Source organism: Alterinioella sp. B-7 (assembly GCF_056857775.1).
In genome coordinates, this window is sequence record NZ_JBSXNT010000025.1 from 1 (window position 1) to 56042 (window position 56042).

Sequence of the window (56042 nt, forward strand, 5' to 3'; positions counted from 1 at the left end):
GCGACCTTCGCCTTGAATGCAGGGCTGTGGTTCCGTCTGGGTCGTTTGGTCATCTTCGCTCCTTCGTCTCGGCAACGCTGCCGGATCAGGAGCGGAAAATCCACCTAACTCAACTGTTCAGATTTGCCGCGCCACCTCTGAACTGGCTCCACTGGTCTGTGCTTGTCCGATGAGTAATGAGGGATCTGAACGAAAATCAGGAAAACCTGTGACATCCGCGCCCTTTTTCCGCAGGCGTGCTATCAACGTGACAGGGCGACTATTGGACCGATTCGAGGGTCAATTGAAGCCTGAGCTTATGTGGTCGCGTTCCAGTTGGACCCTGATCTCATTGGACAGGTCGGACAGACCGGTACCAACAATATTGGTCACGGCAAGTCCCAGGCCGACGAGAGCGGCGGTCAGGACTACCCAATCGACGGTGATAGCACCGGATTCCGACAAGGCAAACGACTTCAGGCGAGCGGCAGCACGCATGGCAGATCCTCCAGGTTTTAGGGGATGTGGCAGCATCCCCGAGCAGACCTGGAAACAATCGCGTCGAACTAAGGCAGAAATGGGGTAAGAGTGGGCAATTGATGACAAATTTCAGGTGAAACTTGGAAACAAAATATTGGATAATTGTGGATCTGGAAACAGAGATAGGGCCACGCTGCGTTATACACCGAGGGCAGATATCGGCCCGAAGCGGACTTGCCGCAGCGCTGTGGGTGGAGCTCCGGTTTGTCTTGGCCGCCCGTCAGTCTCGGCCCTCACCAGACATTAACGGAAAGCAGGGTGAATGACCGTTCTACATCCGAACGCGACACTCAGATCAGCACCTACCTTTACCCAACATAGTGGATGCAGTGGGCATGGAGCCACCGTTTTGAGCCATACACTCCTAGGGTCTGCTCCTGTAGTTAGCTTCCTCGCGAACAAGTAGTGTAAGATCACTTCAGATGTTCCGCGTACCCGTACAACGAGGATACTGCGAACAACCCCAGAATCGCCCGCCTGCGTTCCGACCCCGTCGCGCTGTCCTGCGTACCATTGAGGCACCACAACGCGGACAGCTTGGTGTGCCTGAAGTTGCTGTCACACGCGAAGGTATCGGCGTAGGTGTGGTAGCGCGGGCTATTCTTGGTGGTTGTGGCACTGCTTGCAGTGGTGACGCGACTGTCAGCGCCACGGTGGAGGCTGGAACCGATGCACCCAACACACGCAAGTCCTGTTCGGCTTGCGCTCGGGTTGCCAGCGCGTTGGTCAGTCCTCTGTCGCTTCGGGCTTTGTCGGGAAGCGCATCCAGTCGGGCCTTGGCATTTCTCAGGGTGCCCAGCCCGTTGCGGATCGTGGATTCCAGCTTTGCCTTTTCTGCTGCGAACCGCCTCCGCAATGCTTCTTCATCGGCAACGTCCTGAGTGTTTGGCGTCCGGTCATACTTGAACCGGGACTCAAGCCCGCGTCGCCATGCCACCAGCTTGCCGGTCATGACGTCCCCGAACCCCGGCACTCGCTGCACACTGGAACGGTTCACATCGGCGGCGGTCTCGATTCCAAATGAAACCAACATTGCCGTCTTCGCCGGTCCAATACCGGAGATATTCGCAAGCAGGACGGAGAAACGGTCAAGATAGGCCTGTCGCTGGCGCGATTCCCTATTGGACTTCATCACCATGAATTCGCGGGCGAGCGCGTCGTCATGGCCTTTGTAGGCGGTGATTGCGGCGTCCAGATCGCCATACACCCTCACAACCTCGCTCATGCCGTTGCTGTGAATAAAGGCGTTCAACGCGCGCTGCACTCGTTCATCGGCATCCTTAAATGCTGTGGTGTATGTTGAACGATCGACTTGGTTGATGTGGGGAAGAAATGATGGGCCGAGGAACATTCCAGCCGGAACCAATAGAAAGAACGCTGGATGGATCGCGCCACCAGCAATAAACCCGCCAATAACCGCTGCGGCGATCATTAAGGATCCCATCACCCGCGCTTGGCTTTGCAATTTCTCTCTCGCTTGCGCTTGCCTCAGGCCTAAACTAGCTCCGGCTGGGGCGCTTGCCGTGGGAAGTATCTGCGTCAGGGCTGGAATCTGAAACGCCAGAATCTCCCGGATTGCCTGTTCCGTGCCGCGTGCATCGCTCGGGAAATCCAGTTCCGTGGCCGTCAAGTCGGGGAACATATCATAGCTACTGTTGGTGGTCAGATTGCACCAGACACACCCACCGGCGGCGCTGGGGTAGTAGTGTGTCTTGGCCCTGCTACACTGGTTCAGTGAGCCTTCCAGCGCGTTGAGGGTGTGAATCCAGTCCAGCGCACTCGGACGGGCACCCGGTGACGGTCCGAATGCGCTCTCGAAGGCACCGGAGACAGTATCCGGGAACATGTCGAGGGTTAATGCACCGGGTGGTGGGGTTGTCTGTGTTGCCGCTTGTCGGGTGAGTGAAAAGGCAAAACGATTCTGGGCTATAGCTTCACCCATGGAGATATCCGGTCCCTCGTAGCGCCCAGCGTAGGGGTGTCGTCCCATGAACAGAAGGTGAAAGATCGCAACCGCTAAACCGAAATTGTCGTGCTCTATGGTGCGCTGAACGGATGCAAGGTTCTTCCCGTGCAACTCAGGCGGCGTGAATTCTAGAACCCCAACGACACATGGATAAAGCTCGCCGTTCAGGCTGAATTGAAAGCTATCCGCGTCGATTAGGGCAATAGTTGCATCCTGCGCGATCAAAACACCTGAATGGTTCAGATCGCCTATGACGCATCCCGTCTGGTGCACCTTCCCAACGGCGCGGGCAACGTTCAACGCAGCACGGACAATGAATCGGTAATCCGACTTCGGGAAATGGCGCTGGCGAGACTTTGGGCTGTATAGCTCGTGCAGCGGGCGATAGCCCGACACAAGCCGCATGACAAAGCCCAGGAAGTTGCCGCGACGGTCGGTCACCACCTCACCGGGGTAGGCAACAAGATTGGTTTTGGCGGCGAGCCCTTCGCCCACCATTGCTCGCACTTTGCCTTCACGTTCGGCGCGCAAGCTGGCGTTGTAGATTTTGACAGCCTGCCCAGAGCGGCCTTTGATCGCGAAGACCTTGCCTTCGCCGCCCTTGCCGACCAATTCAGCAACCGAAAACCGATTCTTTCCGATGACGATTTCTTGCATGGTCAACCTCCGGAAATGAGGATGAGCGTCTTGTCATCATCGGTGCGTTCGCACACCAATGGTCCGGCGAGGTAAGTGGCCAGCTTCGCCGATAGCTCGATGAGCCGTCCATTGCCCGGTGCGGAGTCCACTGGGCGAAACATGGGATCGAAGAACCTGGCGTGCGCGTTCTGTTCCAGATACGACAACGCCAAATCGCCCACACCATCGGAGAACAAAGCGAACGCGTCGTGTTCGCGTTGGTGTCGGCTGATGTTCAGGCGCGGTTCGGGGTCATCAGTCACAAAGTAGGTGGTAGACGCATACTCGCCATTTTCAGGCCAGCACAGCACATCCCATTCCGTGCCCTTTCGGCCCACAACGGCGCTATCGCCGATATGCAACGTTACAGCTTCATCCGGCGTCACAACGATTATTGCCAGCGTCGCGGCGAACTGTCGGGGCGTGGATTCCCGCTGCGTTGCTATTGCCGATATTCGGTCCCGAAGTTCATCTATCCAGTCCGCCAATTCCTCATCGGTCGGCAGGTCTGGGTTAGCGCGAACCCATTCCCGGAATCGAACCAAAAGGAACCGACAAGTCAGCCAAGCGCCATATGCGCCAAATTCTGCGCTTCCCGCGCCATCCGAAACCACGGCGAGGATGCCGCCATTACCGAATTCGGCAACAGCGTAGGCATCTTGCAGCCTGTCACCTTTCTGAATATGTGACGTCCCGATTACGGACGCGGACGCCCACCGCCACGTCACAGGGTCAACCTGCTACAGCCCAGCCATCTGGGGCGGTCGGGTTGTCGAGAGGAACAGCATCGCCGGGGTTGGACTGCGAGACGGCACTGAGCGAACTGGACAACCACTGGAACAGCTCTTTGAACGCCAGCCCTTTCAGCTTGAGAGGCTGGCGCGTGGCGATCTGGCCAAGTACATTCATGTCCGCTTGTTCCACGCCCACGGCATAGAACATGAACTCCTTGCGTTCTTCGCCTTGATGCACGCGCTGTTTTGCTTCCTGCCAACTGTCAGTTGGAGCACCATCGGTAATGAGGAACACCCACGGGCGGTAATACTTGACGCCATTCTCGCGGTAGCGGTCCTTGCGTTGGCGGAGCATGTCGAGCCCGGTAACAACCGCCGCGCCCATGGGCGTTGCATTATCAGCCACCAGCGTTTCCGGATAGAAATGATCCACAGTAGCGAAGTCTGACTTGATCTCCACGGGGCCGAAGGTGACCATCGCCAATTCCACGCGCTTTGCGGCCATGGGATCATTCATGAGTTCTGCGCGCAAGGTCGCAAGCCCGTCGTTCAGTTCCGAGATAGGCGCACCGCTCATAGAATAAGACGTGTCCAGTAGCAGGATTACCGGGCAACGCTGCTCCGGGTTCTCCGCGAATTCCGCATCGCTGAATGGCTGTTGGTCGAATTCGTCCATGGTGTTCTCTCCCTCTGCGCCCCATCGCCCAAATTACTTCGATTCTAGGGGTTTCTGCGAAGTTGCAGCAGCTTTGTGACCTTGCCTTGAACCTGCCCTTGGCAAGATACATCGTCAAGGGCGGCCAAGCGCCGGTTGCGCTAGTTCATCATGGTCAGCGGACCGACTTGCAGAGCTAGCGCTACTGCGCATTGCCGTCGTTCATGACTTGCGCCGCGAACGACCGCTCCCCGCCCATGTCGTGCCTCCGATTTTGCCGAAATCATTTGGGAAATGTACCCGAATGCGCCAACGGCCAAGCCTTGATGCACTCTCACCGGCAAGTGACGGTAGGGGGTAGCGCAATCCCTGGCAGCCCGAGGGCCGGGACCGGCGGGGATAGCCCTTCGCACGCATCCACAATATGGGGAATCGGTAAGACGTTCGCGCTGCGCCACTGTTCTGCAGCTAACACACGACACCTGTGCGAAACCGGGCTTTGGGACGTGACCCAAGTGGCGCGAGCTAAGCCGCCAGATGACGGCATTCAGCCCCTCTGCGGACATGGGACATCGACAGATGGGCGGGATAGGTAGCGGCAACCGTTGGCGGTTCGGAGCAAGGCAAACGACAACCGATTTCCGCGCGAAGAGCGTTCATGCGGTGGCGGGAAAAACAGAAGCCCCGCACAAAAAACAGGACAGACCGTCACAATGGTTGTGACACTTCGCGAACATCCGCGTCTGTTTCGGGGCGAAGCGTCCTGAAAATTGTGACGCAAAGGCCGGATTCCTGAAAGTTCGCGGCACACAAAACAGGACACATATACATCTAGCCATAGGCACGAGCGAGGGTAGACGGCCTGCCTATGGTTCAATCGAAGGACACTTCATGAAGCTGCGACCGCCGTTCAGCCGGGATGGAAAAACAACGTCCCCTGTCTAAGGGCAATTCCCACACCAGAACTCACATCCGTCTGGCCAATATCGAGCCAATCCTTCAGAGACCAAAATATCCCCTATATCAACGCCATCAGAATAGACCATCGCCAAAGTCCGACCATATCTGTCTTGACCATCACGCTGAACAGATATCTCGGTTTCATTGAAAAGCTGTAGCAGCCGTTGCGATGCTTGATTGGCTAATTGGCGCTCAAAAGCGCCGCCGCAGATATTTGTCGTTGGCTCAGGCGTATCATAGCCGACCGCGCGAATCTTCTCGCCGTCGAGCCAAAATGTATCACCATCGACGATGCAGTTTATTCTAGCACCAGACCCGCAAATCTCGATTGCGTAAGCAGGACTTGAGACCATAATGACCAAACACACCGCGCGTAGGAACATCAAGAACACCCCTTCCAAATCGAGCATCCGGTGCCCTCACGCGAATGCGACCTCGTGTCAACTTTAGTCGGTAGTCTGGCGAGTGGAAGCGCGGTCGGTCAACATCAATTGTGGCCGCGCGCATGACCGGAGGCTGTAGCGACTTAGTAGCCACGAAACAGGGGTCGGAACGAGAGGCTTTATGCTTGGGCCAACAATTCATGGCTTCCAAGTTGGCGGCCCAGAAAAACTGAAAACTTCCCAAATGATTTCGGCAAAATCGGAGGCACGACATGGGCGGGATAGGTAGCGGCAACCGTTGGCGGTTCGGGACGAGACAGACGACAACCAATTTCCGCGCAATCGACGTGAGACGCTGGGCGCGCGACGGATTGCTTGAACCCGGCAGGCGCTTTCAATGGCAATGGTCGGTCGATGGAAAGCAGACCGGACAGATAGACGCGCAGGCAGAGGAAGGTCGCGTTGTTCTCAGCTACCGGCACAAGCGCCCGGACCAAGATTGGCAAAGCGAAGAATACCCGGTGCCAATCGTTTCCACCGGCTGCAACCTGGGCGGCGCGCGGCAATGGTTTCTCTGCCCAGCGCGCGGGTGCGGCAGGCGATGCGCCCTACTCTATGGCGGCGCTATCTTTGCTTGTCGCCAGTGTCACGGCCTGGCCTATCCTTCTCAGCGTGAGGATGCTTCCGACCGGGCGGCAAGACGCGCAGAGCGCATTCGACGAAAGCTTGGATGGGAACCCGGCATTCTCAACGGCGCAGAAGGCAGGCCAAGCGGGATGCATCACGCCACGTTCTATAGACTCGCCTTAGAACACGATGCGCACGTTGCCAGATGCCTTGCCGGATTCCGCCAGAGGTTTGGCCTGGAGCTGGAAATCTAGCATCCTACGCAGCGCCTTAGGGGGACGTAGAGGGGGATGAAGGCCGCCCAGATACGTGCAAGCCTTTGATATATTTCAACTATATGGATTTAATTGGTGCGGTCGAGAAGACTCGAACTTCCACGGGAGTTACCCCACAGCGACCTCAACGCTGCGCGTCTACCAATTCCGCCACGACCGCACGTGATCAGGTAGGTGGCGGGCTTGTACCCTCGTGATCCGCGGATGTGAAGGGGGATTCTGCACCGATTTCGTCCCGGCCCGCCGCCCAGGAAAAAGGGCCGCGCCCTGGCTCAGGCGCGGCCCCGATCTGTCACCCGAAGAAGGTGTTACTTGTTGTCCTGCACCGGGGTCACCGGCGTCACCGGGGTGATCGCGGCGGCGGTCGGGGGCGAGACGATGACGGTCTGCGCCGGGGGCGCGGCCACCACGGTCGGCTGCGGCTGCTGCACGGGCGCGGCCGGCGTGGTCACGACCTGCGGCGCGGGTGCCGCCGTCTGGGCCGAGCGATAGGCCATCAGGAGCGGCTGGCCATAAAGCCCGGTCTGCGCCGAACCGCCGTTCAGACCCCAGTAATAGGCCTGCATCAGCTCGTCATACTGGTAGGACGGATACTGACGCCCGTTGACGGGATAGCCCATGGTCGCCTGGTAGCGCTCGATCGCGGCGCGGGTGTTGCCGCCGATCTGGCCATCAACGGCCCCGGCGTTGAAGCCGAAATAGTTCAGCGCGGTCTGCGTATCGCGGCCCATCTGGGTGGCCGGGATAGGGGTATAGGTGCTGGTATTGCCCGAGGGGCGCGTCACCACGGTGCGGTTGCCGGCATTGTTGCCATTGGCGATCGCCGCGCCGATCAGGCCGCCGACGATCAGGCCGCCGACGACATCGCCCGCATCGGCCTGCGCATCCTCGGCGGGAAAGGTTGCAAGGGCGACGGCAAAGGTCGCGGTGGTCAAGGCCTTAAAGATCATGATTGGTCCTCCAATTACGCTGGTCTCGATGATTGGTCGCAGTTTAGCATGTTCCGGTTCAATCAAAAGTATGAATTACCCGCACTATCGGCGGAAATCCTGCGCATTCCAACGCGGATGTGTCCCCTGATCGCGCGGTTGTGAACCGATTGCGGCGCGGGGCCTTGACGCTCACGGGGGCGATTCGCACCGCCGGCCTATTGGTCAAGGACCATCATGCCGCGTATACTGCGGTCTTGTCCACCGATGGGCGGGGTTGATCTTGCGGCTTGCCGATGCCATCGCGGGAGGCAGAGGCAAAGGAGGCCGGGCTGATGCCCGGATGAGCTGATGGTCAACTGGATTCGCTCGGACGCACCCGTCCCCTACGCGCAAGCCGTCACCTGGATGGAGGAACGCGCCGCCGCCATCGCGCGCGGCGAGGCCGAGGAGGCGATCTGGCTTCTCGAACATCCCCCCCTCTACACCGCCGGAACCTCGGCCAAGCCCGCCGACCTGACCGATCCCGACCGCTTCGAGGTCCACGCCACGCGGCGCGGCGGGCAATATACCTATCACGGGCCGGGGCAGCGGGTGGCTTACGTTTTGCTGGATGTGGGGGCGCGCGGGCGCGACGTGCGGCGCTTCGTGGCGCAGATGGAGGATTGGGTGATCACGACGCTGGCCGAGTTCAACGTCACCGGCGAGAAGCGCGAAGGCCGGGTCGGCGTCTGGGTCACGCGGCCCGAGAAAGCGCCGCTGGTGACGGGCGAGCCGCGCGAGGACAAGATCGCGGCGCTCGGCGTGCGGATCACCAAATGGGTCAGCTATCATGGCCTTTCGATCAATGTGGAGCCTGATCTGAGCCATTTCGACGGCATCGTTCCGTGCGGCATATCGGACCATGGCGTCACTTCGCTCGTTGATCTCGGCCTGCCGGTGACGCTGGACGATGTCGACCTGGCCTTGCAGAAAACCTTTACGCAGGTCTTCGGCTCGGCGGAAATCCCCCGCCGTCCACGCCCCGCCCCGGCGGAAAACTGATTGTTTCGCAGACAGGCGGCGCGTTGCCTTTTTCTTGCCATGATTGACCTCGAAAAGCGCCCCATTCGCGGTTGACGGGGCACGGCAGGGAACCGAAAAACAACGGTTTTCCGACATTATCCCAAATATGGCGAAAATTTTCGACTGTTTCGCCCCGCCGGGTAAGGAATGGTCAATCTTCTTGGGGCAGGCTGCCCGAAAGCCCCCGCGTCGCGCCGGGGGCGCTGGTTTGGAAAGGGACGGCAAGGTTTGGATTTCGAGGCGCAGATCGAACGGGACAACAAGATGGAAACCCGCATCATCCTCATCGCCCTGGTGGGATTGGCCGCGCTGGTCGTGGGGGCCGTGGGTATCGCGCTTTATGACGTCAGCCCGCCCGACAGCGCCGCCTTGACCGCCCCGCCGCCTGCCGACACGCCCCTCATCGAATAACGGGACGGGCCGCCTACCCCGCCCGACCGACCTCCGCCGGGGCTGTCTTCGCCATCGCATCGAAATTGAACCAGCGCGCCAGCCGCCGCTGCAGCTTCGGCGCGCCATCCACTTCCAGTCGCCCATCGCCCATGGCCGCCACCAGCGTCACATCACCGCGATAGACCCGGATCAGATCGGCCAGCGTGGCGCGCAGGTAGAGGTCGGTCTCGCCACCGGGATCGGACACGCAGAGCTCCAGCTTTCCAGCCTCGCAGAGGAACCAGTAGAACCGCTTGTGCTGCGGCTGGTCCGTCACCTCCAGGCGCAATACCCGCCGCTCCGGCCCGAAAGCCGCCGGGTCGACCGAGTATTCCAGCCCCCAGATCAGCAATCCAAGGTCAAGCTCGCCCTCCTGCAATTCGCGCCGGGTCCAGCGCCGCCCCCAGATGCCCAGCGCGCCGACCAGCGGCAGGAACTCGGCCCCCGCCGCGCTCAGGTGATAGGTCCAGGCGCGCCCGGTCGCATTGCGCCGCCGCGTGACAAGCCCCTCGGCCTCCAACTGGCGCAGCCGCCGGGTCAGCAGCGTTGCCGACATATGCGGCACGCCGCGATGGATGTCGCTGAACCGCTCGGCCCCGGCGCCAAGGTTGCGGATGACCAGCGCGGTCCAGCGCTCGCAGAAGATCTCGGCGGCCTTGGCGATCGGGCAGAACTGGCCGTAGCTTTTCATCTCTCGCGCCTCCGGTTGCCCCCGATCATACCGCATCGGCGCCGCCCGGAATACTCCAGATCGTGGAGTATCCCGCGCGCCGGACGGGGTGGTATTCTTGGGTCGAACGCAAAGCGGGAGGCCCTGATGACAACCGACACGCAAAGCCCCGAGGCCCGGATGTGGGGCCAGCCCGGCACCGCCTATGACGGCATCTCCTTCGGGCTGGCCGACACCATCGCGCACACGGTCCAGGCGCTTTGGCCGCGCGCGGGCGCGCACATCCTCGATATCGGCACCGGCACCGGATGGGCGGCCCGCCTTGCCGCGTGGCGCGGCGCGCGCGTCACCGGCATCGACATCGCCCCCGGCATGATCGCGGCGGCGAAGACCCTGTCCGAGGGCATCACGCCGCGCCCGCAATTCCAAAAGGCCGCCGCCGAGGCGCTGCCCTTTGAGGACGCCAGTTTCGACGGCGTGATCTCGACCTACGGCATCATCTTCTGCGCCGATCCACAGAAGGCCATCGCCGAGCTTGCCCGCGTCACGCGCCCCGGCGGGCGGCTGGCGCTGGCGACATGGGCCGACGCGCCCGAGGGCTATATCGCGGGGTTCTTCGGGTTGCTGGGTGAGTGGTCGGACGCGCCGCCGCCGCCCGCCTCGCCCTTCGACTGGGGGCGCCCCGACTGGTTGCAACTGGCGTTCGGCGGCACATTCCGCATCGAGGCCCGCGCCCAAGAGACGACACTCTACGCGCCAGATGTCGAGACGGTCTGGCACGAATATGTTACCGGCTTCGGCCCCGTCGCCGCAACCCACGCCGCCCTGCCCGACGACCGCAAACCCGCCTTCCGCGCCGCCTTCGAGGCGTTTCACCGCGCCTACGAGACCGAGCTTGGCCTCGCCATTCCCCGCCCCGCCCTTGTCATCCGGGGCGTCCGCACCTGACCCGGCCCGCAACCTGAACCGGCCCCCCCGGCCCACGCAGTCGCCACCCGGTTGCGCCGATGCGCCGCTAAGGGCCGTGCATGAGGCAATTTTTCCCACATATCGTGGCGCTAACGCATTGCACGGACCCCATCCCCAAACTAGAACAGGTCCAAGGGAATTGAGCGCGCGTGGCCGTTTACCACGGATTTCGGCGCGCGTTGCGAAACAGGAGACGGCCATGGCTGACGCTGCCACCACCGGACACGACCACGACGAGCGGAGCTTCTTCACCCGCTGGTTCATGTCGACCAACCACAAGGATATCGGGATCCTCTATCTGTTCACCGCGGGCTTTGTCGGCCTGATTTCGGTGGCGTTTACGGTCTATATGCGCATGGAGCTGATGGAGCCCGGCGTGCAGTACATGTGCGCCGAAGGCGCGCGGTTCCTGGGCGGCATCGGGGCCGAGGATTGTTCCCCCAACGGGCATCTTTGGAACGTGATGATTACCTATCACGGCATCTTGATGATGTTCTTCGTGGTGATTCCCGCGCTCTTTGGCGGCTTTGGCAACTATTTCATGCCGCTGATGATCGGCGCGCCCGACATGGCCTTCCCGCGTCTCAACAACCTCAGCTACTGGATGTATGTCGCCGGGGTCTCGCTCGGCGTCGTATCCATGCTGGCACCGGGCGGCAACGGCCAGCTCGGCTCGGGCGTGGGCTGGGTGCTCTACGCGCCGCTTTCCACGCGTGAGGCCGGCGTGTCGATGGATTTCGCGATCTTCGCGGTGCACGTCTCGGGCGCCTCCTCGATCCTCGGCGCGATCAACATCATCACCACCTTCCTCAACATGCGCGCACCGGGCATGACCCTGCACAAGACGCCGCTCTTTCCGTGGTCGATCTTCATCACCGCCTGGCTGATCCTGCTGAGCTTGCCGGTTCTGGCGGGCGCGATCACGATGCTGCTGACCGACCGCAACTTCAACACCGGCTTCTTCACGCCCGCCAATGGCGGCGATCCGGTCCTCTATCAGCACCTGTTGTGGTTCTTCGGCCATCCCGAGGTCTACATGATCATCGTGCCGGGCTTCGGCATCATCAGCCACGTCATCGCGACCTTCTCGAAAAAGCCGATCTTCGGCTACCTGCCGATGGTCTACGCCATGGTCGCGATCGGCGCGCTCGGCTTCGTCGTGTGGGCGCACCACATGTACACGGTCGGCATGACGCTGAACCAGCAGGCCTATTTCATGGTCGCAACCATGGTCATCGCCGTGCCCACGGGCATCAAGATCTTCTCCTGGATCGCGACGATGTGGCAGGGCTCGATCACCTTCAAGACGCCCATGCTCTTCGCCATCGGGTTCCTGTTCGTCTTCACCGTCGGCGGCGTGACCGGCATCGTGCTGGCGCAGGCGGGCATCGACCGGGCCTATCACGACACCTATTACGTGGTGGCCCATTTCCACTATGTGATGTCGCTTGGCGCGGTGTTCTGCATCTTCGCGGGCACCTATTACTGGATCGGCAAGATGTCCGGTCGCCAGTACCCGGAATTCTGGGGCAAGGTGCATTTCTGGCTGTTCTTCATCGGCACCAACATCACCTTCTTCCCGCAGCATTTCCTGGGCCGCCAGGGCATGCCGCGCCGCTATATCGACTACCCGGACGCCTTCGCGCTGTGGAACTGGTGGTCCTCCATCGGGGCTTTCATCGCCTTCGCATCCTTCCTGCTGTTCATCGGGATCGTGTTCTACACCATCTTCGCGGGCCGCAAGATCGAGGAGAACGCCTATTGGGGCGAGCACGCGGAGACGCTGGAATGGCTGCTGCCCAACCCGCCGCCCGAGCACACCTTCGAGGAGCTTCCGACCCAGGAGATGTGGGACAGGCAACCCCACCACTGATGCCGGTCGAAACCACCAGATACGCAAAGGGGGCCCCGGAGGATTTCGGGGCCCTTTTTCATGAAGAGCACGGCACGCCCCGCCTGGTGCTGACACTCCGCCCGCACAAATCCCTGACCCCGCCGGGCTTCGTCTGGTTCATCGGGCTGACCGCGGGGCTGATGGCGCTGCCGCTCATCGCGGTCCTGGGGCGCTCGGTCCTGTGGGGTGTGCTGCCCTTTGTCCTCATCGCCATCGCCGCGATCTGGTGGGGGCTGAAACGCTCCTGGTCGGATATGGAACTGCACGAGGAACTGGTGATCTGGGACGGCTGGATGCGGCTTGCCCATAACGCCCCGCGCAAGCCCCCCCAGGTCTGGGAGGCCAACCCCTACTGGGTCCGCGTCAGGCGCATTCCCGAGGGCGGGAAAGTGCCCGATTACGTGTCGATGAAGGCCGAGGGCCGCGAGGTCGAGATCGGCGCCTTCCTGGCCCCCTTCGAGCGGCGCGACTTGCACGCGCTCTTGGAGCGGGAGATTTTTCCGAACCGGTAGGGTCCGCCTGCAATGGCTTCGAATTGCTTCGCAATCCGACCGGTCGGGGGGCCAGCCCCGTCGCCATTGTAGCTCGGACCAATGGCGCAACAATGGCGACCCCCCCCAGGTTATTTCTAGAACAAAGAAGATGCGTGAGTCCAAAAAACTCTGCCGTTAACCGATCCTTAGTCAAACCGCGCTATACCCGGTCCCCGGTATACCGAACGCGGATACGGGGGGCGCCTCCCTGCCCCTCGCCCGCAGCGTTTCATGAGGTCGGGTCACCAGCCGAAGACAGCCCCTGACACGGGCCAAGGCGGGGCCTTCCCCAGATATCGCACCAAGACCTTGATGACGCGCGGCCCTTTTGGCGGGCCCGCCAATCTCTAATTCCGCATGGGTCAGGAGGGGCGCAGATCGCGCAACACCCCGGCCCCCCGTTCCCGATATGAGCACCGAAACCCGACCGGGGGCTGCCGGGCGTCGACGCCCGGCCCCGCGCGGCGCGTTGACGCGCCGTATTCCCCGTCAGGACAGACGTTCGCGCACCCGCGGGCCGACCGCGCCGAAATCCATCTGGCCGGTATGTTTCGACTTCAGCACGCCCATGACGCGCCCCATATCGCGGATGCTGTCGGCGCCCGTCGCCGCGATCGCATCATCGACCGCCCTAGCGACCTCCTCCTCGCTCAACTGGCGCGGCAGGTAATCCTCGATCACCGCGATTTCCTCGCGCTCCTTCTCGGCCAGTTCCAGCCGCCCGCCTTCCTCATAGGCGCGGGCGCTTTCCTGGCGCTGCTTGACCATCTTGCCCAGGATCGCCAGCACCTCGGCCTCGCTGACACCCTCGGAATTGCCCTTGGCGCGCGCGTTGATGTCCTGATCCTTGATGGCGGCGCTGATCAGGCGCAGGGTCGAGAGGCGCGTGGCGTCCTTCTCCCGCATCGCCGTTTTCAGGCCCTCGTTGATCCGTTCCCTCAGTGGCATTTCGCTTGTCCCTGGCTATGCAACAGCCCCTGAACATAAGGGATGCGGCGGCCTGCAACAACCCGTCGCGGCCCCGCTTGACCCCGCCCCCTGCCCCCCTTAGGTTGCGCCGGATTTTGCCCCGCCACATATGGAGTCGCGCGATGACCGACCGCCCCACCGCCTGCCTGGTTCTTGCTGACGGAACAGTCTTCTACGGTCGCGGCTTCGGGGCCACCGGGCAGACCGTGGCCGAGCTGTGCTTCAACACCGCGATGACCGGCTACCAGGAGATCATGACCGATCCCTCCTATGCCGGCCAGATCGTGACCTTCACCTTCCCCCATATCGGCAATACCGGCGTCAACACCGATGATGATGAGACCGCCGATCCCGTGGCCGAGGGCATGGTGGTGAAATGGGATCCGACCGCGCCCTCGAACTGGCGCAGCGAACAGGAACTGACGGCATGGCTGGCCGCGCGCGGGCGCATCTGCATCGGCGGCGTCGACACGCGGCGGCTCACGCGCGCGATCCGCCAGCAAGGCGCGCCGCATGTGGCACTTGCCCATGACCCCGAGGGGGATTTCGACCTCGAAGCGCTGGTCAAGGCCGCCCGCGATTTCGCCGGGCTGGAGGGCGTGGATCTGGCAAAGGATGTCACCTGCGCGCAGAGCTATTCCTGGGACGAGATGCGGTGGGCCTGGCCCGACGGGCATCCGCGCCGCGAGGGGCCGGGGCACAAGGTCGTGGCGATTGACTACGGCGCGAAACGCAACATCCTGCGTTGCCTGGCCAGTGCCGGTTGCGACGTCACCGTCCTGCCCGCCACCGCCACCGCCGAGGAGGTTCTGGCGCATCAGCCCGACGGCGTGTTCCTGTCGAACGGCCCCGGCGATCCGGCGGCGACCGGTGCCTACGCGGTGCCGATGATCAAGGACGTGCTGGCCGCCGATCTTCCCGTCTTCGGCATCTGCCTGGGTCACCAGATGCTGGCGCTGGCGCTTGGCGCCAAGACCGTCAAGATGAGCCACGGCCACCACGGTGCCAACCACCCAGTCAAGGATCACACCACCGGCAAGGTCGAGATCACCTCGATGAATCACGGCTTCACGGTCGACAGCCAGTCCCTGCCCGAGGGTGTCGAGGAAACCCATGTTTCGCTCTTCGATGGCTCGAATTGCGGTATCCGCGTCACCGGCAAGCCGGTCTTCTCGGTGCAATACCACCCCGAGGCCAGCCCCGGCCCGCAGGACAGCTACTACCTGTTCGAACGCTTCGTCGCCGCCATGAAGGACCGCGCGGCGGAACCGGCATAAACCGTGCCAACCGACCGGGTTTTAATCATTTATTAGGACTTGTGGCTTCTGGTGATCTCCGGGCAGAACCGTCCGGGGACAATTGACTTTGGCTGAAACGCGCCAGATCACCGAAATGGCCGACCGACCTGTGTCACGACAAGGCCGCCCGCATCTGCGCGCGGTGACGGCAAGCGGGGCGGCACGGCCCCGGCTGGCGGAGATTCTGCTCGACCAGGGCGCGATCACGCAAGACGACATGCTGACCGCGCTGGCGTTGCAAAGGCACCAGAACCTGCCCTTGGGCGAGATCCTGATGGCGCATGGCGTGATCTCCGAGGTGCAGCTTCTGCGCGCCCTCTCGACGCAATTCGGCACCCGTCTGGCCGATACCGGCGGCGCGGGGCCGGACCCGGCCCTGGCCGCGCATCTGCCCGCCAAGACCGCCGCCGCGCTGAATGCGCTGCCCTGGCGGCGGGCGGGGGCGGCGCTGGTGGTGCTGACCAACCGGCCCGACCGCGCCGATGCGATTCGCGCCGCGATCGACCATGACGGGCCGATCCTGCTGGCGCTGGCGGGGCGTGAGCGGATGCACACCCTCCTGACCCAGGCCTATGGCGATGCGCTGGCCCGCGCCGCCGAGGCGCGCACGCCCGGCACGTTCAGCTGCCGCGACTGGTCCGCCGACCGCGCCCTGCGGCGCTGGCTGGCCGCGCTGCTGGTTCTGGTGGGGCTCGCGCTGGTGGCCCCCGGCGCGGTCGTGGCGCTGCTTTTCGGAACCGCGATTGGCATTTCCGTCATCAACACGGGCGTCAAATGGCTGGCCCTTCAGGCCGAATTCTTTTCCAGCCCCTACCGCGCGATGCAGGCCGCGAGGGACAAGCCGCCGCCGATCCGCCGGATGCCGGTCGTCACCATCCTGCTGCCGCTCCTGCACGAACGCGACATCGCGGGGCAACTGATCGCGCGGGTCTCGCGGCTGGATTACCCGCGCGAATTGCTCGACGTGCTGCTGATCGTCGAACATGGCGACACCACCACCCGTGCCGCCCTGCGCGACGTGACCCTGCCCGCCTGGATGCGCGCCGTGATCGTCCCGCCGGGCGAGCCGCGCACCAAGCCACGCGCGATGAATTACGCGTTGAATTTCGCGCGCGGCACCATCGTCGGGGTCTATGACGCCGAGGATGCGCCCGAGCCCGACCAGATCCGCAAGGTCGCCAGGCGCTTCGCCGAGATGCCGCCCGATGTGGTCTGCCTGCAAGGCCAGCTGGATTACTACAACCCGACGCATAACTGGCTGAGCCGCTGTTTCACGCTGGAATACGCCACCTGGTTCCGGCTGATGCTGCCCGGTGTGCAGCGCCTCGGCCTTTTCGTGCCGCTCGGGGGTACCACGCTGTTCTTCCGCCGCGACGCGCTGGAGGATATGGGTGCCTGGGACGCCCATAACGTGACCGAGGATGCCGATCTGGGCCTGCGCCTGGTGCGGCGCGGCTACCGCACCGAGATCGTCGAGACCACCACGTTCGAGGAGGCCAACGCCGCCGTGCTGCCCTGGATCAAGCAGCGCTCGCGCTGGCTCAAGGGCTACGCGATGACCTGGGCCACCCATATGCGCGACCCGGTGCAGCTGTGGCGCGACCTCGGGGCCAAGCGGTTCATCGGCTTCCAGGCGCAGCTTCTGGGCGCGGTCCTGGGCTTTGCGATGGCCCCGCTTCTGTGGACGCTGGTGGTCAAGCTCTTCGGGCTCTGGCATCCGCTGGACCAGTTCCTGACCACGCGCGGCTATCTCGGGCTGGCGCTGTTTTTCCTGGCCAGTCAGGCGCTGACCTTCCTCGCCGCCTGGCGTGCCTCGCGGCTTGCGCGGCACCGCAGCCTGCGCTGGTGGATCCCGCTCCTGGATGTGTATTTCCTGCTGGCCAGCGCCGCCGCGATCCTCGGCCTGATCGAGCTGGCGCATCGCCCGTTTCATTGGCGCAAGACCGAACATGGCCGCTTCTCGACCGGGCGCAGGGCCGCGAGCCTTCAGATCGAGGCCGCCTCTTCCTTCAGCCGCACTTCGAACGCCGTCGAGAGGTGATCCTTCAGCGCCTGCGCCGCCCGGTCGCCATCGCGCGCGGCAATGGCGGCGACGATCTCGGAATGCTCCTCCAGCGCCACGGGGCCGCGCCCCTCGGCGGCCAGCGACGTGGTCGCCATCAGCGCCATCGAGCGATGCACGAGATCAAGCTGCTGCACCAGGTAGGTGTTGTGCGAGGCCAGGTGAATCTGCCGGTGAAAGCGCCGGTTGGCCAGCGCCAGCGCGTCCGGATCGCTGACCAGCGCCTGATCGGCGGCCACCATCTCCTGCATGACGCGGATCTCCTCGGGGCTGGCATGCTGCGCGGCCAGGCGCGCGGCCAGCCCTTCCAGCTCGGCCCGCACCACGTAAAGCTGTGCCATCTGGCCGTGATCCAGCGACGCCACGATCAGGCTGCGCCCGTCCCGCGCCAGAAGCCCTTGCGTTTCAAGCCGTTGCAGCGCCTCGCGAATGGGCGTGCGCGAGACGCCGAAGCGCTCGGCCAGTTCCGATTCGACCAGCCGGTCGCCGGGCCGGTAGAGCCCCCGGTCGATCGCCTGAAGGATCAGCGCATAGGCATCTTTTTGGGGCGCTTTGCCGCTGGCCATTGGCTCCTCCTTCGATTTCGGGCAAGGCTAGGGCGGCCCCGCCCCAAGCGCAACCCTGACAAGGACGCCCCATGCCCGCGCAGCACTTCGCCCATGTCGAGACCTGGGTTTTCGACCTCGATCACACGCTCTACCCGCCGGAAATGGCGCTGTTCGACCAGATCAACGTCAAGATGACGGCCTTTGTCATGGAGGCGCTCAAAGTGGGGCACGACGAGGCCAATCACCTGCGCACCAAATACTGGCGGGAGCATGGCACCACGCTGGCCGGGCTGATGGATATTCACGGGGTCGATCCCGGCCCCTACCTGAGCGAGGTGCATGAGATCGACTTTTCCGTGCTGGTGCCCGACGCTGACCTCGCCGCGCGGATCAGGGCGCTGCCGGGGCGGCGCATCGTCTATACCAACGGCACCGCGCCCTACGCCGAGAACGTGATCGCGGCGCGCGGGTTGGCGGGCCTCTTCGATGCGGTCTATGGCGTCGAACATGCAGGCTTCCGCCCCAAGCCCGAGCGGCGCGCCTTTGATGCCGTCTTTGCCCGCGACGGGTTGACCCCCGCCCGCGCCGCGATGTTCGAGGATGATCCGCGCAACCTGGCCGCCCCCCACGCGATGGGGATGCGCACGGTGCAAGTGGCACCCGTCGCCGACCCCGCCGATCACATCCACCACCATACCGATGATCTGGGCGGGTTCCTCGCGCGGCTGGTCGCGTGAAGGCCGCGCGCATCTGCCGCTTGGCCCCTGCCGCGCCGAGGGCCTAGATCAGGGGGGGAACGCATGAAGAGGCCCCGCGATGTCCGACCAATTCGATTGTGATGTGCTTGTCTCGGGCGGCGGGATTGCCGGGCTGACGGCGGCGGCGGCGTTCGGCGCGGCGGGATTCTCCGTCATCTGCGTCGATCCCGCACCACCCGTCACCGCGCGCGAGGCGCAAGGTTCGGACCTGCGCACCACCGCCTTCCTGCAACCGGCGCGCGGGTTCCTTCAGCGCGCGGGCCTCTGGGACCGGCTGGAACCGCATGCCAGCGCGCTCCAGATCATGCGCATCGTGGACGCGGGCGGCGAAGCGCCCGAGCCGCGCGTGATCCATGATTTCAACGCCGCCGACATCTCCGACCTGCCCTTTGGCTGGAACCTGCCCAACTGGCTCTTGCGGCGGGAAATGGTGGCGGCGCTGGAGGGGATGGCGCGCGTCGATTTCCGCCCCGGCACCGGCACCATGTCACTTCTGGCGCGCGAGCGCGAGGCGCTGGTGGGTCTGAACGACGACACCCGCCTGCGCGCGCGCCTTGTCATCGCCGCCGACGGGCGCGGCTCGCCGATGCGGCAAGCCGCGGGGATCGACGTCAAGACCACGCGCTACGGGCAGAAGGCGCTGGCCTTCGCGGTGACGCATGAGGCCCCGCATGGCGGCGTTTCGACCGAGGTGCATCGCACGGGCGGGCCCTTCACGCTGGTGCCGCTGCCCGATCACGACGGGCGGCCAAGCTCGGCGGTGGTGTGGATGGAGACAGGGCCGGAGGTGGCGCGGCTGGCCGATCTCGACGTCCCGGCCTTCGAGACGGAGATGACGGCGCGCTCGGCGGGTCTCTACGGGCCGCTGAACCTGGCCTCGGCGCGCACGGTCTGGCCGATCATTTCCCAGGTTGCCGAGCGGATGGAGGGCACGCGGCTGGCGCTGGTGGCCGAGGCCGCGCATGTGGTGCCCCCCATCGGCGCGCAGGGGCTGAACATGAGCCTGGGCGATCTGGCCGCCCTGCTGGACCTGGCCGAGGCGGACCCAGGCGGGCTCGGGCAGCGGGACATGCTTGCGGCCTATCACAAGGCGCGCCACGCGGAGGTGCGCGCGCGGGTGGCAGGGATCGACGCGCTCAACCGCGCCTCGATGGTGGAAGCCCAAGCCTTGCGCGACATGCGGATGCGGGCGCTGCGCGCGTTCTACAAGGTCAAGCCGGTGCGCGTCGCCCTGATGCGGGCGGGGTTGGGCACCGGCCGCACGGGGTAGCGGCCCCCTGTCGGAACTTTCCGACGCAGGCGCGCGTTGACAGACACGTGCCCGCCTGCTGACACATCGTCGATGTCCGCAGGCTTCGACACAGTGACGGGGGACCAGATCATTTCCGAGGACACCGAAAAACCGGCCTCCGCCAGCGATTCGCCTGGCGACGATCCGGACCGCGACGGCGGCGCCAAACCCAAGGTCGACAAACGCAAGTCCCGCGAGAAGACCCCCACCATTGCCGAAGAAGCCCTGACCGACCTGGAACTTGAGGACGTCACCGATCATCGCAGATTGTCGGCGATCACGGTCTATTCGGTGATCCTGCGCGAGGGCGAGGAGGAGTTGGAGCGCCCGCAGGCCTCGCTCTGGTGGTCGGGCGTGGCGGCGGGCATCGGCATCTCCACCTCGGTGCTGGCCGAGGCCACGATCCGCTCGGGCCTGGGGGCAGAGCATCCCTATCTCAGGCTGATCGAGAGCTTTGGCTACAGCCTCGGTTTCGTGCTGGTGATCATGTGCCGCCTACAGCTTTTCACCGAGAACACGATCTCGGTGGTCCTGCCGGTGCTGGCGTGCCCCTCGCGCTACCGTTTCGCCCGCACCGCGCGGCTTTGGGGGATCGTTTTCGTCGCCAACATGGTGGGCACCCTGCTGACCGCCACCATCACCGTGCATGGCGGCATCGTCACCGATGAGATTCTGGCCGCCATCCTGGACATCTCGCGCCATGTCGCCGCGATCGACCCGGCGGCGGCCCTGTTGCGCGGCATTCCGGCGGGCTTTTTCATCGCCGCCGTGGTCTGGATGCTGCCCTCGGCCAAGAGGTCCGAGGCCCTTGTGATCATCCTCTTCACCTGGCTGATCGCGGCGGGGGACTTCACCCATGTGATCGCGGGCTCGACCGAGATCTTCGCGCTGGTGGTGATCGGCGAACTGGGTCCGCTGACGGCGTTCAGCCACCACATCCTGCCTGTCCTGGTCGGCAATGTCATCGGCGGAACCGGCCTGTTCGCGATGCTGGCCTATGGCCAGATCCGCCGCGAGATGTGAGGCGGGCGCGTCAGCCGATTGCCTTGTCCAGCGCCGCCTCCAGCCGCGCCACGGTGGCATCGACGTCGATCAGCTTGTCGAGACCGAAGAGGCCGAGGCGGAAGGTGGAAAAACCTTCGGGCTCACCGACTTGCAACGGCACGCCCGCCGCGATCTGCACACCCAATGCGCCGAATTTGGAGCCGTTCTGCACGCCGGGATCGTCGGTATAGCTGACCACGACACCGGGCGCGCCATAGCCCTCGGCGGCGACCGAGGCGATGCCGCGCAATCTCAGCGCCGCGCGCACCTTGGTGCCAAGCTCCCATTGCGCATCGCGCAGACGCTCGAAGCCGTAATCGCGGGTCTCGGCCATCGTGTCGCGGAAGGCGGTCAGCCCGTCGGTGGGCATGGTGGCGTGATAGGCGTGCCCGCCCCCTTCATAGGCCGCCATGATCGCGCGCCATTTCCCGAGGTCGGCCGAGAAGCTGTCGGACGTGGTCTCCTCCAGCCGCGCCAGCGCGCGCTCGGACATCATCACCAGCCCTGCGCAGGGCGTCGAGGACCAGCCCTTTTGCGGGGCCGAGATCAGCACATCGACACCGGTTTCCTTCATGTCCACCCAGGCGCAGCCCGAGGCGATGCAGTCCAGCACCATCACCGCGCCGACCTCATGGGCCGCCGCCGCCAGCGCCTTTATATAGTCGTCGGGCAGGATGATGCCCGAGGAGGTTTCGACATGCGGCGCGAAGACGACACCCGGCTTGTCCTCGTGGATGCGCGCGGTCACTTCCTCGATGGGGGCAGGCGCGAAGGGGGCATTGGTCTCGTTCCCGGTCTGGCGGGCGCGCATCACCGTCGCCTCGCCGCCAAAGCCGCCCGCGTCCAGGATCTGCGTCCAGCGGAACGAGAACCAGCCGTTGCGCACGATCACGCAAGGCTGCCCGGCGGCGAACTGGCGCGCCACGGCCTCCATGGCATAGGTGCCGCCGCCGGGGACAATCGCCACGCCGTCGGCGTTGTAGACCTCCTTCAGCCCCTCGTTGATGTCCAGCATCACCTTCTGGAACTTCGCGCTCATATGGTTGAGCGAGCGGTCGGTGAAGACCACGGAAAATTCCAGCTTCCCGTCGGGATCGACAGTATCGAGCAGGGCAGACATCGGGCGGACCTCCTGAAAATCAAAGCAATCTGTTCATCTTCTTGGTCCAAATACTCACCTGTCCCGCCGCCGATGACCAGAGCTTTCGTCGATATGTCGCACAGGGGGGGGAGGCAGAGAGAAACAGCGAGGAGCCCGACAGGGCGAGGAGCGGCCCGTCACAGCGGGCCGGGGCGGCGTTCCTCGCTCAGAAGCACGTTGGCCTCGACATTGCCCACCCCCGGCAGGGTCATGATCCGGCGGCGCAGCACGCGCTCGAAATCGGCGAGATCGCGGGCGGTGACGCGCAGGCGGTAATCGTAGAGGCCAAGGACGTGTTGCACCGTCTGCACCTCGGGGATGGCACTGACGGCGCGCTCGAAATCCTCCAGGCTGACGCGGCCCTTGGTGGCCAGTTTCACGCCCAGAAAGACGGTGACGCCGAAGCCCAGTTTGCCCGCGTCCAGGTCCAGCCTGCGGCCCGCGATCACGCCCGCCTCCACCAGCCGCTTGATCCGCCGCCAGGTGGCGGGCTGGCTGAGCCCCAGGCGCCGCCCGAGTGTCGCCGATTTCGCGCCCGCATCCTCTTGCAGCGCGCGCAGCAGGGCGCGGTCGGTGGTGTCGAGATCCATCATATCGGCAGGCTCGGGCTGTCCTTGATCGTGGCGACATTCATCAGCGCCTCGATGTCGGCGATATGCGGCAGGGCCAGGATCCGGTCGCGGTAGATCTGCTGGTAATGGCCCAGGTCGCGGGCGATCAGGCTGAGGCGGGCATCGGTGCGGCCAAGGAAGGTCTGGATCTCCAGCACCTCCGCGATGTCGCGCGCGGCCGCCAGGAAATCGTCGAAGGCGCGGGCCTGTGTCTTGTCCAGCGTGATGCGCAAGGAGACCTCGACCGTGTACCCAAGCGCGGCCCAGTTGATCACGCTTCGCGTGGCGCGGATGACGCCCGTTTCATGCAGCCGGTCGAGCCGCTTGTAGCAGGTCGCGGGCGCGATGCGAGTGGCCTCGGACAGGTCCGCCACCGAAAGTGTCGGATCGGCCTGCAACTGGCGCAGGAGGCGGCGGTCGGTGTCGTCGAGCATGATTCTGGCTCTGTTTTTCAATTCTGTGAATGAATTTCTATCAAACAAGGAAATATCTTCCAAGCATCAAACGACATTTCCGCAAGTGCCGCGTAGATTGCCCCCAAATCAACCAAGGAGCGAAGACATGCGCGTTTATTACGACCGCGATTGCGACATCAACCTGATCAAGGACATGAAAGTGGCCATCCTGGGCTATGGCAGCCAGGGCCATGCCCATGCGCTGAACCTGCGCGATTCCGGGGCCAAGAACGTCGTCGTGGCGCTGCGTGAAGGCTCGGGTTCCAAGGCGAAGGCCGAGGGCGAGGGGTTGAAGGTGATGGAGATCGCCGAGGCCGCCGCCTGGTGCGACCTGATCATGTTCACCATGCCCGATGAGCTTCAGGCCGAGACCTACCGCAAATACGTCCATGACAACCTGCGCGACGGTGCCGCGATTGCCTTTGCCCATGGCCTCAACGTGCATTTCGGCCTGATCGAGCCCAAGCCCGGCGTCGATGTCATCATGATGGCCCCGAAAGGCCCCGGCCACACCGTGCGGGGCGAATATACCAAGGGCGGCGGCGTGCCCTGCCTTGTCGCGGTGAACAATGACGCCAGCGGTCGCGCGCTTGAAATCGGCCTCAGCTATTGCTCGGCCATCGGCGGCGGGCGCTCGGGCATCATCGAGACCAATTTCCGCGAGGAATGCGAGACTGACCTCTTCGGGGAACAGGCGGTGCTCTGCGGCGGGTTGGTCGAACTGATCCGCATGGGCTTTGAAACCCTCGTCGAGGCGGGTTACGCGCCTGAAATGGCCTATTTCGAGTGCCTGCACGAGGTGAAGCTGATCGTCGACCTGATCTATGAGGGCGGCATTGCCAACATGAACTACTCGATCAGCAACACCGCCGAGTATGGCGAATATGTCTCGGGCCCCCGCATCCTGCCTTACGACGAGACCAAGGCCCGGATGAAGGCGGTTCTGCGCGACATCCAGACCGGCGCCTTCGTGCGTGACTTCATGCAGGAAAACCAGGCCGGACAGCCGTTCTTCAAGGGCACGCGCCGCCTGAACGACGAGCACCAGATCGAGCAGGTCGGCGAGAAGCTGCGCGACATGATGCCGTGGATTTCCGCAGGCAAGATGGTGGACAAGTCCAAGAACTGAGCACGCCATCCGGACGCGTTCACAACGCCCCGGCAGATCGGTCTGCCGGGGCGTATTTCATTGCCCGAACCTTGTGGGCAACCCTGACCGCCGGCACAAGACCGCAGGGACTGCGCTGCGTGACCTTGCCCCCTGCGCCCCGGAAAACCGGTCTCTTTGCCCGCACAGCACCCGTGCGCGGATGGAGGATTGTTATAATATAACGCCCGCACCATCTGGCCTTGCATGACACACAGCATCGACATCAGACAGGGCCTGCCGCCTGAGATGCAGCTCCTGCTTCGGGACTATCCGCGCGATACATGGCCGGAGAACCCGAACCTCGCCCGGTCCACCCAGAACTGGATGGCCGCCCATTCCATGTTCCGCCAACTCGCGGCGATCGTCACCAAGGATACGCGACGCTATCTCGACAAGGGGCTGGAGGATCAGACCTATGCAAGCCGCCTGGCGCATTTCGGCAACCTGCTGGTGCGCAACCTGCACGGGCATCACCATTGGGAAGACCGCAATTTCTTTCCCGAGCTCGAGGCCGCCGACCCGCGTTTTGCCGACGGGCTGGCGATGCTGGAGGGCGATCACGCGGCGCTGGACGGGTTGCTGGAGCGCTTCACGTCCCAGGCCAACCGGGTGGTGCAACTGGCCACGCTGGAGCCTGCGCAGATGCAAGACGAGGCCGGACCGCTGGAGGCGACGGCGGCGGATATCGGGCGCTTCCTGCACCGGCACCTGACCGATGAGGAGGAACTGGCCGTGCCGATCCTGCTGCATCACCGCCTGCGCGGCTGATCCGGTGCCCTGATCCTGGGCGACCTGCTATCGGCTTGACCCCGGCCCGGTGCCGGGGTCTACCGATCCGGAAGATACCCCGGAGACAGCATGACCGCCCCGCAGATCACCGCGAAAAGCTGGCTGATGATCGCCACTTTGGGGCTGACCTGGGGGGCGACCTTCCTGGTCATCGAGGTCGCGCTGCGCGGCATCACGCCGTTCTGGCTGGCGGCGGGCCGGATCGGGTTCGCGGCGGCGCTTATGGTCGTGGTCTGGCATCTGCGCGGCAAGCCCGTCTTCACCAGCGAGGCGCGCGACTGGCCGGGACTGGTGGGGGTCGCGGCGCTCAGCTCTGCCCTGCCCTTCAGCCTGCTCAGTTGGGGCCAGCAATATGTCACCTCGGGCTTTGCCGGTGTCTCGATGGCCGCCGTCGCGCTGATCGTGCTGCCGATGGCGCATGTGCTGGTGCCCGGTGAACGGATGACCCTGCGCAAGCTGGCGGGCTTCGTGATCGGCTTTTCCGGGGTCGTGGTGCTGATCGGGGGGCAGGCCTTCGAGAGCAGCGGATCGGCGATGGAGCCCTGGGGGCGGCTGGCCTGCCTCGGCACCGCGACCTGCTACGCGATGAGCTCGATCTTCATGCGCCGCCTGCCGCCCGCCGACCCGATCGGGCTGGCCACCATGCTGCTGGTCTTTGGCGCGGTGCTGGTGATCCCGGTGGCCTGGGCCGTCGAGGGGCCGCCGCCCCTGCCGCCGCGCGAGACGCTTCTGGTGGTGGCGGGGCTTGGCCTGATCCCCACGGCGGCGGCCAATATCCTGCGCGTCATCGTGGTGCGCAGCGCCGGGCCGGTCTTCATGAGCCTGGTCAATTACCAGGTGCCAATCTGGTCGGTGGTGTTGGGGTCGTTGATCCTGTCCGAGCCGTTGCCGCCCTCGCTTTTATGGGCGCTGGCGTTGATCCTGATGGGCGTGATGGTCAGCCAGTGGGGGGCGCTGATGCGGCTGTTCGCGGGGCGGAGGCGGTGAGATTTGGGGATTCGCGCAACTTGGGGTAGAATGGGGGTCTTTCCATAACTCCGAGGTGCGACATGGACAGACGTATGTTCACCCAGTTGTTGACCGCCGCCGGTCTGGCCGCGTCTCCGCGCATGGCGCAGGCGATCATCACCGCGCAGGACGAGTCCGACGACGATGCCATCCCGTTCCTGCAGCGCCCCCGCGCCAGTTGGATGGACCGGATCGGGGTCGACCTGCCGAACGTCCTGCCGGACGGGGTCCGCAGGCCGCGGCTCTCCCTCATCGTGCTGCCCGAGATCGATGCCGGGGACCGCGTCACCCTCAATATCACAGCCCGCGTGACCGATCTGGACCGGCCACTGATCACCCTCGGCGACGACCGCGAATTCCGCGCCGACCTGACCCGGCTGGAGTCCCTCGGCCCAGTGCGCCTGTCCGGCGATCCGGGCTTCGTCATCGAGCGCAGCGTTCAGACCGATGTGGCGCTGCAGAACGGGGCCACCATCGTCCTGGGCGGGTTGGTGCAGCAGGTGCCCCGCAACAGCCGCGATGTCGATGTGCCGGTGCCGTTTCTGGGCGACCTTCCGGTGGTCGGCAACCTCTACCGCAGGCGCGCGACCGACAACCGCGAGAATCGGCTGATGATCCTCATCACCGCGCGCTTCATCGAGGTGGACGAGTGATCAGACCGCGTCCTGCACCGCGGCGACGACACCGCCCACGACATCGCGCAGGAGCCCCTCATCCTCGCATTCGGCCATGACGCGGATCAGCGGCTCGGTCCCCGATTTGCGGATCAGGAGCCGCCCGGTGCCGTCAAGCTGCGCCTCGGCCTCGGCGATGGCGGCCTGCACGGGGGCGGCTTCCAGCGGGGTCTGGCCGGCATCGAAGCGGATGTTCTGCAGAAGCTGTGGCACCGGCTCGAAATTATGCGCCAACTCGCTGGCGCGCTTGCCGGTGCGCACCATCTCGGCCAGGAATTGCAGACCCGCGATGAGGCCGTCGCCGGTGGTGGCGTAATCCGTCATCACGATATGGCCCGATTGCTCGCCACCAAGGTTCAGGCCGTGTTCGCGCATCGCGGCAACGACATGGCGGTCGCCCACGGGCGTGCGGTGCAGCACGATGGAGCGGTCGTTGAGGTAGCGTTCCAGCCCCAGATTGGACATGACGGTCGCGGCCAGCGTGTGCCCCTTGAGACGCCCCTCCTCGGCCCAACGGTCGGCGAAGAGCGCCATGATCTGGTCGCCATCGGCCACCTCTCCGGTCTCGTCGATCAGGATGACACGGTCGGCGTCGCCATCGAGGCAGATGCCCAGATCGGCCCCGGTTTCCCTGATCCTGGCGGCAGCCGCCCCCGGCGCGGTGGAGCCGACACCGTCATTGATGTTGAAGCCATTGGGGCTGACGCCGAGCGGGATCACCTCGGCCCCCAGTTCCCACAGCACCTCGGGCGCGGCGCGGTAGGCGGCCCCGTTGGCGCAGTCGATCACGACCTTCAGCCCCTCCAGCGTGCGGCCCTGCGGAAAGGTGCCCTTGACCCGTTCGATATAGCGGAACCGGCCATCGTCGATGCGCTTGGCGCGGCCGATGTTTTCGGATTGCGCGGGCGTGATGTCGGAGAAAACGAGGCGCTCGATCTCCTGTTCGGCCTCATCGGACAATTTGAACCCATCCGGGCCGAAGAACTTGATGCCGTTATCGGTGGCGGGGTTGTGGCTGGCCGAGATCATCACGCCGACATCGGCGCGCATCGAGGGCGTCAGCAGGCCCACGGCGGGCGTCGGCACGGGACCGAGCAGCAGGACATTCATGCCCGTCGAGGTAAAGCCCGCGGTCAGCGCGTTCTCGATCATGTAGCCCGACAGGCGCGTGTCCTTGCCGATCACCACACGGTGGACGGGGGATTGATCGCGCCGGAAATAGCGGCCCGCCGCGGCGCCCAGTTTCAGCGCCATCTCGGCGGTCATCGGATCGGTATTGGCGCGCCCGCGCACCCCGTCGGTTCCAAACAGCTTGCGAGTCATGATGCCCCTCTTGATGCCCCATGTCATGCCGCGCATGCGCGCGCGATCATCTTCGTTTGCGGTGTCTTAGCATGGGGCGGGGGCTGCGCGACCCCTCTTGCACAAGAACAGGCCAAATGCCGCCGAAACCGGGCCGCGCGCGTGAAGATCGGCGCCATTGGGGTGGCCGCGTGTTTCAGGATTGTTACAGAGGCGCGCGTGGGGGCGTCAGTATTGCTGCCGGTAGAACAGATGCACCCCGATCTGCGCGGTCTGGGGATAGGCGCTGGCCCAGTCCGGGTTGACCCAATCGGCGTGGTAATGCGTGGCCCCCGCGGTCAGGTTGCGGGATCCGCCATCCATCATGATGCGGGCGATCTGGCCGAGGCGGCGATGCACCTCGGGCTCGGTCACGACGTCGGGGATGCCATCGCAGGTATAGGAGAACTGGCAGGCGTTGCGCCGCCCGGTGCCCTCATTGACGACATCGCAGATATTGTCGGGGTAGTTGGGGCTGTCGACGCGGTTCAGGACGACTTCGGCCACGGCGAACTGGCCTTCGACGCTTTCGCCGCGCGCCTCGAAATAGAGCGCTTCGGTCAGGCAGGCCCATTGCCGGCTGCCGCGCGCGCGGCCCATCGCGTCAAGCTCGGCCGCCGTGTAGGGGGCGCGGCCCACGCTGGTGGTGCTGAAGCTACCCCCGGTCGCCGCGCCGTTGCCCGAGAACGGCGCCCCGAGCGAGCGGACGCGGCCGGGGCTGAGGGCGGCGAGGCCGGAATGTTCGGACCCCATGACCGAGGCCAGGGTCGTATTGAGCGACAGGGTCGGGTCGGTGGAACTGGAGGCGGTCACATCGGCCCCCGCCGGAGTCGTGGCGATCAGCAAAAACGTTCCCGCCGCGCAGATCGCGCGTTTCATCCGTGAAGGTCCCATTCTGGGTATCCCCTATCTGCCGGTCGGTCCGGCCTGCTTCATCCTCGATCAGCCGCGCTGCGGCCTTGTTTAACGATGCCGGGTTAACAGCCGCCGAACGGGCGGGCAGTGGCCGGACTCGTCTCTTGATGAAGGGTAATGGTGGGGGATCGGGGCGATTATGTGTCGGAATCGGACAATGTTTGCGGGGCTTTCACGGCCAATTGTGCCGCCGCCAGCTTCGCCACCGGCACCCGGAAGGGCGAGCAGGAGACATAGGTGAACCCGGCCTCGCGGCTGAACGCGATCGAATCGGGGTCGCCGCCATGTTCGCCGCAGATCGACAGCGTTATGCCGGGCTTGACCGCGCGCCCGCGTGCCGCACCCAGATGCAGCAATTCGCCCACCCCGTCCGTGTCCAGCCGCTGGAACGGATCCTCGACGAAGACGCCCTGGTTGACATAGGCCGACATGAACTTGCCCGCGTCGTCGCGCGACAGGCCATAGGTCATCTGTGTCAGGTCATTGGTCCCGAACGAGAGGAAGGCGGAATGTTCCGCGATCTCGCCCGCGCGCAGGGCGGCGCGCGGCGTTTCGACCATGACGCCGAGACGAAAGGCGATGTCCTGCCCGGTTTCGCGCCGGACCGAGGCCGCGATGGCGTCGATGCGGTCCTTGATCAGCTCCACCTCGCGCTTGGCGCTGACCAGCGGGATCATGATCTCGGCCATGGCGGCATGGCCCGCTCGCATGGTGGCCGCCACCGCCTCGAAGATGGCGCGGGCCTGCATCTCGTAGATCTCGGGCATGGTGATGCCGAGACGCACGCCGCGCATGCCGAGCATCGGGTTGAATTCCTGCAACTGCTCGATCCGGGCGGCGACGCGGCTGACGGGCAGGTCCAGCGCCTCGGCCAGGGCGCGGATGCCGTCTCGGTCGCCGGGCAGGAATTCATGCAGCGGCGGATCGAAGAGGCGGATGCAGACCGGACGCCCCTGCATCAGCGAGAAAAGCTCGGTGAAATCGTCGCGCTGCATCGGCAGCAGGCGGTCGAGCGCGGCGGCGCGGTCGCCCGCGTTCTCGGCAAAGATCATCTCGCGCATCACGGTCAGGCGGATGGGGTCGAAGAACATGTGTTCGGTGCGGCACAGCCCGATGCCGTCGACGCCGAAAGTCAGCGCCAGGCGGGCATCCTCGGGCGTGTCGGCATTGACGCGGATGCCGATATCGCGCGCCTCGTCGGCCCATTCGAGGAGCGTGGCAAAAGCCCCGCCCATATTGGGCTCGATCATCTTGGCGGCACCGGCCAGGATCTGCCCCGAACTGCCATCGACGGTGATGATGTCGCCCTCGTGGAAGATCTTGCGCCCCGGCACGGTCAGGGTCTTCTTGCGCATGTTCAGTTGCAGATCGGTGGCCCCGGCGACGCAGGGAACACCAAGCCCGCGCGCGATGACGGCGGCGTGGCTGGTGGTGCCGCCGCGTTCGGTCAGGATCGCATCGGCGGCGTGCATGCCCCTGATATCCTCGGGGCTGGTTTCGCGGCGCACCAGGATGCAGGGCTCATCCCGCGATTGGGCGGCCTGTGCGGCGGCGGCGGAAAACACGATCTTGCCGGTGGCCGCCCCCGGTGCGGCGGCGATGCCACGGGTCAGCACGTCGCGCGGGCCATTCGGGCTGACCTGGCGGTGCATGAGCTGGTTGAGGGTAAAGGGCGCGATGCGGGTCAGCGCCTCGTGTTTCGGGATCACGCCGTCCTTGGCCAGATCGACCGCGATGCGCACCTCGGCGCGGGCCGTGCGCGGCACCATCACGGCGTCGAGGATGGAAAGCTGGCCGTCCAGCAGCGTGAACTCGATCTGCATCTCCTCGCGCAGGCGGGTGCGCATCAATTCGCCCGCCGCGCGCAGGGCCGCGACCTGTTCCGGGCAGCGATCCTCCAGCGAGGGCCCGCGCGGGTCTTTCTCGATGAATTGCGCGTCGTTCTCGCGCAGCGCGGCGCGGCCCTGGCTTTGCGGCAGGTAACGCCCGGTGATCTGCGCCTCGCCGGTATCGGACGAGACATATTGCACCACGCCCGCCCCGGTTTCCCCCTTGCCGAGGCCAAGCGCCATGCGTTGCACGACCAGCCCCAGGCCGGCATCGGGCGGCGCGCCCTTGGCCCGGCGCAGGAGGCGGGCCGATGTCCCCTCCCAGGCGCGCGCCATCGAGCGCAGCACCTCGGTCAGTTGGGTCTCGATATCCTGCGGAAACGGCTCCTCCATCTCGTCCTCGAAATGGGCCTTGGCGATGCGCGGGGTCATGGGATCGGCGAAGAGGTCTTCGTCGAGGCGCAGCACATCTACCGCATAGGCGCGGATGAAGGAGAGGTAGAGCGCCTCGGCCGCGCTTTGCCCATGCTCCGCCGCGATGCGCTGCGCGATGGCGTCGTTCATGCCGATATTGAGCACCGTCCCCGGCCCGCCCCAATCGGGCGACTGGCTGGAGGCGCGCACCGACAGGAGGTCGCCCTCGTCGAAGATCGCGCAGAGCCGGGCGATGTCGGGCAGATGCCCCTCGGCAAGCCCGTGAACCGTGTCCGAGGACAATGCCACCGACAGGGGCACCGGCAGATCGAGCCGCACAAGGCGTTGCAGGCACTTGGCCCGGCTGCCATGCAGGCCCGCCGTGACCTCGGCGGTCGGCGTGATCTGGATCATGTCGGGGGGCTGCGGCATGGGGGTGTTGCATCTGCGAAAGGGGCGTTGGCTGCGACCATAGAGAATTGATGCGCCGGGTCCAGTGTTTCATGCTGCAGGTGCGAAATGGCGGGGGCCGGTCCGCCGCTGCGTGCGCGAACGGGGAACGGTCAGGGCATCCCCGCCTCGCTCTGGCGTCGGATCACCAGGATCGTCACCGCGTCACCGTCGATGCGATAGCGCAGGACATAGCCGCTGTCGCCGAAGTCGATCAGCCATTCACGATACGCCTCGGGGAGGTCGTCGATCATCCGGCCAAGGCGCGGCTGCGTGCCCAGGATCCGCACGCCCTGCCGGATCGCCTCGCCCGCCCGTCTGGCCGCGTCGGGGTTCTTGGGTCGAAGGAAATCGCGGATGCGTTGCAAATCCCGGATCGCCGCCGGGGCGACCGTCACTTGCCGCATTCGGGGGCGGGGCGTTCATCGGCACGTCCCCAGCTTTGCAACCAGCGATCGACCTCTTCCGCGGTCGCGCCCTGCCCGGTTTCGCGAAACTCCTTCCATGCCTCGAGCGTCTCGTGGCGCAGGGCCTCGCGCCGTTCCTCGCGCTCGACATATTGGGAAATGGCTTCGCGCATGATCCAGTGGGATGTGCGTTTCCGCGCCTCGGCCAGGTGCCGGACGCGCGCTTTCATGTCGTCGTCGAGCTTGACGGATGTTGCCGATGCCATGGGCCGCTCCCGATACGAGGTAATACCTTACGCTACCTTAGATGTTTGCGCCCGGTCTGTCCATGCGCCGCCCATAGACATGAGAAAGGCGGCCCTTTCCCGGACCGCCTTTCACGCGTCACATGGGACCGCGCCTCAGTTCCAGCAGGTCACCAGCACCGCAAGGTCCATGCCGTATCGGGCGAGCGCATTGCGGCTGAGGGGGTCGGGCTGTTCCGCAGCGGGGCTGACCTGGATGCCGGCCTCGGCCAGCAGCGCCTGCAACCGGTCGGCCCGCAGGGCGAAACTGACGCCTTCGGGCAGGGCGCGGCCCGTTGATGGCTCGGGCAGGAGCATGCCCAGGACCGCCCCGTTGGCGTCCAGCACCGGGGCCCCGGCCTCGGAGGGTTCGATCGCCAGCGCCAGGCGTTGCAGGTTCTCGTCGCCATCCAGGCCCTGCAATTCCTCCAGCGTGCCGAAATTCAGCGAGGCCGCACCAAGCGCGCCGTCATAGGGATAGCCCGCCACCGCGATGTCCGAGCGCAGCCGCGGCGCGATCTGGGCGAAACCCGCGAAGGTCGAGGGGGCCAGCGCCTGCGTCGGGCGCAGCACCGCGATGCCGGTGGCGGGGTCATCATAGGCCACGCTCATCTCGTATTGCTGATCGACGATGACCTGCGTGCAGGAGGCCACGGCCTCGGAGGTGGTCAGGACGGTGCCACTGCCATCGACGTAGAAGCCGGTGCGCGCCAGGGCGGGTCGCCGCACCTCCAGCCCCGCCATCAGGTCGACGCCCTGATCGAGGCCGGGATCGACCGCGCCGGGGTCGAGCGTGCCGCCGAAAGTGGCAAAGCTCGCCTCCATCATCGGCAGGACACGGGCCATCTGTTGGTCGCGCTCGGGCGTCCAGATCAGGGTGAAGCCCTTGATCTGCCCATCCTGGAGCCGCGCGATGGTGTGGCTGCGCAGGGTCTCGCTGAGGCCGGTCAGCTCGAAGCTGTCGGCCGAGCGGTTGCGTTCCCCCTCCAGCGGCACGATTTCCAGCGTCTGCATGATCTCGTAAAGGCCGCCAAGCGTGGCGCGGGTGCCCTCCTGGCTGATCAAGAGGACGCGAACGCCGGAATTGTCAACGCTGTCGAACTGGGCGAAGGGAAATTCGTAGCGGGCGAACTCGACCATGGCCAGCGGCAGGTCGATCTCTACCCCCGCGCGTTCGTCGCGCACGGTCTGCATCCCCAATTCGGCCAGCGCGCCCTGATATTGCGCCAGCAGGTCGGCCCGCTGACGGGTGGTCAGCACGCCGGTCTCCTCCACCCCCTGCGCGGCCTGCCATTGGCGCATCGCGCCACGGGTGCCGGGGCCGAAAGCACCGTCGATGCCGGAGGTGTAGTAGCCGAACCATTGCAGCGCGATCTGAAGCGCCTCGCGCGCCTCACGGTCAAGCTGCGCCTCGCTGCTGCGCGCCTCGGCCACGGTTTCCTCGGGCGCGGCGACGGGGTCGGGCGGGGTCGCGGGGGTTTCGGGGGCTTGCGTCACGGTTGCGGGCGCGGTGTCACCCCCGGTCAGGTTGTTGGTGCCGATGGGAAAGAATTGCTGCGCGTAGATCTCGGGCTCGGCCAGGTAGGCATCGGCGGGGATCAGCCCCTGCCCCTGCAACGCGCTCAATGCGGCGGTGGCATCGCCCTGGTCGAACGGCCCGAGCGCGATGGCGTACCAGCCCGAGCGCAGCCGGTAGCCGTTCACGTTCTGCATCACGCGGCTATAGGCGCGCACGCGGGCCTCGGCGGTGGCGAGGTCGGGATGCGCCTCGAGCTGGACCCAGACACGGCCCTCCTGCGCGGTGGCGCTGCCGGTCTGCGCAACGATGGTTCCCAGAATGATGAATACGCAAAGAAATATATGCCGCACGGCCAATCTCATCGGTGCAAACCCCTTCATGCCCACGGGCCTGGCCCGCCTTGTTCCGGCGGCAGCGTAGCAGAACGCGCCGACGCTGCACCAGAAAATTGCCCCAAGCGCCAATTGACCCTGCCAAGGGTGGCACGTATGGAACCCCTGCCTTTCGCGTCAATTCCGGGAACCCCGAGCCATGGCCAAGACCCAAACCAAGCCGCGCAGCTTTCAGGAGATCATCCTGGCGCTCCAGACCTACTGGGCCAGGCAGGGCTGCGCGATGCTGCAACCCTATGACATGGAGGTGGGGGCTGGCACGTTCCATCCCGCGACCACGCTGCGCAGCCTCGGCACCACGCCCTGGGCCGCGGCCTATGTCCAGCCCTCGCGCCGTCCGACCGACGGGCGCTATGGCGAGAACCCGAACCGGTTGCAGCATTATTACCAGTACCAGGTGCTGATCAAACCCTCGCCGCCGGATTTGCAGGCGCTCTATCTCGGCTCGCTTGAGGCCATCGGGATCGACATGGAAACCCACGACATCCGCTTTGTCGAGGATGACTGGGAAAGCCCCACATTGGGCGCCTGGGGCCTGGGCTGGGAGGTCTGGTGCGACGGCATGGAGGTCAGCCAGTTCACCTATTTCCAGCAGGTCGGCGGGCATGACTGCGCACCCGTTTCGGGCGAGCTGACCTATGGGCTGGAGCGCTTGGCGATGTATATCCTGGGCGTCGATCACGTCATGGAGATGCCGTTCAACGACCCGGGCGCGCCCATTCCGCTGAGCTATGGCGACGTGTTCCGCCAGACGGAAGAAGAGCACAGCCGCTACAATTTCGATATCGCCAATACCGACGCACTGCTGAAGCATTTCGAGGATGCCGAGGCCGAATGCCAGGCCATCCTGGCTGCCCCGGCGGAAGACCCCAAGACGGGCAAGCGCATCATCATGGCGCATCCCGCCTATGACCAGGCGATCAAGGCGTCGCATCTGTTCAACCTGCTGGACGCGCGCGGGGTGATTTCGGTCACCGAGCGTCAGGCCTATATCGGAAGGGTGCGCGCGCTGACCCGTGCCTGCGCCGATGCCTTCGTGCAGACCGAGGCGGGCGGGTTCGACCTGGAGGGCGCGCAATGAGTAGCGGTCGCATCGTGGCAACGCTGCTTGTCCTCTCCGCCGCGACGGCCGGGGGGCTGCTCTGGTTCACCGAGACGCGCGCCTTTTACGAGCCGGTCAGCGCCGACGCCGTGACCATCTCCGCGACCACCTTTGACGGGGTGGCCGAACCGCTGCCGGTCACGGATGTCGAGGCCATCGACGCCGACAGCTCGCCCCTGCGCTTCCGGGCCTGTTTCACCACGCCGGTCAGCCTGGCCACAATGACCGAGTCCTACCGGCCCTACCCCGATGCCACGCCGCTCAACACGCCCGGATGGTTCGACTGCTATGACGCGGGCGCGCTGACGCAGGCGCTGGAGGATGGCACCGCGCTGGCCTTTCTGGGCGAGGGCAATTTCATCTACGGCTTCGACCGCATCGTGATGGTCGGCCAGGATGGCCGGGGCTATGCCTGGCACCAGATCAACCCCTGCGGCGAGGCCGTCTATGATGGCGATCCCGTCCCGGACACCTGCCCGCCGCCGCCGGAAAGCAACTGATATGCCCGATCTTCTGCTCGAACTCTTCTCCGAGGAAATCCCCGCAAGGATGCAGACCCGCGCCGCCGCCGACCTCAAGAAACTGGTCACCGACGGGCTGGTCGAGGCGGGGCTGACCTATGCCAGCGCCGGGGCCTTCGCGACCCCGCGCCGATTGTGCCTGACCGTCGAGGGGCTGACCGGCGAAAGCCCCACCGTGACCGAGGAGCGCAAGGGCCCGCGCGCCGATGCGCCCGAGAAGGCCCTTGAGGGGTTCCTGCGCGCCACGGGCCTGACCCGCGACCAGTTGGAAATGCGCGACGACAAGAAGGGCCAGACCTGGTTCGCGCAGATCACCAGGCCGGGGCGCAAGGCCGACGCGATCATCGCCGAGCTGATTCCGGCCGTGATTCGCAATTTCCCCTGGCCCAAGTCGATGCGGTGGGGCGCGGGCAGCCTCAGATGGGTGCGCCCGCTGCATTCGATCCTGTGCATCCTGACGGATGAGAACGGGGCCTCGGTGGTGCCGTTCGACGTCGACGGCATCGCCTCGGGCGACACGACACGCGGCCACCGCTTCATGGGGCCGGAGGCGTTTTCCGTCACCTCCTTCGACGATTACGCAGGCAAATTGAAGCGCGCACATGTGGTGCTGTCCGCCGAGGACCGTGCCGCCACGATCTGGAACGACGCCACCAACGCCGCCTTCGCCGCAGGGCTGGAAGTGGTCGAGGACAAGGGGCTGCTGGCCGAGGTCGCGGGGCTGGTCGAATGGCCCGTGGTCCTGATGGGCGAGATCGGCGCGGCGTTCCTGGAGCTGCCGCCCGAGGTGCTGCAAACCTCGATGCGCGAGCACCAGAAGTTCTTTTCGGTGAAGAACCCCAAAACCGCCCGGATCGAGCGCTTCATCACCGTTGCAAATCGCGAAACCGCCGATCACGGCGCCACCATCCTTGCGGGCAATTCCAAGGTGCTGACCGCGCGGCTGTCGGATGCGAAATTCTTCTGGGAAAACGACCTGCGCGTGGCGAAAACGGACATGAGCCAATGGACACAAGCGCTTGAAAACGTGACCTTCCACCGCAAGCTCGGCACGCAGGCCGCCCGCATTGACCGCATCGCCGCGCTGGCGCGGGAGCTGGCCCCGGTGGTCGGCGCGGATGCCGATGAGGCCGAACAGGCGGCGCGGATCGCCAAGGCCGATCTGAGTTCGGAAATGGTCTATGAGTTCCCCGAATTGCAGGGGCTGATGGGCCGCTATTACGCGCAGGCCGCGGGCTATGGCGAGGCGGTCGCGAAGGCGGCAGAGGAGCATTATTCGCCGCTCGGGCCGACTGACGATGTGCCGACCAGCCCGGTTTCCGTGGCCGTCGCGCTGGCCGACAAGCTGGACACGCTGACCGGGTTCTGGGCGATTGACGAGAAACCGACTGGGTCGAAGGATCCGTTTGCGTTGAGGCGCGCGGCGCTTGGGGTTATTCGGTTGGTGTTGGGGAATGGGTTGCGGGTGGAGATGGAAGGCAGTTTTCTTTCCGACGCAGTTGTCAGACACTTGACACGTGGGCGTAACTTGAAGGCGGAAACAGAAGCAATCGAAATGGAGCGATCCAAACTTGAGGAAACGTTTGACCTAAAGAAATTAGAGGGACTTTCGCCAACAGACTATCTTGTTGAGCTAGTGCGATTGCAGGAGCGGTTCAGGGCGGCACGAAGCGAACGTATGCCCGAACTCAATTTGATGAATGAGGAGATTCAAGGATGGATCCGAGATTCAAAGCAGGCAATTCACGACCTCCTCGCCTTCCTCCACGACCGCCTCAAGGTCCATCTGCGCGACCAGAACATCCGTCACGACATCATCGACGCCTGCCTTGCCATGCCCGCCAATGACGACCTCACGCTGCTGGTCAAACGAGCCGAGGCGCTCTCGGCCTTCTTTGCAACGAGCGATGGCGAAAACCTCGTGCAGGGCTACAAGCGCGCCGCCAATATCCTGGCGCAGGCCGAGGAGAAGGACGGGGTGGAGTACCGCTACGGGGCCGATGCCAAATTCGCCGAGACCGACGAGGAACGCGCGCTGTTCGCGGCGCTGGAGCGGGCCAATACGACCGTGACGGCCGCGCTGGAACAAGACGACTTCGCCGCAGCGATGTCTGCGCTGGCCGATCTGCGCGCGCCGATCGATGCCTTCTTCGACACGGTGCAGGTCAATGCCGAGAACGAGATCCTGCGCCGCAACCGCCTGAACCTGCTGCATGAGATCACCGCCGCCTGCGGCAAGATCGCGGACCTCTCCAGGCTAGAAGGCTGACGCCGTCCCCATCCCCGCCCGGTTAACCTTAACGCGGCCCCCCCCTTCTTTGTTCTTCAAATATCCTCGCCGAAGGCAACCGCCCGTCAGGGCGGTCCACCCGCCCCCTCAGCCGCGCCAGAACCGGGCGGTGAACAGCACGAAGACCGCCATCAGCTCCAGCCGCCCGACCAGCATCGCCACGGCCAGGATCCATTTCGCGGTGTCCTCCAGCGGCTCGAACGTGCCCGCGGGGCCGATGATGGGGCCAAGCCCCGGCCCGATATTGGCCAGCGCGCTTGCCGCGCCGGAGACCGAGGTGATGAAGTCCAGTCCGGTCAGGCCCAGAAGGATCGAGAACACCCCGAGGCTGACGAAGAAGAGCACGAAGAAGGCCATGACCGAGGACAGCACCTCCTCGCTGACCTTGCGGCCCTCGTAGCGCGGCTCGAAGATGCCGTGCGGCGCGTAGAGACGTTTGAGTTGCGTCGAGATCGAGGTCATCAGGAGCTGGTAGCGGAACACCTTGATCGAGCATGACGTCGATCCGGCGCAGCCGCCGATGAGGCCGATGAAGAAGAAGATCACCACCGCCGAGGGGCCCCATCGCTGGTAGTCGGTGCTGGAATAGCCGGTGCCGCTGATGATCGAGGTGACGTTGAAGATCGCCTCGCGGACCCCATGCTCCAGCTGGTCGCCATTCACGACGAGGCGGTAGATCACGAAAAACAGCGTCAGGATCGCGATCGTGGCCAGGTAGGCGCGGGTCTGGGTGTCGGTGAAGAAGGGTTTGGCCGTGCCCGCGACCATCTGCACGTAGCGCACGAAGGGCAGGCTGGCGAGGATCATGAAGATCACGGCGGCATATTCCAGCGGGCCCTGGAAGGCGCCAAAGGAATCGTCGGTGGTCGAGAACCCGCCCGTCGAAATCGAGGTCATGGCGTGGACCGTGGCCTCGAACGGCTGCATCCCGAGCGCCGTGTAGGTCAACGCGCTGACCACCGTCAGGGTCAGGTAGATGACCGAGATCTGCTTGGCGATCTCGGCGGCGCGGGGCAGGATCTTGCCCATGGTCTCGAACGCCTCGGAGCGGAAGATCTGCATCCCCCCCACCCTGAGTTCGGGCAGGAACACCATGGCGACGACGATGATCCCGATGCCGCCGAACCACTGCATCAGCCCGCGCCACAGGTTCAGCCCCTCGGGCAGATCGTCGAGCCCGGTAAAGACGGTGGCCCCGGTTGTGGTCAGGCCCGACATCGCCTCGAAGAACGCATCGACATAGCGCGCCTCGGTGGCGCCCAGGACGAAGGGCAGCGCGCCGAAGACCGGCAGCGCGACCCACACGAGCGTGGTCAGGAGGAAGGTCTGCTGGATGGTCAACTGCCGCTCGACCCCGTTGGCGCAGGCCAGCACCACCAGAAGCCCCGCGAAGGCCGTCATCACCGCGCTTTGGAAGAACGCCTGCCAATGCGGATTGCCAAGATAGAAATCCAGCGCCATCGGGATCAGCATGGTCAGCCCGAGCACCAGCACCAGCTGGCCAATCACATATCCGACGGGGCGCGGGTCAATCATGGGGCGCAGCGTTGGCCCGTGGGCTCGGGGCTGTCAACGTCCATTCGCGGGGGGAGGCGTTTCTTCGAAGAAACGTGTAAATCTCTTCACGAAGAGATTTCGCGGGCGGCTCAACGGGCGTAGCGGGTCACGAAATTGCGCAGCATCCGTTCCGGCACGGTGATCTCCTCGGCCAGGCAGGCCGCGGTCAGGGCCTCGGCCTGGTCGGGCGGGAAATAGCCCTTGGCGCGGTAGATGCGGATGCGGGTGGCAAAGCTCTGCCCGTCCGCCTCGGGGTGGAACTGGGTGGCATAGACGTTCCGGCCATAGCGGATCACCTGCATCGGGCAGGTCTCGCTGGCGGCCAGATGCACGGCCCCCGGCGGGGTGGCCTGCACTGCCTCCTTGTGGCCGACGAGCGCACGGAAGCGGCGCGGCAGGCCGGCAAAGAGCGGATCGACCGCGCCCTCGGGCGTGAGCGTGCAATCGACGCCGCCGATGGCCTCGCCATATCTGTCCTGGCTGACCTCGCCGCCCAGGTGATGGGCCAGGATACCGAGCCCGTAGCAGCAGCCGAGGTAAGGAATGTCGCGCGCGGTGATCTCGGGCATGAGCCCCAGGATCGCGACCTCGATACTGGCTTCCTCAGCGGTCTTCTTCTCGGGCGGGTCGCTGACGCAGCCGGGGCCGCCGCCGACGATGACGCCGGAATAGCGGGTGAGGTCCAGATCCTCGGGCAGCGGCTGTTTGTCGAGGCGGATGCGATGCGTCTCCGAAGGCGTCAGGCCGGTGCGAGCCAGCAGGCTGGCATATTCCTCATCCGCGGCCTCATCCTCGGGGCGCAGTTGCAGGATCAGAAAGGGCGTCATGGGCGGGTCCGTCGCGGCAATCGGGTGATCCTCTTTAGGGGCAAGGGCCACGGTTTGGCCAGCGGATCGAAAAATCTTGGGCAAGATTTTTCGGACGGGAAGAATTTTCGGGCAAAATTCTTGCCGCTAAACCGCCGCCAGCGCGCCTTTCAGATCGGCCACGATATCGCCCGCATCCTCCAGCCCGATCGACAGGCGCAAGAGCCCCGGCGTGATGCCGAGCACCTTGCGCTGATCCTCGCTGAGGCGCTGATGCGTTGTCGTCGCGGGATGGGTGATGATGGATTTCGCGTCGCCCAGGTTGTTCGAGATCAGCACGATCCGAAGCGCGTTCAGGAACCGGAACGCGGCCTCTTTCCCGCCGTCCAGTTCCAGCGCCATCATCGTGCCGCCGCCCTGCATCTGGGCCGCGTTCAGATCGTGCTGCGGGTGGTCGGCCAGTCCCGGATAGATCACGCGGGCCAGCCCCGCTGCGCCCTGCATCGCCTCGGCCACCTTTTGCGCGGTTTCGGCCTGCGCGCGGACCCGCAAATCCATCGTCTCCAGCGATTTCAGCATCACCCAGGCGTTGAAGGGCGAGAGCGACCCGCCGGTATGCTTGAGGTAGGGTTCCGCCACCTTGCGGATGAAGTCGCGGCTGGCGCAGATCACACCGCCAAGACAGCGCCCCTGCCCGTCGATATGCTTGGTCGCGGAATAAACCACCACATCCGCCCCCAGATCGGCCGAGCGTTGCAGGACCGGCGTGGCGAAGACATTGTCCACGACGACAAAAGCGCCGACGGCATGGGCCAGGTCGGATACGCCCCTGATGTCGATCACTTCCAGCGTCGGGTTGGAGAGGCTTTCGAAGAACACCGCGCGGGTCTCGGGGCGGATCGCCTTGCGCCACTGGTCCAGATCGGTGCCATCGACGAATGTGACCTCGACCCCGAAGCGGGTCAGGATCTCCTCCAGGATATAGAGGCACGATCCGAACAGCGCCTTGGCCGACACCACGTGATCGCCCGCGCGCAGCATCGCGGTCAGCGCGCCGTTGACGGCGGCCATTCCGCTGGCGGTCGCAAAGGCGTCCTCAGTGCCTTCAAGCTGCGCCATCCGGTCCTCGAACATGCGCACGGTGGGGTTGCCGTAGCGGGCATAGATGAACTCGTCCGGGCCGCTTTCGATGAAGCGTGCCTCGGCGGCCTCGGCGCTGTCATAGACGAAACCCTGCGTCAGATAGATGGCTTCGCTGACCTCGCCATACTGGCTGCGCCGCGTGCCGCCATGCACGGCGCGGGTGCGCGGGTGGAGGGTCTCGGGCAGGGATCTGGGGCCCTTTGTCATGTCTCTCGTCTCCTGATGGTGCGAGGCATGAAACAGCCCCGCACCGGTGAACGGTCGGGGCTTGAGGGGCCCTGCCCCCATGCGCGACCTCTTTAGCGGCTTGTTTTCAACACTTTGCGTTAGAGACGTATCAGAATTCTCTGCCTCTTCATCAGCTGCCGCTGATTGCGAACGCGAATTCTGATCCTTCGTTTCCCATGTAAACGCAAAGTGTATAGTGGCCCGCAATCCGGTAAACAAATCGCCACTGCCCCAAGCGCATAGCGGGCGGGCAAAGGGGCGTCAAGACGGATCGAAACCGGGTTGCCCCGCCGCGGAAAACCGGAAAAACTGCGCGCAGCGACACGGACGGCCGCCCTGCGGCACATGGAAACATTGAAAAATCAAGGCCTTTGACGATGACTGATCTTCTGACCCTCGAAAATCTCGGCAACCTCGTCATGCTCTGCTTCTTGCAGGCGGTCCTGGGGTTCGACAACCTGCTCTACATCTCGATCGAAAGCCAGCGCGCCCCGGTTGAGCATCAAAAACGGGTGCGGTTCTGGGGCATCGTGCTGGCCGTCGCGCTGCGGGTGGTGCTTCTGTTCGCGATGGTCCGCCTGATCGACGCGCTGGCCGAGCCGTTCTATGTCTTCAACTGGCCCGGCGTGCTGGAGGGCGGTGTGAACTTCGCCACCGGGGTCTTTGTCTTCGGCGGCGTCTTCATCATGTACACGGCGGTCAAGGAGATCGGGCATCTTCTGTCACTGGACGAGTTGGGCCATGGCGTCGGCAAGAAGAACAAGAAATCGGCGGCGCAGGTGGTGTTCCTGATCGTCGCCATGAACCTGATCTTCAGCTTCGATTCCGTCCTGTCGGCGCTGGCGATCACCGATGTCTTCCCGATTCTCGCCGCCGCGATCCTGCTGTCCGGCGCGGCGATGCTGCTTCTGGCCGATGGCGTGACGCGGTTTATCGAGAAGAACCGGATGTACGAGGTCCTGGGCCTCTTCATCCTGCTGATCGTGGGCGTGGTGCTGCTTGGCGAGGCCGGCGTTGCCGCCGAACATGCCACCCAGGACGAGGCGATGGCGATCCACATTTTCGGCTATGCCCTGATTCCGATGTCGAAATCGACCTTCTACTTCGCGGTCGTGGTGCTTTTCGTGGTCGAGGCGCTGCAATCGGGCTTCAACCGCAAGCTGGAGGCGGAACGCCGTGCCCGGCAGGAGGCCGCCGCGCGCGGACCTTTGCCGGTCAAGGGTGTGTAACGTCTGGTTTTTGCGAACCAGCGTGCTTATCCTAATGCTGCAGCAAGGGAGACCGAGATGAGTTCAGAGGGCCTGCAGGGCGTGTCCTTCGTGGCGTTGACGGTGATCATCATGATCGCCATTTTCGGCGGATTCGGAGCGATCTGAGATGGCGCAGCGCTATGGCGGCAAGTTCAGCCCCGATCCCGCGGCGAATGAGGTGGAGGCCGAGGCCCCGCCACTGGTCGAGGCCAGTTTCAAGGGCCGCGCCCCGGCGCGCTATGGCGCGCGGATCAATATCCTGTTCCTGCTGCCGGTGATCGCGCTGGCCGCGTCCTTCTTCCAGCCCGTCGCGGGCATGGTCACCGATATGGCAGGCGCGGCAACGCTGCTGCTGGCGGCCTGGCTGTTGCGCGACGGGATCCGGGCCGAGGATGCCTATGAGGAACGCAAGGTGGCGCGGCGGCCCGCCATTCCGCGCAAGATCTTCTCCTCGGTCCTGACCGGGATCGGCACCGGCCTGCTGGTCTTTGGCGGCCAGTGGAACGCGCTGACCGCGCCACTGATCGGGGCCGTCGCGGGCGGGCTGCACCTGTTTTCCTTCGGGCTGGACCCGCTCAAGGACAAGTCGCTGGAGGGGGTCGACCATTTCCAATCCGACCGCGTGGCGCGGAAAGTGGAAGAGGCGGAAAAGCTGCTCGATGGCATGCAGGACGCGATCAAGCGCGCCGGCGACCGGATGCTGGAGGGCCGCGTCGAGGCGTTCCAGGACACGGTCCGCACCATGTTCCGCACCGTCGAGGAAGACCCCCGCGACCTGACGCAGGCGCGCAAATACCTGACCGTCTACTTGCAGGGCGCGCGTGATGCGACGGTGAAATTCGCCGATCTCTATGCCCGCAACCGCGACGCGGGCGTGCGCGCCGATTACGTGCGGCTGCTGGACGATCTTGAGCATAATTTCTCGGCCCGGACACAGCGGATGCTGTTGACCGACCGAAGCGACCTGGATGTTGAAATTGAAGTGTTGCGGGACCGTTTGAACCGCGAAAACCTGGTAATTGACAGATAAGGAACGAACGCATGACCGAAGAAATTCGCCAACGGGCCGAGGCCGTCGCGCAGGAAGTGGACGCGATCAACGCCGTGGTGCTGCCCGAGCCCTCGGGCGAGCTGGTGCCGCTGGCCGAGGCGCCCGCGCCGACCGCCGAGGAAATCCGTGTGCGCATGGCCGAACTGGACATGAGCGACACCAATTCCATCGTGCGCTTCGGTTCCGCCGCGCAGGAGGAATTGCAGCAGATTTCCCAGGCGATGCTGGACGGGGTGCGCAACAAGGATGTCGGGCCCGCGGGCAATTCCTTGCGCGAGATCGTCGGCACCATCCGCGGTTTCTCGGTCGATGAGCTGGACCCCAACCGCAAGCTTTCCTGGTGGGAGCGTCTCTTCGGCAAGGCCAAGCCGATCCACAATTTCCTGGCCCGCTACGAGGATGTGCAGGGCCAGATCGACAAGATCACCGACAACCTTCTGGCGCATGAACACACGCTGATGAAGGACATCAAGTCGCTGGATCAGCTCTATGACAAGACGTTGAATTTCTACGACGAACTGGCGCTCTATATCGCGGCGGGCGAGGAGAAGATCCGCGAGTTGGACGAAGAGGCGATCCCGGCGAAAGAGGCCGAGGTCAACGCGGCCCCCGAGGATGACCAGGTGATGAAGGCGCAGGAATTGCGCGACCTGCGGGCGGCGCGCGACGATCTGGAACGCCGGGTGCATGACCTGAAGCTGACCCGCCAGGTGACGATGCAGTCGCTGCCCTCGATCCGGCTGGTGCAGGAGAACGACAAGAGCCTTGTGACAAAGATCAACTCGACCCTCGTCAACACGGTGCCACTTTGGGAAACCCAACTGGCGCAGGCGCTGACCATCCAGCGCTCGACGGAAGCCGCCAAGGCGGTGCGCGAGGCCAATGACCTCACCAATGAGCTGCTTACCGCCAACGCGAAGAACCTGCGCGAATCGAACAAGATGGTGCGCGAGGAAATGGAGCGCGGCGTCTTCGACATCGAGGCCGTGAAACAGGCCAATGCCGAGCTGATCGCCACCATCCAGGAAAGCCTGGAGATCGCCGATGAAGGCAAGCGCCGCCGCGCCGCCGCCGAGGTCGAGATGGAGAAGATGGAGACCGAGCTGCGCGACACGCTGGCCTCGGCCTCCGGTCGCCGCGACGGGGTGGGCGACACCATGGGCACCTCGGTGCCCGCGCGAGGGTAGGGCGATGCGGGTCCGGGTCCCGGCAGCACTTGCAGGCATCGCCCTGGCGGGTCTTGCGGGTTGTGAGGTGCCGGACCCGCCCGCGCCCACCCCGCGCCCCGCGCCGCCCGTCGTGGCCCCGCCCTCGGTGGAGCCCTCCGAGGAAAGCCTGGCCTATGCACGCTATTACGCGGGTGTGCAGCAGCGGCTGTTGACGCAAGGCTTGCTGCGCACCGATGGCGGCGGGCCGGACACCCCCATCATCGCGCGCAACCTTGTGGCCAATTTCGAGCGCATCGCGCTTTACGACGAATACACCCTGTCCGGCGGGCGTTTCATCGCGCAGCAGACACCGGCCGCCTTGCGCAGGTGGGAACGCCCGGTGCGGCTGCAGGCGCATTTCGGGGCCTCGGTTTCGGAAGAGACGCGCAACGCCGACCGCGCCTTCCTGTCGCGCTATGCCGACCGGCTGGCGCGGGTGACGGGGCACCCTATCCGCGCCGTGGGGTCGGGCGGAAACTTCCACGTCCTCTACCTCAACCGCGACGAACAGGTTGCGGCCGGGCCGCTTCTGCGCCGGATCATGCCGGGGATCGGCGAGGCCACCATCAACGAGATCACCAGCCTGCCCCGGTTCAATTTCTGCTCGGTCTACTCGGTCTCCGAGGCGGGCAACCCCAATGTCTATGTCGCCGCGATCGCAATCATTCGCACCGAGCATCCCGACCTGCTGCGCAAATCCTGCGTCCATGAAGAGGTCGCGCAAGGTTTGGGCCTGCCCAATGACAGCCCCACCGCGCGCCCCTCGATCTTCAACGATGACGAGGAATTCGCGCTCTTGACGACGCATGACGAGATGCTGCTTTCGATGCTCTACGACCCCCGCCTGCGGCCCGGCATGACCCCCGACACGGCCCGCCCGATCCTGCGCGAGCTTGCCGATGCGCTGGTGGGTGGGCCGAGCTGACGATGAACCAGTTGCTCAGCCCGCAGACCCTGGATTTCTTCGCCAGCTATCTTCTGGCGGGGTTCGTGTTCATGTCAGTGCGCAGTTGGTTCGTTGCCGGTGCACGTCCGAAGATCAATGAGACGCTGGTTGAATCGCTGATCTTGAGCCTGATAAATCAGATGATCGCGCTCTTCACGATTGCCGCGATATCCACATCCTGGCGCGATGAGAACCCTTCAATTGTCTTGGTTCTCCAGAACGTTGCGCAACCGTTTGTGCTTGGTTTGGCGGTCGGCTGGATGGCGAACCGCAATTGGTTCCCCCAAGGACTGCGACGGCTGGTCATGCCGACCGTTCGCCCCGTGAATCCGGCGGTTGATTTTGCCTTCGATTCTCTGTCCGGTCCCTGCTATGTCGTGCTCCGCTTTGAGGATGGAAACGAAATCTACGGTTTTTTCGGCAAGGCTTCGATGGCCAGCTTTGAAAACGAGAATGGCGGAATATTCCTTGAAGCCATATATGATATAGATGCAGACGATTGGTTCGTGGTTTTCCCTCGGAGATCGGCCTGGATCGACACGACCAAGATGCGGTCGATCGAGTTTCTTGACGTGAAGGATGTGGAACATGCCTAAGACGCTCTATGAAGGATACAGGATCGGAAAGGATGGCGGCGAACGTTGGTCAGGGACGATCCGGCGTCCCGGGAAGACTGACGGGGCCTCCGCTCCGAACGGATCCGGAACAACGGATGAAAGTCGCAAACCCCGTAGAGCGCAGGTCTGGGGCTCGGCATTTGCAGAAAAGGTTTCCAAGGGAAGGACCAGCTAACCCATGTCCATTTTCGATTTCCTCTCCGGCCAGTTCATTGATGTCATCCACTGGACCGACGACACCCGCGACACCATGGTCTACCGCTTCGAGCGGCACGGCCATGAGATCAAATACGGGGCCAAGCTGACCGTGCGCGAGGGCCAGACGGCGGTGTTCATCCATGAGGGGCAGCTGGCGGATGTGTTCCGCCCCGGCCTCTACATGCTGGAAACCAACAACATGCCGATCATGACCACGCTTCAGCATTGGTCGCACGGCTTCCAGTCGCCCTTCAAATCCGAGATCTATTTCGTCAACACCAACCGCTTCACCGACCTGAAATGGGGCACCAAGAACCCGATCATGCTGCGTGATCCCGAGTTCGGGCCGACCCGCATCCGCGCCTATGGCACCTATACGGTCAAGGTGAAGGATGCCGGCCGGTTCATGACCGAGATCGTCGGCACGGATGGCGAGTTCACGACCGACGAGATCACCTTCCAGATCCGCAACATCATCGTGCAGGAATTCTCGCGCACCATCGGCAGCGCGGGGATTCCGGTGCTCGACATGGCGGGCAATACCGGCGATCTGGGCCGCCTGATGGCCGAGGCGATCTCGGGCACCATCGACCAGTACGGGCTGGAGCTGCCCGAGCTCTATATCGAGAATATCAGCCTGCCGCCCGCGGTCGAGGCCGCGATGGACAAGCGGACATCCATGGGCGTTGTGGGCGACCTCTCGAAATACACCCAGTATTCGGCGGCCGAGGCGATGACGGCGGCGGCCAACAATCCCGGCGGCGATGGCGGCATGGGCGCGGGCATGGGGCTTGGCATGGGCATGGCGATGGCGGGCCAGATGGCGAACGCCCTTGGCGGCCAGAACGCGGGCCCCTGGGGCGCGAACCCGCAAGGCCAGCAGCAGCCCGCCGCCCCGCCGCCGCCGCCGGTCGAACATGTCTGGCATGTCGCCGAGAACGGCCAGACCAAAGGCCCCTTCTCCAAGGCCACGATGGGCCAGATGGCGAGCGCCGGTGAACTGACCCGCGAAACCCATGTCTGGACCGCCGGGCAGGATGGCTGGAAGAAGGCCGGTGAGGTCGACGAGTTGGCGCAGCTCTTCACCGTCATGCCGCCGCCCCCGCCGCCGGGGGTGTGAGGCACAGGGGCCGGGGGGAGACCTTCCGGCCCTTTTCGTTTCGCGGGTGGCCAAGCGCCTTCGAAGGCGCTTTGTCGGCAAATTCGAATTTGCGGGAGACAAGGTTTTTTGAAAAACCTTGCAGCGCGGTGCCGGCGCCGCTGCGCTGACCTCAGCGGTGAAACTTTCCCCTCCCCTTTCCCGTGCCTGTGGTCATGCGCATGACCCGTCATATCCGCCTGCCGCAGCGCCGCACCGTCCTGAAGGCGGTGCATTGGCTGATGCTGCCGCTGGTGATTTGGTTCCTCTTCATGACGCCCGAGGTGGTGCTGCGGATCGGCGGCGAGACCTTTTTCCATATCCATTCCAACGTGGCGCTGATCTTCGTGACGCTTTCCCTGTGGTGGACGGCCTCCTACCTGCGCCGCGGTCTGGCCAGCCGACCGGGGCCGAAGCTGCCGCCCTGGGCGCGGCTGTTTCACCAGGTGCTGCACAAGGTGCTGATCTATGGCCTGTTCGGCGTCGCGATCACCGGGTTCCTGCTTGGGCTGACCTCGTCGACCCTGATGCGCGCGGGCGGGTTCCTGCCCATTGCCCCGCCTCTGGGACTGCACCGCGCCAATGAGATCGTGGGCCGGATCCATATCGTCGAGTTCTATATCCTCGCGTGCATCGTCGTGATCCATGCAGGCTTTCACATCTGGCGGCACCTGCGGCTCAGGGACAATGCGCTGCGCATCATGGCCCCGCGCGTGTTGCATCGCTGGTTGTAAGACCGGGCGCGTCGGTCCGAAATGCTGTCCCGCCAGCCCGATACCTGTATGTTGGGCGCAGGACAGGGGGGATCAGCACATGCGCCAGCTGATTTCAAACGGCAATCCGATGGAGGACATTGTCGGATTCAGCCGCGCGGTTCGCGTTGGCCCCTGCATTTCCGTAGGCGGGACCGCGCCCGTCGACGCAGACGGCAAGACCGTGGGCATCGGCGATGTCTTCGCGCAAACCACGCAGTGTTTCGAAATCATCAAGGCGGCGCTGGAACAGGCTGGCTCCGGTCTGCATGACATCGTCCGGACGCGGGTCATCCTGACGGATATCGACACCTGGAAGGCCGCGATCGAGGCGCGAAAGGCATATTGCGTCGATGCACGCCCCGTGGACACGATCATGGCGGTCACCCGGTTCGTGAACCCCGAATGGCTGGTTGAGATCGAAGTCGATGCGGTCGTCGCTGCCGAAGCATGGCGGTAAGCCCCCTTGGCGGCCATCGGGCTTGCATCGACGCGGGCCCCCACGCATGATCGGTTTCATAACGCCACCAGATATTTGAGACCTGATCATGAGCGATATTCCCCCCCTGCCCCCCGGTGCCCCCCCCCCTCGCGGCCCGTGGGAGGATGAGGATGACGCAGTCGAAACCGAGGCCCCGCAGGGCAACGAGGAACACCGCTTTCCCTGCGATCAATGCGGATCCGACATGCGGTTCGCGCCGGCAGAGGGCAAACTGATCTGCGACCATTGCGGCAATACCCGCGCGATGGACATGGTCGAGGACGCGCCCGCGATCCGCGAGCTGGACTATCACGCCGCCCTCGGCGCGCAATTGCCCGAGGCCGAGATGGAGGAGATCCGCGTCTCCTCCTGCCCCAATTGCGGCGCGCAGGTGGAGTTCAACGAGGCCGATCACGCCACCGAATGCCCGTTCTGCGCCACGCCCGTGGTGGCCGATACCGGCACCCATCGCCATATCAAGCCCAAGGGCGTGCTGCCCTTCCAGCTGGACGAACGCAGCGCGCATGACGCGATGAACGAATGGCTCGGCAAGCTGTGGTTCGCGCCGAACGGCTTGCAGGAATATTCCAGGAAGGGCCGCAAGCTGGACGGCATCTATGTGCCCTACTGGACCTATGACGCCGAAACGCGCAGCCGCTACGAGGGTCAGCGCGGCACGGTCTATTACGTCAACCGCACCGTGACGCGGAACGGCCAGACCCGGACCGTGCGCGAGCAGAGGATCCGCTGGACCAATGTGCGGGGCCGGGTGCAGCGCTTCTTCGACGATGTGCTGGTGCTTGGGTCGCGTTCGCTGCCGAAAAGCTACACCGACGGGCTGGCGCCCTGGAACCTGACCATGCTGGAGCCCTATACGCCGCATTTCCTGGCCGGGTTCCGGGCCGAGGGCTATACGGTCCAGCTTGAGGAAGGCTTTGACGAGGCCCGCGAGATCATGGACGCGCAGATCCGGCGCGACATCAAGTTCGACATCGGCGGCGACCGGCAGCGGATCAGCCAGGTGGCGACGGACGTGTCGGACGTGACCTTCAAGCATATCCTGCTGCCGGTCTGGATGGCGGCCTACAAGTATCGCGGCAAGAGCTACCGCTTCGTGGTCAACGGCCAGACCGGCCGGGTGCAGGGCGAACGGCCCTATTCCGCCATCAAGATCGCGCTGGCCGTGATCGCGGGCCTGATCGTGGCGGCGGGCGTCGGCTATCTGGTTGCGATGAACCAGTAAGGTCGGACTGGTCAAGCCGCTGCGGAAACGATAGTTGTTAGCGCAAACATATCCTGACTGGAGACCGGCGAGATGATCCTGTGTTGCGGCGAGGCCCTGATCGACATGCTGCCCCGGCAATCCGAGAGCGGCGAGGCCGTCTTTGCCCCCTATCCCGGCGGCGCGGTCTTCAACACCAGCGTGGCGCTTGGCCGGTTGGGCGTGCCGGTCGGCCTGCTGACAGGGCTGTCGCGCGACCTCTTTGGCCAGCGGCTGGAGCGGTCCCTGCAAGCCAGCCATGTCGGGCATGACCTCGCGATCCGCAGCGACCGGCCCACCACGCTGGCCTTCGTGACGCTCAAGGACGGCCAGGCGCAATATGCCTTCTATGACGAGAACACCGCCGGACGGATGCTTGCGCCCGAGGACATGCCGGGGCGGCTGGAGGGTGTCTCGGCGCTGTTTTTCGGGGGCATTTCCCTGGCGGTGGAACCCTGCGCGGAAGGCTATGCCGCGCTTTGCCTGCGCGAGGCGGCGACGCGGCCCGTCATGCTCGACCCCAATATCCGCCCCGGCTTCATCAAGGACGAGGCGCGCTACCGCGAGCGGCTGAACGGCATGCTGGCGGTGGCCGATATCGTCAAGCTGTCGGATGAGGATCTTGTGTGGCTTGAGGGGGACGGCGACCTGCCCGACCTCGCCTCAAAGGTGCTGGCGCGCGGGCCGAAACTGCTCTGCCTGACGGAAGGGGCCAGCGGCGTGACGGGCTACACGGGCACCGGGTCGGTCTTTGTCGAGGCACAAAAGGCGCAGGTGGTCGATACCGTCGGCGCGGGCGATACGTTCAACGCGGGCTTCCTCGCGTCGCTGCACGGGGGCGGTGTGCTGACCAAGGCGGCGCTGGCGGATCTGTCCGACGGAGCCCTGCGCGATGCGCTGGCCTTGGGCGCGCGGGCCGCAGCGATCACCGTGAGCCGCGCCGGGGCCAGCCCGCCCTGGGCCGCCGAGTTGCAATGAGGGCGCTTGTCCAGCGGGTGCGCGAGGCCGATGTGCGCGTGGAGGGCGATGTCGTCGGCCAATGCGGCGCGGGCCTCATGATCCTGGTCTGCGCCATGCCGGGCGATGATGAGGCCGTGGCGCAGGCGCTGGCCGCCAAGATCGCCAAGCTGCGCGTCTTCACCGATGAGGCGGGCAAGATGAACCGCTCGCTTCTGGATACCGGCGGCGGGGCCTTGGTGGTCAGCCAGTTCACGCTGGCCGCCGATACATCGCGCGGCAACCGACCGGGCTATTCCCGCGCCGCGCCGCCCGACCTGGCCCGCGCGCTCTACGAGCGTTTCGCGGATGCGATGCGGGGTTTGGGCGTGGCAACCGAGACGGGCCAATTCGGGGCCGATATGCAGGTCTCGCTGGTCAATGACGGCCCGGTCACGATCTGGATCGACACCGAAGATTAGGCCCGCACGCGCGGCAGGCAGGCGGGCACGAGGAAGGTCAGGAACACCACCCGGAAGGTGTGGTGAAAGGCGACGAAGGCGGGGTCGGCCTCCAGCATCACCGAGATCGCGGCCATGGTCTCCAGCCCCCCCGGCGCGTAGGCGATCAGCAGTGTCGTCATCGGCATGTCCAGCGCCCAATACATGGCGAAGGCGGCCAGGACGGTCACGGCAAGCGCCAGCACCGCCAGCGCCGCCGCCGCCCCGAAAGCGCGCACGATCAGGCTTGGCGTTGTGCCCGAGAACCGCGTGCCGATCAGCGTGCCCATGATCGCGAAGCCCGGCACCGAGACCCAGAGCGGCACCAGACCCGGCGTCACGTCGCTGGCATGGCCGAGCGAGGAGACCACGAAGCCGCCAAGCAGGTAGGCCGCGGGCAGGCGCAGCCGCTTGAACCCCCACCCGAGCGCCGCCGAGACCGCCGCGAGACCGGCCAGCGATGTGATGGACAGGATCGGACCGGGCGGCAATCCGATGCTCAGGTCGGCCCCGCTGAGCATGGCGACCGCGAAGGGCACCAGCAGCGTCAGCGCCAGCACCCGCAGCGATTGCACGACGGTGACGATGGCGATATCCGCCCGGCTTTCGGCGGTGAGGGACAGCACGAAGCTCAGATGCCCCGGTGACGCCGCCAGCCGCGCGGTCAGACGGTCGAAGACAAAGACCCGCTCCAGCAGGGCCGCGCCGGGCAGGAAGATCGCGACCATCGCCACGCTCAGCACCACGAGGCTCAATGGCCATGTCGCGGCGGCGCGCAGCATCTCGGGGTTGAGGCCCGCGCCCATGCCGATACCGATGGTCAGAAAGCACAAATCGCGCAGGATATCAGGCACATGCGTGCGCAGCCCCGCGACGCTGGCCAGCGTCACCAGCGCGGCGGGCCCGGTCAGGTAGGGCGCGGGCACGCCCGCCAGATGCGCCAGCACCGCGCCGCCTGCACCGAGCGCGAGGGTCAGAAGGATGGTCGGAACAGGGCCTTGCATGATGCGATCAGCCATACGCGCTTCGCGGGGGAGGGAAAAGACGGCACGGACAGGAAAAAAGGCCCGGTCCTTCGGGGGAAGGACCGGGCAGGCACTGAAGTTTGGGACGGGGGACGGTCAGTGCCGTTCATGCGGCGGGTCGGACGGAAAAGACCCGACCGCAATGGGTGAAAATTGTTTCGTCATAACCATCGACCACCTGGCCATAACAGGCGACCGACGATTGCCCGAGATCGTGGGCAAATGCCGAGGATGCGGTGTTCAGGCTGACCGTGGCGAAGGTCAGGATCGAGCGAACGGTGCGGGACATTGTCTTGGGCTTCCTCGGTCATGCGCAAAATCATGCGCGTTACATGTGTAGGTCGTGTGACGGCACCCGCGGGTTCAAAGGAATTTCGCCTTTTTTCCCGGGTTTTTGCGGGGTGCGGTCAGAAAAAGCCGGTGCCGATCCGTATGGGGAAGGGCACCGGCCAGGCGACGGGTCGGACGGGCGGGAGGCAGGGTCCGATCCGGGGAGAGAGGGGTCAGCGGCGGCTGGCGGCGCGCAGGTTGGCGAGTGCCGCGCGGGCACCCGGACCGGTGCCGATGGCGTGGCGGGTGTGGACGGCATGGGGCGTCAGGTCGGCGAAGGCCGCGCCCTCCCCGGGGCCGGTGAAGAAGGATTTGAGGACGGGCAGAAGGCGGGTCATGGCAGTCTCGCTTATCATCGGATGTGTCTGATGATGGGTCGCGCGCGCCGGGCCGGGGGTTCAAAAAATGACAGCTTTGTCAGGAAATCGGGCGCCGCGCTCAGCAGCCGCCGCGCACCAGGCCCCAGCCGTATTCGGCATCGAAGCCCGAGGGGCCGAGATCGACCGCCGAGCTGCGCATCCGCTCGCGCAGCGCCGCCACGGACAGACCGCCGCCCGCACCCAGGCGTGCGGCCAGCGCGGTGACGATGGGCGCGGCGTAGGAGGTGCCGGAGGCATAGCTGCCGCCCTGCCCGTCGGCGACGTAGAGATCGACACCGGGGGCGGCAAATTCGATGTGGTCACCGAAATTGGCGGCGCGGTAGCGGCGGAAGGCGGCGTCGACGGCGGTGACGGCGATGACATCCGGGTGCGCCGCCGGATAGGCCGCGCGTTCGCGCCCGTCATTGCCGGCAGCCGCGATCATCACCGCGCCACGTGCGGCGGCGAGGGTCAGCACCTCCTCCATCACCGGGTTCTCGGGGCCGGCAAAGGACATGTTGATCAGCCGGACATTGCGCGCCAGCAGGCGGTCGATGGCCGCCGCGATCCGCTCGACATCGGCATCGGTATTGCTGCCCGAGCGGCTGAACGCGGAGATTGCATGCAGGTTGGCCCCGCGCGCGAGGCCACCCAGAACGCCCTCGGGGTCTTCGCCCACCATCAGGGCGGCGACGGCGGTGCCGTGGCTGGCCGTCGGCGCGCGGTCATCGGGGTAGAGCACGCTTTCAGAGGTCACGGTCGCGCCCGCCAGCGCCGGGTGCCCCGCATCGACCGGCCCGTCGATCAGGCCGATGGTCAGGCGGCGGCCAAGCGTGCAGGTGCCGGGATCGGATATTCCCACCATCGAGGCGGCATAGACGCGCGGGCGGCCCTGCGCCAACGCGTAGAGATTGTGCAGGCCGACATGGCTGTCGGGGGCGTTCGCGTCCAGCACGGCCTGCGCCGTGACCTGGTTGAGCGACCCGTTGAAATCGTAGATCGCGATGCGCAGTCCGAGCGCGGGCAGATCGCGGTAGCGCAACAGCGTCGCACCGCCCCCCGTCAGCGCCGCGCGCGAGGCGTCGAACTGGGCGATGGGGCCCGAGACGATATATTCGGGCGCATTGAACCGGACGCGGGCATAGCGGTTGAAGGGATCCGCGACATGGCGGATGGCCGGTTCCGAACCGCCATGGTCCCCTTCCGCGCCCGCCGGGGTTTCCGGGTTGGTCAGATCGTCACCCGGCGTCTCCCCCGGCCCGTCATCGGGGTTGGTCTGCGCCAGCGCCATCTGCGGCACGGCGAGGGCAAGGAACAGCAGGGTCAGGAGACGGGCGATATGCGGCATGGGGGCGATGGCCTTCGACTATGGGTCTATTGCAAATCGTCGACGATCCCGGAATTGGCCAGAATGGGGCGCGCGGTCTCGTCCGAGACCGAGTCTAGCAGGCTTAGCCCGTAGAGGCCAAGGGCCGAGGGGCCTTGCGTGATCTCGACCCCCGCTTGCAGCAGCAGCGCGCGGATCTCCGCCTCACGCGCGTCGGGGGCGAAGGCGATGGTGAAATCGGGGGCATCGCCCGAGGCGAGGGAGAAGCCCTCCTCAGTGGTGGGGGCTTCATCGGTGGCGATGCTGCGCCCGGTCTCCGGCGCATCGCCCGGACCGGGCAGCAGGTTCACCCCGAGCCCCACGGCCAGGATCACGGCG

55 protein-coding genes and 1 tRNA gene (1 of these 56 running past the window's edge) are annotated in these 56042 nt (G+C 65.0%); 29 read left to right on the plus strand and 27 right to left on the minus strand.

Annotated elements, in window-relative coordinates:
- Positions 1–279: 279 nt before the first annotated feature.
- The 5 genes from AC13C7_RS05880 to AC13C7_RS05900 form a co-directional block, all read right to left on the minus strand.
- Positions 280–477, minus strand: coding sequence for a pilus assembly protein (locus AC13C7_RS05880; RefSeq protein WP_482866874.1), 198 nt, complete (start codon positions 475–477; stop codon positions 280–282).
- Positions 478–937: 460 nt separating this feature from the next.
- Positions 938–3142, minus strand: a complete 2205-nt coding sequence (locus tag AC13C7_RS05885) for a topoisomerase DNA-binding C4 zinc finger domain-containing protein (RefSeq protein WP_482866875.1) — start codon at positions 3140–3142, stop codon at positions 938–940.
- Between the two features lie 2 nt (positions 3143–3144).
- A complete protein-coding gene (locus AC13C7_RS05890) occupies positions 3145–3891 on the minus strand; it encodes a PP2C family serine/threonine-protein phosphatase (RefSeq protein ID WP_482866876.1) in 747 nt (248 codons plus the stop codon).
- A gap of 4 nt (positions 3892–3895) precedes the next feature.
- Complete coding sequence (locus AC13C7_RS05895) at positions 3896–4573, minus strand: vWA domain-containing protein (RefSeq protein WP_482866877.1); 678 nt, start codon at positions 4571–4573, stop codon at positions 3896–3898.
- 920 nt (positions 4574–5493) lie between these two features.
- Positions 5494–5922, minus strand: a complete 429-nt coding sequence (locus tag AC13C7_RS05900; protein WP_482866878.1) for a thermonuclease family protein — start codon at positions 5920–5922, stop codon at positions 5494–5496.
- A gap of 245 nt (positions 5923–6167) precedes the next feature.
- Between AC13C7_RS05900 and AC13C7_RS05905 the strand changes: the two genes are divergently transcribed.
- Entirely contained in the window at positions 6168–6776 is a 609-nt protein-coding gene (locus AC13C7_RS05905; protein ID WP_482866879.1) for a hypothetical protein, read from the plus strand.
- 94 nt (positions 6777–6870) lie between these two features.
- On the opposite strand, the gene AC13C7_RS05910 is transcribed toward AC13C7_RS05905, so the two are convergent.
- Positions 6871–6957: transfer RNA gene (locus AC13C7_RS05910), tRNA-Leu, on the minus strand.
- Between the two features lie 148 nt (positions 6958–7105).
- Positions 7106–7747 carry a peptidoglycan-binding domain-containing protein gene (locus AC13C7_RS05915; RefSeq protein ID WP_446117708.1) on the minus strand — a complete coding sequence of 214 codons (642 nt, stop codon included), beginning with the start codon at positions 7745–7747 and terminating at the stop codon, positions 7106–7108.
- Between the two features lie 330 nt (positions 7748–8077).
- On the opposite strand from AC13C7_RS05915, the gene lipB reads away from it, so the two are divergent.
- Positions 8078–8770 carry a lipoyl(octanoyl) transferase LipB gene (gene lipB / locus AC13C7_RS05920; RefSeq protein WP_482866880.1) on the plus strand — a complete coding sequence of 231 codons (693 nt, stop codon included), beginning with the start codon at positions 8078–8080 and terminating at the stop codon, positions 8768–8770.
- A gap of 249 nt (positions 8771–9019) precedes the next feature.
- The gene (locus AC13C7_RS05925) at positions 9020–9202 is read left to right on the plus strand and encodes an ETRAMP family protein (RefSeq protein ID WP_482866881.1); all 183 of its coding nucleotides are present in this window, start codon (positions 9020–9022) and stop codon (positions 9200–9202) included.
- A gap of 13 nt (positions 9203–9215) precedes the next feature.
- Here the strand turns inward: AC13C7_RS05925 and AC13C7_RS05930 are convergent, their stop codons facing one another.
- Complete coding sequence (locus tag AC13C7_RS05930) at positions 9216–9914, minus strand: winged helix-turn-helix transcriptional regulator (RefSeq protein ID WP_482866882.1); 699 nt, start codon at positions 9912–9914, stop codon at positions 9216–9218.
- Between the two features lie 126 nt (positions 9915–10040).
- On the opposite strand from AC13C7_RS05930, the gene AC13C7_RS05935 reads away from it, so the two are divergent.
- The 3 genes from AC13C7_RS05935 (at position 10041) to AC13C7_RS05945 (ending at position 13268) form a co-directional block, all read left to right on the plus strand.
- A complete protein-coding gene (locus tag AC13C7_RS05935) occupies positions 10041–10841 on the plus strand; it encodes a class I SAM-dependent methyltransferase (protein ID WP_482866883.1) in 801 nt (266 codons plus the stop codon).
- A 220-nt stretch (positions 10842–11061) separates the two neighbouring features.
- Positions 11062–12735, plus strand: a complete 1674-nt coding sequence (locus AC13C7_RS05940; protein ID WP_172319847.1) for a cytochrome c oxidase subunit I — start codon at positions 11062–11064, stop codon at positions 12733–12735.
- A gap of 86 nt (positions 12736–12821) precedes the next feature.
- Complete coding sequence (locus AC13C7_RS05945; RefSeq protein ID WP_482866884.1) at positions 12822–13268, plus strand: DUF2244 domain-containing protein; 447 nt, start codon at positions 12822–12824, stop codon at positions 13266–13268.
- Between the two features lie 510 nt (positions 13269–13778).
- On the opposite strand, the gene AC13C7_RS05950 is transcribed toward AC13C7_RS05945, so the two are convergent.
- Positions 13779–14237 (minus strand): GatB/YqeY domain-containing protein, encoded by a 459-nt coding sequence (locus AC13C7_RS05950; RefSeq protein WP_446169863.1) that lies wholly within the window; start codon positions 14235–14237, stop codon positions 13779–13781.
- 143 nt (positions 14238–14380) lie between these two features.
- Here AC13C7_RS05950 and carA point away from each other — a divergent pair, with 143 nt between their 5' ends.
- Both carA and AC13C7_RS05960 read left to right on the plus strand, forming a co-directional pair.
- Positions 14381–15535 carry a glutamine-hydrolyzing carbamoyl-phosphate synthase small subunit gene (gene carA / locus AC13C7_RS05955; protein ID WP_482866885.1) on the plus strand — a complete coding sequence of 385 codons (1155 nt, stop codon included), beginning with the start codon at positions 14381–14383 and terminating at the stop codon, positions 15533–15535.
- Positions 15536–15623: 88 nt separating this feature from the next.
- Positions 15624–17597 (plus strand): glycosyltransferase, encoded by a 1974-nt coding sequence (locus AC13C7_RS05960; protein ID WP_482866886.1) that lies wholly within the window; start codon positions 15624–15626, stop codon positions 17595–17597.
- Here the strand turns inward: AC13C7_RS05960 and AC13C7_RS05965 are convergent.
- Positions 17543–18184 (minus strand): GntR family transcriptional regulator, encoded by a 642-nt coding sequence (locus AC13C7_RS05965; protein ID WP_446170529.1) that lies wholly within the window; start codon positions 18182–18184, stop codon positions 17543–17545. The two genes, AC13C7_RS05960 and AC13C7_RS05965, sit on opposite strands and share 55 nt — an antisense overlap.
- A gap of 71 nt (positions 18185–18255) precedes the next feature.
- On the opposite strand from AC13C7_RS05965, the gene AC13C7_RS05970 reads away from it, so the two are divergent.
- The 3 genes from AC13C7_RS05970 to AC13C7_RS05980 all read left to right on the plus strand — a co-directional run bounded on the left by AC13C7_RS05970 (position 18256) and on the right by AC13C7_RS05980 (position 21238).
- A complete protein-coding gene (locus AC13C7_RS05970; protein WP_482866887.1) occupies positions 18256–18903 on the plus strand; it encodes a pyrimidine 5'-nucleotidase in 648 nt (215 codons plus the stop codon).
- Positions 18904–18982: 79 nt separating this feature from the next.
- Positions 18983–20194 (plus strand): UbiH/UbiF family hydroxylase, encoded by a 1212-nt coding sequence (locus AC13C7_RS05975; protein ID WP_482866888.1) that lies wholly within the window; start codon positions 18983–18985, stop codon positions 20192–20194.
- A 72-nt stretch (positions 20195–20266) separates the two neighbouring features.
- Positions 20267–21238, plus strand: coding sequence for a formate/nitrite transporter family protein (locus AC13C7_RS05980; protein ID WP_482866889.1), 972 nt, complete (start codon positions 20267–20269; stop codon positions 21236–21238).
- Positions 21239–21248: 10 nt separating this feature from the next.
- Here the strand turns inward: AC13C7_RS05980 and AC13C7_RS05985 are convergent, their stop codons facing one another.
- From AC13C7_RS05985 to AC13C7_RS05995, 3 genes are all read right to left on the minus strand, one after another.
- Positions 21249–22379 carry an aminotransferase class V-fold PLP-dependent enzyme gene (locus tag AC13C7_RS05985; RefSeq protein WP_482866890.1) on the minus strand — a complete coding sequence of 377 codons (1131 nt, stop codon included), beginning with the start codon at positions 22377–22379 and terminating at the stop codon, positions 21249–21251.
- A 158-nt stretch (positions 22380–22537) separates the two neighbouring features.
- Positions 22538–22993 carry an Lrp/AsnC family transcriptional regulator gene (locus AC13C7_RS05990; RefSeq protein WP_172319837.1) on the minus strand — a complete coding sequence of 152 codons (456 nt, stop codon included), beginning with the start codon at positions 22991–22993 and terminating at the stop codon, positions 22538–22540.
- Positions 22990–23445 (minus strand): Lrp/AsnC family transcriptional regulator, encoded by a 456-nt coding sequence (locus AC13C7_RS05995; RefSeq protein ID WP_172319836.1) that lies wholly within the window; start codon positions 23443–23445, stop codon positions 22990–22992. The genes AC13C7_RS05990 and AC13C7_RS05995 overlap by 4 nt, the downstream gene beginning before the upstream one ends.
- 127 nt (positions 23446–23572) lie before the next feature.
- Between AC13C7_RS05995 and ilvC the strand changes: the two genes are divergently transcribed.
- From ilvC to AC13C7_RS06015, 4 genes are all read left to right on the plus strand, one after another.
- Positions 23573–24595 (plus strand): ketol-acid reductoisomerase, encoded by a 1023-nt coding sequence (ilvC, locus tag AC13C7_RS06000; protein WP_172319835.1) that lies wholly within the window; start codon positions 23573–23575, stop codon positions 24593–24595.
- Positions 24596–24820: 225 nt separating this feature from the next.
- A complete protein-coding gene (locus AC13C7_RS06005) occupies positions 24821–25384 on the plus strand; it encodes a hemerythrin domain-containing protein (protein ID WP_446169495.1) in 564 nt (187 codons plus the stop codon).
- A gap of 90 nt (positions 25385–25474) precedes the next feature.
- On the plus strand, positions 25475–26392 hold the full coding sequence (locus AC13C7_RS06010; protein ID WP_446117725.1) for a DMT family transporter: 918 nt from the start codon (positions 25475–25477) through the stop codon (positions 26390–26392).
- A 62-nt stretch (positions 26393–26454) separates the two neighbouring features.
- On the plus strand, positions 26455–27066 hold the full coding sequence (locus AC13C7_RS06015) for a hypothetical protein (RefSeq protein WP_482866891.1): 612 nt from the start codon (positions 26455–26457) through the stop codon (positions 27064–27066).
- Here the strand turns inward: AC13C7_RS06015 and glmM are convergent, their stop codons facing one another.
- The 6 genes from glmM to AC13C7_RS06045 form a co-directional block, all read right to left on the minus strand.
- Positions 27067–28410, minus strand: a complete 1344-nt coding sequence (gene glmM, locus AC13C7_RS06020) for a phosphoglucosamine mutase (protein ID WP_474887800.1) — start codon at positions 28408–28410, stop codon at positions 27067–27069.
- Between the two features lie 207 nt (positions 28411–28617).
- A complete protein-coding gene (locus AC13C7_RS06025) occupies positions 28618–29307 on the minus strand; it encodes a cell wall hydrolase (RefSeq protein WP_482866892.1) in 690 nt (229 codons plus the stop codon).
- A gap of 173 nt (positions 29308–29480) precedes the next feature.
- Complete coding sequence (locus tag AC13C7_RS06030) at positions 29481–32018, minus strand: putative PEP-binding protein (RefSeq protein WP_482866893.1); 2538 nt, start codon at positions 32016–32018, stop codon at positions 29481–29483.
- 131 nt (positions 32019–32149) lie between these two features.
- A complete protein-coding gene (locus AC13C7_RS06035; protein WP_482866894.1) occupies positions 32150–32443 on the minus strand; it encodes a type II toxin-antitoxin system RelE/ParE family toxin in 294 nt (97 codons plus the stop codon).
- Complete coding sequence (locus AC13C7_RS06040) at positions 32431–32709, minus strand: CopG family ribbon-helix-helix protein (protein ID WP_482866895.1); 279 nt, start codon at positions 32707–32709, stop codon at positions 32431–32433. Before AC13C7_RS06040 ends, AC13C7_RS06035 begins: the two co-directional genes overlap by 13 nt.
- Before the next feature lie 135 nt (positions 32710–32844).
- Positions 32845–34596, minus strand: a complete 1752-nt coding sequence (locus AC13C7_RS06045; RefSeq protein ID WP_482866896.1) for a serine protease — start codon at positions 34594–34596, stop codon at positions 32845–32847.
- Between the two features lie 181 nt (positions 34597–34777).
- Between AC13C7_RS06045 and AC13C7_RS06050 the strand changes: the two genes are divergently transcribed.
- The 3 genes from AC13C7_RS06050 to glyS are packed head-to-tail and all read left to right on the plus strand — an operon-like array spanning position 34778 to position 38530.
- The gene (locus AC13C7_RS06050; protein WP_482866897.1) at positions 34778–35719 is read left to right on the plus strand and encodes a glycine--tRNA ligase subunit alpha; all 942 of its coding nucleotides are present in this window, start codon (positions 34778–34780) and stop codon (positions 35717–35719) included.
- Positions 35716–36240 carry a DUF6446 family protein gene (locus AC13C7_RS06055; RefSeq protein ID WP_482866898.1) on the plus strand — a complete coding sequence of 175 codons (525 nt, stop codon included), beginning with the start codon at positions 35716–35718 and terminating at the stop codon, positions 36238–36240. Before AC13C7_RS06050 ends, AC13C7_RS06055 begins: the two co-directional genes overlap by 4 nt.
- 1 nt (position 36241) lies before the next feature.
- Positions 36242–38530, plus strand: a complete 2289-nt coding sequence (gene glyS, locus AC13C7_RS06060; protein ID WP_482866899.1) for a glycine--tRNA ligase subunit beta — start codon at positions 36242–36244, stop codon at positions 38528–38530.
- Positions 38531–38638: 108 nt separating this feature from the next.
- On the opposite strand, the gene AC13C7_RS06065 is transcribed toward glyS, so the two are convergent.
- The 3 genes from AC13C7_RS06065 to metZ all read right to left on the minus strand — a co-directional run bounded on the left by AC13C7_RS06065 (position 38639) and on the right by metZ (position 42264).
- Positions 38639–40087: a TrkH family potassium uptake protein gene (locus AC13C7_RS06065; protein WP_172319825.1), complete on the minus strand. Its 1449-nt coding sequence runs from the start codon at positions 40085–40087 to the stop codon at positions 38639–38641.
- 110 nt (positions 40088–40197) lie between these two features.
- Positions 40198–40935: a glutamine amidotransferase gene (locus AC13C7_RS06070; protein WP_482866900.1), complete on the minus strand. Its 738-nt coding sequence runs from the start codon at positions 40933–40935 to the stop codon at positions 40198–40200.
- 126 nt (positions 40936–41061) lie between these two features.
- A complete protein-coding gene (metZ, locus tag AC13C7_RS06075; protein WP_482866901.1) occupies positions 41062–42264 on the minus strand; it encodes an O-succinylhomoserine sulfhydrylase in 1203 nt (400 codons plus the stop codon).
- 398 nt (positions 42265–42662) lie between these two features.
- Between metZ and AC13C7_RS06080 the strand changes: the two genes are divergently transcribed.
- The 11 genes from AC13C7_RS06080 (at position 42663) to dtd (ending at position 52605) form a co-directional block, all read left to right on the plus strand.
- Entirely contained in the window at positions 42663–43514 is an 852-nt protein-coding gene (locus AC13C7_RS06080) for a TerC family protein (protein ID WP_446169480.1), read from the plus strand.
- A gap of 148 nt (positions 43515–43662) precedes the next feature.
- Positions 43663–44565: a 5-bromo-4-chloroindolyl phosphate hydrolysis family protein gene (locus AC13C7_RS06085; RefSeq protein WP_482866902.1), complete on the plus strand. Its 903-nt coding sequence runs from the start codon at positions 43663–43665 to the stop codon at positions 44563–44565.
- An 11-nt stretch (positions 44566–44576) separates the two neighbouring features.
- Positions 44577–45773, plus strand: coding sequence for a toxic anion resistance protein (locus tag AC13C7_RS06090; RefSeq protein ID WP_482866903.1), 1197 nt, complete (start codon positions 44577–44579; stop codon positions 45771–45773).
- 4 nt (positions 45774–45777) lie between these two features.
- Positions 45778–46719 (plus strand): DUF2927 domain-containing protein, encoded by a 942-nt coding sequence (locus tag AC13C7_RS06095; RefSeq protein WP_446122259.1) that lies wholly within the window; start codon positions 45778–45780, stop codon positions 46717–46719.
- Positions 46720–46721: 2 nt separating this feature from the next.
- Positions 46722–47336: a DUF6338 family protein gene (locus tag AC13C7_RS06100; protein ID WP_482866904.1), complete on the plus strand. Its 615-nt coding sequence runs from the start codon at positions 46722–46724 to the stop codon at positions 47334–47336.
- 199 nt (positions 47337–47535) lie between these two features.
- Positions 47536–48675 carry an SPFH domain-containing protein gene (locus AC13C7_RS06105; protein ID WP_482866905.1) on the plus strand — a complete coding sequence of 380 codons (1140 nt, stop codon included), beginning with the start codon at positions 47536–47538 and terminating at the stop codon, positions 48673–48675.
- A 200-nt stretch (positions 48676–48875) separates the two neighbouring features.
- Entirely contained in the window at positions 48876–49427 is a 552-nt protein-coding gene (locus AC13C7_RS06110) for a cytochrome b/b6 domain-containing protein (RefSeq protein WP_482866906.1), read from the plus strand.
- A 79-nt stretch (positions 49428–49506) separates the two neighbouring features.
- On the plus strand, positions 49507–49905 hold the full coding sequence (locus tag AC13C7_RS06115) for a RidA family protein (RefSeq protein ID WP_482866907.1): 399 nt from the start codon (positions 49507–49509) through the stop codon (positions 49903–49905).
- 88 nt (positions 49906–49993) lie between these two features.
- Entirely contained in the window at positions 49994–51169 is a 1176-nt protein-coding gene (locus AC13C7_RS06120) for a TFIIB-type zinc finger domain-containing protein (RefSeq protein WP_482866908.1), read from the plus strand.
- Positions 51170–51241: 72 nt separating this feature from the next.
- Positions 51242–52165 carry a carbohydrate kinase family protein gene (locus AC13C7_RS06125; RefSeq protein ID WP_482866909.1) on the plus strand — a complete coding sequence of 308 codons (924 nt, stop codon included), beginning with the start codon at positions 51242–51244 and terminating at the stop codon, positions 52163–52165.
- Positions 52162–52605 (plus strand): D-aminoacyl-tRNA deacylase, encoded by a 444-nt coding sequence (gene dtd, locus AC13C7_RS06130; RefSeq protein ID WP_482866910.1) that lies wholly within the window; start codon positions 52162–52164, stop codon positions 52603–52605. Before AC13C7_RS06125 ends, dtd begins: the two co-directional genes overlap by 4 nt.
- On the opposite strand, the gene AC13C7_RS06135 is transcribed toward dtd, so the two are convergent.
- The 5 genes from AC13C7_RS06135 to AC13C7_RS06155 all read right to left on the minus strand — a co-directional run.
- On the minus strand, positions 52602–53642 hold the full coding sequence (locus AC13C7_RS06135) for an AbrB family transcriptional regulator (RefSeq protein WP_482866911.1): 1041 nt from the start codon (positions 53640–53642) through the stop codon (positions 52602–52604). The genes dtd and AC13C7_RS06135 overlap by 4 nt on opposite strands.
- Before the next feature lie 112 nt (positions 53643–53754).
- Positions 53755–53937 carry a hypothetical protein gene (locus tag AC13C7_RS06140; RefSeq protein WP_482866912.1) on the minus strand — a complete coding sequence of 61 codons (183 nt, stop codon included), beginning with the start codon at positions 53935–53937 and terminating at the stop codon, positions 53755–53757.
- Between the two features lie 214 nt (positions 53938–54151).
- Complete coding sequence (locus tag AC13C7_RS06145) at positions 54152–54316, minus strand: hypothetical protein (RefSeq protein WP_172319810.1); 165 nt, start codon at positions 54314–54316, stop codon at positions 54152–54154.
- A gap of 100 nt (positions 54317–54416) precedes the next feature.
- Positions 54417–55685: a S8 family serine peptidase gene (locus AC13C7_RS06150; protein WP_482866913.1), complete on the minus strand. Its 1269-nt coding sequence runs from the start codon at positions 55683–55685 to the stop codon at positions 54417–54419.
- Positions 55686–55711: 26 nt separating this feature from the next.
- A protein-coding gene (locus AC13C7_RS06155; protein WP_446170052.1) for a hypothetical protein crosses the window boundary here: on the minus strand, positions 55712–56042 show its 3' portion. Its footprint extends 305 nt past the window's final position; only the last 331 of its 636 coding nucleotides appear in the window; its start codon lies beyond the right edge, outside the window; its stop codon occupies positions 55712–55714.

Bases quoted from the DNA above. Each gene is read 5' to 3' on its own strand.
- AC13C7_RS05915 (WP_446117708.1), bottom strand. From the start codon at position 7,747: ATGATCTTTAAGGCCTTGACCACCGCGACCTTTGCCGTCGCCCTTGCA.
- AC13C7_RS05900 (WP_482866878.1), bottom strand. From the start codon at position 5,922: ATGCTCGATTTGGAAGGGGTGTTCTTGATGTTCCTACGCGCGGTGTGT.
- lipB (WP_482866880.1), top strand. From the start codon at position 8,078: ATGGTCAACTGGATTCGCTCGGACGCACCCGTCCCCTACGCGCAAGCC.
- AC13C7_RS06085 (WP_482866902.1), top strand. From the start codon at position 43,663: ATGGCGCAGCGCTATGGCGGCAAGTTCAGCCCCGATCCCGCGGCGAAT.
- AC13C7_RS05885 (WP_482866875.1), bottom strand. From the start codon at position 3,142: ATGCAAGAAATCGTCATCGGAAAGAATCGGTTTTCGGTTGCTGAATTG.
- AC13C7_RS06070 (WP_482866900.1), bottom strand. From the start codon at position 40,935: ATGACGCCCTTTCTGATCCTGCAACTGCGCCCCGAGGATGAGGCCGCG.
- AC13C7_RS06050 (WP_482866897.1), top strand. From the start codon at position 34,778: ATGGCCAAGACCCAAACCAAGCCGCGCAGCTTTCAGGAGATCATCCTG.
- AC13C7_RS06055 (WP_482866898.1), top strand. From the start codon at position 35,716: ATGAGTAGCGGTCGCATCGTGGCAACGCTGCTTGTCCTCTCCGCCGCG.
- AC13C7_RS05930 (WP_482866882.1), bottom strand. From the start codon at position 9,914: ATGAAAAGCTACGGCCAGTTCTGCCCGATCGCCAAGGCCGCCGAGATC.
- AC13C7_RS05995 (WP_172319836.1), bottom strand. From the start codon at position 23,445: ATGCTCGACGACACCGACCGCCGCCTCCTGCGCCAGTTGCAGGCCGAT.
- AC13C7_RS05950 (WP_446169863.1), bottom strand. From the start codon at position 14,237: ATGCCACTGAGGGAACGGATCAACGAGGGCCTGAAAACGGCGATGCGG.
- AC13C7_RS05905 (WP_482866879.1), top strand. From the start codon at position 6,168: ATGGGCGGGATAGGTAGCGGCAACCGTTGGCGGTTCGGGACGAGACAG.
- AC13C7_RS06040 (WP_482866895.1), bottom strand. From the start codon at position 32,709: ATGGCATCGGCAACATCCGTCAAGCTCGACGACGACATGAAAGCGCGC.
- AC13C7_RS06035 (WP_482866894.1), bottom strand. From the start codon at position 32,443: ATGCGGCAAGTGACGGTCGCCCCGGCGGCGATCCGGGATTTGCAACGC.
- AC13C7_RS06010 (WP_446117725.1), top strand. From the start codon at position 25,475: ATGACCGCCCCGCAGATCACCGCGAAAAGCTGGCTGATGATCGCCACT.
- AC13C7_RS06095 (WP_446122259.1), top strand. From the start codon at position 45,778: ATGCGGGTCCGGGTCCCGGCAGCACTTGCAGGCATCGCCCTGGCGGGT.
- AC13C7_RS06140 (WP_482866912.1), bottom strand. From the start codon at position 53,937: ATGTCCCGCACCGTTCGCTCGATCCTGACCTTCGCCACGGTCAGCCTG.
- AC13C7_RS05975 (WP_482866888.1), top strand. From the start codon at position 18,983: ATGTCCGACCAATTCGATTGTGATGTGCTTGTCTCGGGCGGCGGGATT.
- metZ (WP_482866901.1), bottom strand. From the start codon at position 42,264: ATGACAAAGGGCCCCAGATCCCTGCCCGAGACCCTCCACCCGCGCACC.
- AC13C7_RS05965 (WP_446170529.1), bottom strand. From the start codon at position 18,184: ATGGCCAGCGGCAAAGCGCCCCAAAAAGATGCCTATGCGCTGATCCTT.
- ilvC (WP_172319835.1), top strand. From the start codon at position 23,573: ATGCGCGTTTATTACGACCGCGATTGCGACATCAACCTGATCAAGGAC.
- AC13C7_RS05940 (WP_172319847.1), top strand. From the start codon at position 11,062: ATGGCTGACGCTGCCACCACCGGACACGACCACGACGAGCGGAGCTTC.
- AC13C7_RS06100 (WP_482866904.1), top strand. From the start codon at position 46,722: ATGAACCAGTTGCTCAGCCCGCAGACCCTGGATTTCTTCGCCAGCTAT.
- AC13C7_RS06065 (WP_172319825.1), bottom strand. From the start codon at position 40,087: ATGATTGACCCGCGCCCCGTCGGATATGTGATTGGCCAGCTGGTGCTG.
- glyS (WP_482866899.1), top strand. From the start codon at position 36,242: ATGCCCGATCTTCTGCTCGAACTCTTCTCCGAGGAAATCCCCGCAAGG.
- AC13C7_RS06145 (WP_172319810.1), bottom strand. From the start codon at position 54,316: ATGACCCGCCTTCTGCCCGTCCTCAAATCCTTCTTCACCGGCCCCGGG.
- AC13C7_RS06110 (WP_482866906.1), top strand. From the start codon at position 48,876: ATGACCCGTCATATCCGCCTGCCGCAGCGCCGCACCGTCCTGAAGGCG.
- AC13C7_RS05990 (WP_172319837.1), bottom strand. From the start codon at position 22,993: ATGATGGATCTCGACACCACCGACCGCGCCCTGCTGCGCGCGCTGCAA.
- AC13C7_RS05880 (WP_482866874.1), bottom strand. From the start codon at position 477: ATGCGTGCTGCCGCTCGCCTGAAGTCGTTTGCCTTGTCGGAATCCGGT.
- carA (WP_482866885.1), top strand. From the start codon at position 14,381: ATGACCGACCGCCCCACCGCCTGCCTGGTTCTTGCTGACGGAACAGTC.
- AC13C7_RS06015 (WP_482866891.1), top strand. From the start codon at position 26,455: ATGGACAGACGTATGTTCACCCAGTTGTTGACCGCCGCCGGTCTGGCC.
- AC13C7_RS06005 (WP_446169495.1), top strand. From the start codon at position 24,821: ATGACACACAGCATCGACATCAGACAGGGCCTGCCGCCTGAGATGCAG.
- AC13C7_RS06025 (WP_482866892.1), bottom strand. From the start codon at position 29,307: ATGAAACGCGCGATCTGCGCGGCGGGAACGTTTTTGCTGATCGCCACG.
- AC13C7_RS05970 (WP_482866887.1), top strand. From the start codon at position 18,256: ATGCCCGCGCAGCACTTCGCCCATGTCGAGACCTGGGTTTTCGACCTC.
- AC13C7_RS06120 (WP_482866908.1), top strand. From the start codon at position 49,994: ATGAGCGATATTCCCCCCCTGCCCCCCGGTGCCCCCCCCCCTCGCGGC.
- AC13C7_RS06090 (WP_482866903.1), top strand. From the start codon at position 44,577: ATGACCGAAGAAATTCGCCAACGGGCCGAGGCCGTCGCGCAGGAAGTG.
- glmM (WP_474887800.1), bottom strand. From the start codon at position 28,410: ATGACTCGCAAGCTGTTTGGAACCGACGGGGTGCGCGGGCGCGCCAAT.
- AC13C7_RS06030 (WP_482866893.1), bottom strand. From the start codon at position 32,018: ATGCCGCAGCCCCCCGACATGATCCAGATCACGCCGACCGCCGAGGTC.
- AC13C7_RS06080 (WP_446169480.1), top strand. From the start codon at position 42,663: ATGACTGATCTTCTGACCCTCGAAAATCTCGGCAACCTCGTCATGCTC.
- AC13C7_RS05980 (WP_482866889.1), top strand. From the start codon at position 20,267: ATGTCCGCAGGCTTCGACACAGTGACGGGGGACCAGATCATTTCCGAG.
- AC13C7_RS06135 (WP_482866911.1), bottom strand. From the start codon at position 53,642: ATGGCTGATCGCATCATGCAAGGCCCTGTTCCGACCATCCTTCTGACC.
- AC13C7_RS06115 (WP_482866907.1), top strand. From the start codon at position 49,507: ATGCGCCAGCTGATTTCAAACGGCAATCCGATGGAGGACATTGTCGGA.
- AC13C7_RS06105 (WP_482866905.1), top strand. From the start codon at position 47,536: ATGTCCATTTTCGATTTCCTCTCCGGCCAGTTCATTGATGTCATCCAC.
- AC13C7_RS05895 (WP_482866877.1), bottom strand. From the start codon at position 4,573: ATGGACGAATTCGACCAACAGCCATTCAGCGATGCGGAATTCGCGGAG.
- AC13C7_RS05935 (WP_482866883.1), top strand. From the start codon at position 10,041: ATGACAACCGACACGCAAAGCCCCGAGGCCCGGATGTGGGGCCAGCCC.
- AC13C7_RS05985 (WP_482866890.1), bottom strand. From the start codon at position 22,379: ATGTCTGCCCTGCTCGATACTGTCGATCCCGACGGGAAGCTGGAATTT.
- dtd (WP_482866910.1), top strand. From the start codon at position 52,162: ATGAGGGCGCTTGTCCAGCGGGTGCGCGAGGCCGATGTGCGCGTGGAG.
- AC13C7_RS06150 (WP_482866913.1), bottom strand. From the start codon at position 55,685: ATGCCGCATATCGCCCGTCTCCTGACCCTGCTGTTCCTTGCCCTCGCC.
- AC13C7_RS06125 (WP_482866909.1), top strand. From the start codon at position 51,242: ATGATCCTGTGTTGCGGCGAGGCCCTGATCGACATGCTGCCCCGGCAA.